General features: G+C 67.6%; 46 protein-coding genes and 1 tRNA gene (1 of these 47 cut by a window edge). 30 read left to right on the top strand and 17 right to left on the bottom strand.

The features are described 5' to 3' along the window. Positions 1 to 460 precede the first annotated feature (460 nt). The 3 genes from ACIP5T_RS18360 to ACIP5T_RS18350 all read right to left on the bottom strand — a co-directional run bounded on the left by ACIP5T_RS18360 (position 461) and on the right by ACIP5T_RS18350 (position 3,193). On the bottom strand, positions 461 to 1,363 hold the full coding sequence (locus ACIP5T_RS18360) for a hypothetical protein (protein ID WP_400866749.1): 903 nt from the start codon (positions 1,361 to 1,363) through the stop codon (positions 461 to 463). A 298-nt stretch (positions 1,364 to 1,661) separates the two neighbouring features. Beyond that, entirely contained in the window at positions 1,662 to 2,702 is a 1,041-nt protein-coding gene (locus ACIP5T_RS18355; RefSeq protein ID WP_400866747.1) for an LLM class flavin-dependent oxidoreductase, read from the bottom strand. A gap of 68 nt (positions 2,703 to 2,770) precedes the next feature. Beyond that, positions 2,771 to 3,193 (bottom strand): Hsp20/alpha crystallin family protein, encoded by a 423-nt coding sequence (locus ACIP5T_RS18350; RefSeq protein WP_400866745.1) that lies wholly within the window; start codon positions 3,191 to 3,193, stop codon positions 2,771 to 2,773. A gap of 123 nt (positions 3,194 to 3,316) precedes the next feature. Between ACIP5T_RS18350 and ACIP5T_RS18345 the strand changes: the two genes are divergently transcribed. Continuing rightward, positions 3,317 to 3,601 carry a MerR family transcriptional regulator gene (locus ACIP5T_RS18345; RefSeq protein WP_400866743.1) on the top strand — a complete coding sequence of 95 codons (285 nt, stop codon included), beginning with the start codon at positions 3,317 to 3,319 and terminating at the stop codon, positions 3,599 to 3,601. A 50-nt stretch (positions 3,602 to 3,651) separates the two neighbouring features. Beyond that, a complete protein-coding gene (locus ACIP5T_RS18340; protein ID WP_400866742.1) occupies positions 3,652 to 5,382 on the top strand; it encodes a cation:proton antiporter in 1,731 nt (576 codons plus the stop codon). Positions 5,383 to 5,445: 63 nt separating this feature from the next. Here ACIP5T_RS18340 and ACIP5T_RS18335 read toward each other — a convergent pair whose 3' ends face one another. Beyond that, positions 5,446 to 6,873 (bottom strand): dicarboxylate/amino acid:cation symporter, encoded by a 1,428-nt coding sequence (locus ACIP5T_RS18335; RefSeq protein WP_400866740.1) that lies wholly within the window; start codon positions 6,871 to 6,873, stop codon positions 5,446 to 5,448. Between the two features lie 145 nt (positions 6,874 to 7,018). Next, a complete protein-coding gene (locus ACIP5T_RS18330; RefSeq protein WP_400866737.1) occupies positions 7,019 to 7,357 on the bottom strand; it encodes a hypothetical protein in 339 nt (112 codons plus the stop codon). A gap of 107 nt (positions 7,358 to 7,464) precedes the next feature. On the opposite strand from ACIP5T_RS18330, the gene ACIP5T_RS18325 reads away from it, so the two are divergent. After that, positions 7,465 to 7,827, top strand: a complete 363-nt coding sequence (locus ACIP5T_RS18325) for a YbjQ family protein (RefSeq protein WP_400866735.1) — start codon at positions 7,465 to 7,467, stop codon at positions 7,825 to 7,827. A gap of 2 nt (positions 7,828 to 7,829) precedes the next feature. Here ACIP5T_RS18325 and ACIP5T_RS18320 read toward each other — a convergent pair whose 3' ends face one another. Genes ACIP5T_RS18320 through ACIP5T_RS18310 form a run of 3 tightly spaced genes read right to left on the bottom strand, consistent with a single transcriptional unit; the run spans position 7,830 to position 9,312 of the window. Beyond that, positions 7,830 to 8,060, bottom strand: coding sequence for a helix-turn-helix transcriptional regulator (locus tag ACIP5T_RS18320; RefSeq protein ID WP_140038115.1), 231 nt, complete (start codon positions 8,058 to 8,060; stop codon positions 7,830 to 7,832). Continuing rightward, a complete protein-coding gene (locus ACIP5T_RS18315) occupies positions 8,057 to 8,692 on the bottom strand; it encodes a hypothetical protein (RefSeq protein ID WP_400866731.1) in 636 nt (211 codons plus the stop codon). Before ACIP5T_RS18315 ends, ACIP5T_RS18320 begins: the two co-directional genes overlap by 4 nt. Beyond that, a complete protein-coding gene (locus ACIP5T_RS18310; RefSeq protein ID WP_400866728.1) occupies positions 8,692 to 9,312 on the bottom strand; it encodes a DUF2975 domain-containing protein in 621 nt (206 codons plus the stop codon). The genes ACIP5T_RS18315 and ACIP5T_RS18310 overlap by 1 nt, the downstream gene beginning before the upstream one ends. Positions 9,313 to 9,539: 227 nt before the next feature. On the opposite strand from ACIP5T_RS18310, the gene ACIP5T_RS18305 reads away from it, so the two are divergent. The 4 genes from ACIP5T_RS18305 (at position 9,540) to ACIP5T_RS18290 (ending at position 14,050) form a co-directional block, all read left to right on the top strand. Continuing rightward, positions 9,540 to 12,065: an ATP-dependent Clp protease ATP-binding subunit gene (locus tag ACIP5T_RS18305; RefSeq protein WP_400866725.1), complete on the top strand. Its 2,526-nt coding sequence runs from the start codon at positions 9,540 to 9,542 to the stop codon at positions 12,063 to 12,065. A gap of 122 nt (positions 12,066 to 12,187) precedes the next feature. Next, positions 12,188 to 12,691, top strand: coding sequence for an amino-acid N-acetyltransferase (locus ACIP5T_RS18300; protein ID WP_400866722.1), 504 nt, complete (start codon positions 12,188 to 12,190; stop codon positions 12,689 to 12,691). Between the two features lie 9 nt (positions 12,692 to 12,700). Continuing rightward, the gene (locus ACIP5T_RS18295; protein ID WP_400866719.1) at positions 12,701 to 13,360 is read left to right on the top strand and encodes a hypothetical protein; all 660 of its coding nucleotides are present in this window, start codon (positions 12,701 to 12,703) and stop codon (positions 13,358 to 13,360) included. Between the two features lie 279 nt (positions 13,361 to 13,639). After that, complete coding sequence (locus tag ACIP5T_RS18290) at positions 13,640 to 14,050, top strand: dehydrogenase (protein ID WP_400866716.1); 411 nt, start codon at positions 13,640 to 13,642, stop codon at positions 14,048 to 14,050. A 654-nt stretch (positions 14,051 to 14,704) separates the two neighbouring features. On the opposite strand, the gene radA is transcribed toward ACIP5T_RS18290, so the two are convergent. Next, on the bottom strand, positions 14,705 to 16,072 hold the full coding sequence (gene radA / locus ACIP5T_RS18285) for a DNA repair protein RadA (protein ID WP_400866713.1): 1,368 nt from the start codon (positions 16,070 to 16,072) through the stop codon (positions 14,705 to 14,707). Between the two features lie 100 nt (positions 16,073 to 16,172). On the opposite strand from radA, the gene ACIP5T_RS18280 reads away from it, so the two are divergent. The 5 genes from ACIP5T_RS18280 to cydC all read left to right on the top strand — a co-directional run bounded on the left by ACIP5T_RS18280 (position 16,173) and on the right by cydC (position 22,844). Continuing rightward, a complete protein-coding gene (locus ACIP5T_RS18280) occupies positions 16,173 to 16,832 on the top strand; it encodes a helix-turn-helix transcriptional regulator (protein WP_400866710.1) in 660 nt (219 codons plus the stop codon). Between the two features lie 109 nt (positions 16,833 to 16,941). Next, positions 16,942 to 18,357: a cytochrome ubiquinol oxidase subunit I gene (locus ACIP5T_RS18275; protein ID WP_400866707.1), complete on the top strand. Its 1,416-nt coding sequence runs from the start codon at positions 16,942 to 16,944 to the stop codon at positions 18,355 to 18,357. A gap of 14 nt (positions 18,358 to 18,371) precedes the next feature. Further along, the gene (gene cydB, locus ACIP5T_RS18270) at positions 18,372 to 19,394 is read left to right on the top strand and encodes a cytochrome d ubiquinol oxidase subunit II (RefSeq protein WP_400866704.1); all 1,023 of its coding nucleotides are present in this window, start codon (positions 18,372 to 18,374) and stop codon (positions 19,392 to 19,394) included. A 103-nt stretch (positions 19,395 to 19,497) separates the two neighbouring features. Then, positions 19,498 to 21,165 carry a thiol reductant ABC exporter subunit CydD gene (gene cydD / locus ACIP5T_RS18265; protein WP_400866701.1) on the top strand — a complete coding sequence of 556 codons (1,668 nt, stop codon included), beginning with the start codon at positions 19,498 to 19,500 and terminating at the stop codon, positions 21,163 to 21,165. Further along, on the top strand, positions 21,162 to 22,844 hold the full coding sequence (gene cydC / locus ACIP5T_RS18260) for a thiol reductant ABC exporter subunit CydC (RefSeq protein WP_400866698.1): 1,683 nt from the start codon (positions 21,162 to 21,164) through the stop codon (positions 22,842 to 22,844). The genes cydD and cydC overlap by 4 nt, the downstream gene beginning before the upstream one ends. A 253-nt stretch (positions 22,845 to 23,097) precedes the next feature. Here cydC and ACIP5T_RS18255 read toward each other — a convergent pair whose 3' ends face one another. Next, complete coding sequence (locus tag ACIP5T_RS18255) at positions 23,098 to 23,874, bottom strand: hypothetical protein (RefSeq protein ID WP_400866695.1); 777 nt, start codon at positions 23,872 to 23,874, stop codon at positions 23,098 to 23,100. Positions 23,875 to 24,047: 173 nt separating this feature from the next. Between ACIP5T_RS18255 and ACIP5T_RS18250 the strand changes: the two genes are divergently transcribed. After that, positions 24,048 to 24,138: transfer RNA gene (locus ACIP5T_RS18250), tRNA-Ser, on the top strand. A gap of 49 nt (positions 24,139 to 24,187) precedes the next feature. Here the strand turns inward: ACIP5T_RS18250 and ACIP5T_RS18245 are convergent. The 3 genes from ACIP5T_RS18245 to ACIP5T_RS18235 all read right to left on the bottom strand — a co-directional run bounded on the left by ACIP5T_RS18245 (position 24,188) and on the right by ACIP5T_RS18235 (position 26,595). Continuing rightward, positions 24,188 to 24,358: a hypothetical protein gene (locus tag ACIP5T_RS18245; RefSeq protein WP_400866692.1), complete on the bottom strand. Its 171-nt coding sequence runs from the start codon at positions 24,356 to 24,358 to the stop codon at positions 24,188 to 24,190. A 95-nt stretch (positions 24,359 to 24,453) separates the two neighbouring features. Next, entirely contained in the window at positions 24,454 to 24,972 is a 519-nt protein-coding gene (locus ACIP5T_RS18240; RefSeq protein WP_400866689.1) for a hypothetical protein, read from the bottom strand. 255 nt (positions 24,973 to 25,227) lie between these two features. Beyond that, on the bottom strand, positions 25,228 to 26,595 hold the full coding sequence (locus ACIP5T_RS18235; protein WP_400866686.1) for a D-alanyl-D-alanine carboxypeptidase family protein: 1,368 nt from the start codon (positions 26,593 to 26,595) through the stop codon (positions 25,228 to 25,230). A 448-nt stretch (positions 26,596 to 27,043) separates the two neighbouring features. On the opposite strand from ACIP5T_RS18235, the gene ACIP5T_RS18230 reads away from it, so the two are divergent. Beyond that, positions 27,044 to 28,039 carry an NADP-dependent oxidoreductase gene (locus ACIP5T_RS18230; protein WP_400866683.1) on the top strand — a complete coding sequence of 332 codons (996 nt, stop codon included), beginning with the start codon at positions 27,044 to 27,046 and terminating at the stop codon, positions 28,037 to 28,039. Positions 28,040 to 28,145: 106 nt separating this feature from the next. On the opposite strand, the gene ACIP5T_RS18225 is transcribed toward ACIP5T_RS18230, so the two are convergent. Next, a complete protein-coding gene (locus ACIP5T_RS18225; protein WP_400866680.1) occupies positions 28,146 to 28,862 on the bottom strand; it encodes an SDR family oxidoreductase in 717 nt (238 codons plus the stop codon). 119 nt (positions 28,863 to 28,981) lie between these two features. On the opposite strand from ACIP5T_RS18225, the gene ACIP5T_RS18220 reads away from it, so the two are divergent. From ACIP5T_RS18220 to ACIP5T_RS18205, 4 genes are all read left to right on the top strand, one after another. Continuing rightward, complete coding sequence (locus ACIP5T_RS18220; protein WP_400866677.1) at positions 28,982 to 29,584, top strand: TetR/AcrR family transcriptional regulator; 603 nt, start codon at positions 28,982 to 28,984, stop codon at positions 29,582 to 29,584. An 89-nt stretch (positions 29,585 to 29,673) separates the two neighbouring features. After that, on the top strand, positions 29,674 to 30,930 hold the full coding sequence (locus ACIP5T_RS18215; protein WP_400866674.1) for a multidrug effflux MFS transporter: 1,257 nt from the start codon (positions 29,674 to 29,676) through the stop codon (positions 30,928 to 30,930). 18 nt (positions 30,931 to 30,948) lie between these two features. Further along, positions 30,949 to 31,494 (top strand): cyclophilin-like fold protein, encoded by a 546-nt coding sequence (locus ACIP5T_RS18210; RefSeq protein WP_400866671.1) that lies wholly within the window; start codon positions 30,949 to 30,951, stop codon positions 31,492 to 31,494. A 70-nt stretch (positions 31,495 to 31,564) separates the two neighbouring features. After that, positions 31,565 to 32,296: an SDR family NAD(P)-dependent oxidoreductase gene (locus tag ACIP5T_RS18205; RefSeq protein WP_400866668.1), complete on the top strand. Its 732-nt coding sequence runs from the start codon at positions 31,565 to 31,567 to the stop codon at positions 32,294 to 32,296. Positions 32,297 to 32,319: 23 nt separating this feature from the next. On the opposite strand, the gene ACIP5T_RS18200 is transcribed toward ACIP5T_RS18205, so the two are convergent. Then, positions 32,320 to 32,637, bottom strand: coding sequence for an NIPSNAP family protein (locus tag ACIP5T_RS18200; RefSeq protein WP_400866665.1), 318 nt, complete (start codon positions 32,635 to 32,637; stop codon positions 32,320 to 32,322). Positions 32,638 to 32,768: 131 nt separating this feature from the next. On the opposite strand from ACIP5T_RS18200, the gene ACIP5T_RS18195 reads away from it, so the two are divergent. The 5 genes from ACIP5T_RS18195 (at position 32,769) to ACIP5T_RS18175 (ending at position 40,018) form a co-directional block, all read left to right on the top strand. Beyond that, positions 32,769 to 35,120, top strand: coding sequence for an arylsulfatase (locus ACIP5T_RS18195; RefSeq protein ID WP_400866662.1), 2,352 nt, complete (start codon positions 32,769 to 32,771; stop codon positions 35,118 to 35,120). Positions 35,121 to 35,191: 71 nt separating this feature from the next. Then, entirely contained in the window at positions 35,192 to 35,449 is a 258-nt protein-coding gene (locus ACIP5T_RS18190; RefSeq protein WP_400866659.1) for a hypothetical protein, read from the top strand. Further along, positions 35,446 to 35,886: a BLUF domain-containing protein gene (locus ACIP5T_RS18185; protein ID WP_400866656.1), complete on the top strand. Its 441-nt coding sequence runs from the start codon at positions 35,446 to 35,448 to the stop codon at positions 35,884 to 35,886. The genes ACIP5T_RS18190 and ACIP5T_RS18185 overlap by 4 nt, the downstream gene beginning before the upstream one ends. A 237-nt stretch (positions 35,887 to 36,123) precedes the next feature. After that, positions 36,124 to 37,527, top strand: a complete 1,404-nt coding sequence (locus ACIP5T_RS18180) for a DUF1254 domain-containing protein (RefSeq protein WP_400866653.1) — start codon at positions 36,124 to 36,126, stop codon at positions 37,525 to 37,527. 127 nt (positions 37,528 to 37,654) lie between these two features. Further along, entirely contained in the window at positions 37,655 to 40,018 is a 2,364-nt protein-coding gene (locus ACIP5T_RS18175) for an arylsulfatase (protein WP_400866650.1), read from the top strand. 60 nt (positions 40,019 to 40,078) lie between these two features. Here ACIP5T_RS18175 and ACIP5T_RS18170 read toward each other — a convergent pair whose 3' ends face one another. Further along, complete coding sequence (locus tag ACIP5T_RS18170; protein WP_400866647.1) at positions 40,079 to 40,444, bottom strand: cupin domain-containing protein; 366 nt, start codon at positions 40,442 to 40,444, stop codon at positions 40,079 to 40,081. Between the two features lie 157 nt (positions 40,445 to 40,601). Here ACIP5T_RS18170 and ACIP5T_RS18165 point away from each other — a divergent pair, with 157 nt between their 5' ends. The 5 genes from ACIP5T_RS18165 (at position 40,602) to ACIP5T_RS18145 (ending at position 54,424) form a co-directional block, all read left to right on the top strand. Beyond that, a complete protein-coding gene (locus ACIP5T_RS18165) occupies positions 40,602 to 49,577 on the top strand; it encodes a DUF5979 domain-containing protein (RefSeq protein WP_400866644.1) in 8,976 nt (2,991 codons plus the stop codon). A 60-nt stretch (positions 49,578 to 49,637) separates the two neighbouring features. After that, positions 49,638 to 50,621 (top strand): DUF389 domain-containing protein, encoded by a 984-nt coding sequence (locus ACIP5T_RS18160; protein WP_400866641.1) that lies wholly within the window; start codon positions 49,638 to 49,640, stop codon positions 50,619 to 50,621. A 282-nt stretch (positions 50,622 to 50,903) separates the two neighbouring features. After that, positions 50,904 to 52,778, top strand: coding sequence for an alkyl/aryl-sulfatase (locus ACIP5T_RS18155; RefSeq protein WP_400866638.1), 1,875 nt, complete (start codon positions 50,904 to 50,906; stop codon positions 52,776 to 52,778). Positions 52,779 to 52,874: 96 nt separating this feature from the next. Further along, entirely contained in the window at positions 52,875 to 53,486 is a 612-nt protein-coding gene (locus ACIP5T_RS18150) for a dihydrofolate reductase family protein (RefSeq protein ID WP_400866635.1), read from the top strand. Next, positions 53,483 to 54,424 carry a GNAT family N-acetyltransferase gene (locus ACIP5T_RS18145; RefSeq protein WP_400866632.1) on the top strand — a complete coding sequence of 314 codons (942 nt, stop codon included), beginning with the start codon at positions 53,483 to 53,485 and terminating at the stop codon, positions 54,422 to 54,424. The genes ACIP5T_RS18150 and ACIP5T_RS18145 overlap by 4 nt, the downstream gene beginning before the upstream one ends. A gap of 94 nt (positions 54,425 to 54,518) precedes the next feature. Here the strand turns inward: ACIP5T_RS18145 and ACIP5T_RS18140 are convergent, their stop codons facing one another. Beyond that, positions 54,519 to 55,010, bottom strand: a complete 492-nt coding sequence (locus tag ACIP5T_RS18140; RefSeq protein ID WP_400866629.1) for a DUF1269 domain-containing protein — start codon at positions 55,008 to 55,010, stop codon at positions 54,519 to 54,521. A 210-nt stretch (positions 55,011 to 55,220) separates the two neighbouring features. Here ACIP5T_RS18140 and ACIP5T_RS18135 point away from each other — a divergent pair, with 210 nt between their 5' ends. After that, entirely contained in the window at positions 55,221 to 56,186 is a 966-nt protein-coding gene (locus tag ACIP5T_RS18135) for a TIGR03885 family FMN-dependent LLM class oxidoreductase (protein WP_400866626.1), read from the top strand. After that, on the top strand, positions 56,183 to 57,481 hold the 5' portion of the coding sequence (locus ACIP5T_RS18130; protein WP_400866623.1) for an alpha-amylase family protein. The gene runs 366 nt beyond the window's last position; 1,299 of the gene's 1,665 nt are visible here — the first part of the coding sequence; its start codon is at positions 56,183 to 56,185; the stop codon falls past the right edge of the window. Before ACIP5T_RS18135 ends, ACIP5T_RS18130 begins: the two co-directional genes overlap by 4 nt.

Raw genomic sequence — 57,481 nt, 5'->3', positions numbered from 1 at the left:
GTGGGGAGCCGGCGGGTTCGCGGCATCCGGGAGTGCGCTTGCCGTGCCCGTGCGGGGCCAGTTTCGCACCGCAACGGGGCGTTTCGGGTGCGGAAGTGGCCCCGCCTGGAGGGTCGGGTGCGGAAGTGGCCCCGCCTGGCGTTTCGGGTGCGGAAGTGGCCTCGCCTGGAGCCGTAGATGCGCCGTGGTGGGTCGGCGGGTTCGCGGCCTCCGGGAGTGCGCTTGCCGTGCCCGTGCGGGGCCAGTTCAGCACGGCAACGGGGCGTTTCGGGTGCGGAAGTGGCCTCGCCTGGAGGGTCGGGTGCGGAAGTGGCCTCGCCTGGAGGGTCGGGTGCGGAAGTGGCCCCGCTTGGGGATTCGGGTGCGGAAGTGGCCCCGGTTGGAGGGTCCGGGTGCAGAAGCGCCACGGCTGGGGGGCAGAGGCGGGGGGAGGAGGAGGAGGGAGAAGGGAAGGCGAGAGTCAGCGGCGGGATGCCATCGCGCGACGGATGCGGTCCATCAGCGGTCGAGTGTCGGCCAGGTCGAGCTGCGTCACACGGATGACGATCCATCCGCGATCTTCGAGCTCGCGCTGCCGCTGGATGTCGCGCCGCCACTGATCGCGGCTCGTGCGGTGTCCGTCGCCCTCGTACTCGATCGCGATCCTGAGCGAGGGATAGGCCATGTCGCTCCGCGCGAGGAGAAGGCCGTTCTCGTGGATCTCGTACTGCACGACCGGCTCGGGAAGACCTGCTGCAACGATGAGCATCCTGGTCTCCGTCTCCTTCGGCGATTCCGCTCCCTCGCGTGCGCGGGTCAGCGCATCACGGATTCGTCGAGATCCGGGGAAGCGGCCCCAGACCTGCAGACGCATCTCTATGTCGGTCACCGTGAGCGACGGTCGCCCCGGACGCAGCCCGGGATAGTTGTCGGCCGTGCTGATCAGCGCGTCGAGGGCGATGACCACCTGATCGACGGTCAGCGTCGCGGCGCACATGAACAGAGCCGCGACCGGATCGATGACCGGAATTCCGCCGATTCGCCATGGATGGGTTCTCCCCTCTGCCAGGCGCCGGCCGGTGACGCCGCGGCGGCGGACGCGCGCCGAACCCGTCGCCACGACCACGACGATCGGCGCCTCGACGCTCCAGCTGCCGGGGTGCGGATACCCCCACACCCGCATGGCCGTCTCCCCGCCGATGAGCTGACCGCGGTGCAGGCGGGGCACGAGGGCGGTGACGCGATCAAGTGGTGTCTCCGCCCTCGCGACCGAACGCACCCCGCGGAAAGGGCGGTCGAGATCGCGGGCACCGGCCCGGCCCCGACCGATACCCACGGCCGCGGCCTGCGTCACGGTGAAATGGCGGCCGAGTTCGTCGGGCAAGAGTATTCGATGGCGCATTCCCTCACGATCGGTGAGTGACCCCTTGCTCGGGCCTTGTGATTGCCGGGATCCCGAGAATTGTGGACAAGTCGCGCCTGTGGACAGCATCCGAGGCGCGTTCCTCCGCCGCAAGCGGGGCCACTTCTGCATCCGCCGCCACGGGCGGGGTCACTTCCGCATCCCAGAATCGCTTTTGGGGTGCGAAAGTGACCCCGCCGCGAGTTCGGGTGCGGAAGTGGCCTCGCCTGGAGGTGGGATGCGGCACTGACCCCTCCGGATCAGCGCCTACGAACGGCGCCTAGAGCGCGGCGGCGATGAGCTCGAGCGTCTGCGCGCGACCGGCGGCTGCGTCGCGCGGCTCGGACTCGTAGGCCCCGGCGACCGGCGACAGCATGACCTCGTCGACGCCGTACTTCGCGGCGAACTCGCGCAGCTCGGCGGCGACCGACTCTCCCGTGCCGACGAACCACCGCGAACGGGCGGCCTCCACGACCTGGTCGGTCGCAGCATCCGACTCTGCCGCGAGCGCCTCTTCGACCGTCTCGAGAGCGATGAGCGGCTTGTTCAGGCGCAGTCGCGACATCATGCGCAGCTGCGGCAGGGCTCGCGCCTCGGCCTCCTCCTGCGTCGGCGCGGCGACGACGTTGACCGTCAGGAATGTCCGCGGCTCGGGGTGCTCCTCGCTCGGCTGGTAGCCCGTGCGATACAGGTCGAGTGCCCGTTCGAGCCCCTGACCCGAGAAGTGGTTCGCGAAGACGTAGGGCAGGCCGTGCGATGCCGCGAGCTGCGCCGAGTAGTCGCTCGATCCGAGCAGCCACACCTCGGGGCTCCCGGTGGCGGAAGGCGTCGCGTGCACTGTGTACTCGCCGCCCGAGGTGAAGCGCACGGTGGCGCCGTCGCCCGAGAGGAGTGCGGCGATGTCCTGCACGTTTCGGGGGAACTGCTCGACGTCGCTCGTCGTGCCCGATCCGCGCAGCAGCTGCGTGATGACCGGGTCGCTGCCGGGTGCGCGGCCGAGGCCGAGGTCGATGCGGCCGGGAGCGATGGCCTCGAGGGCGGCGAACTGCTCGGCGACGATGAGTGGCGCATGGTTCGGCAGCATGACGCCACCGGACCCCAGTCGGATCTTCGTCGTGCGCATCGCGGCGGCTGCGATCAGCACCGGGGGAGTGGTGGATGCGACGGCCGGCATGTTGTGGTGCTCGGCGAACCAGTAGCGGCGGTAGCCGAGGCGGTCGGCGGTCGCGGCGAGGTCGAGGGAGGAGGAGATCGCCTCGGCACTGGTCTGGCCGGTGCGAACCGGGACGAGGTCGAGGACGGAGAGCGCGGTGGAAGTCATCCCCGAATGCAACGGTGGGGGCGGGCGGGGCATTCCCGCCCGCCCCCACAGCGGTCGTGCGTCGGTCGTCAGGCGGCGATCGACTGCCGGTTGTCGCTCGACTCGACCTCGATCTTGCGCGGCTTCGCCTTCTCGCTGACCGGAATGATCACCGACAGCACGCCGCTCTCGTACGAGGCGCTGATCGCGTCGAGGTCGACTCCGTCGCCGAGGGAGAACTGACGGAGGAACGAGCCTGCTCCGCGCTCGCGTGCCAGCCAGCGGACGCCTTCGCGGCTGTCAGCGGTGCGCTGCGCGCGGATGGTGAGCTGGCCGCCGTCGAGATCGACGTCGATGGAGCCCGGATCGATGCCGGGGAGGTCGGCGTGCAGAACGTACCGGTCGCCGTCGCGGAAGAGGTCCACCGGCATGAGACGCGGTGCGCGGACGGAGTCCAGCACGCTCGCAGCGAAGCGGTCGAGCTGACTGAACGGATCGAAGGACATGGCCATGAGTGTCTCCTTTCGTGTGGCCCTGATGGGCTATCTGCGATGCAGATTATCTGCATCTGTTGCTGTAGATTTTTTATAGAACAGATTCAGATTCAATGCAAGTGTCATGAAAGGGGATTCTCGATGAGCGATCGCGACCCGAGCCTGCCGGTCTACGGCATCGCCGTCGCCGCTCAGCTCAGCGGCGTCCCCGAAGCGAGTCTGCGGCTCTTCGAGGCGAAGGGCCTGGTCCGCCCTGCGCGCAGCGACGGCGGCACGCGCCGATACAGCGACGACGATCTCGCACGCATCCGTCGTGTGACGGGGCTGCGTGTCGAGGGGATCAACATCGTCGGCATCCGTCGCGTTCTCGACCTGGAAGACGAGAACGCCGGTCTCCGCGACGAACTGGCCGACGGCCGGGACTGACTCCGCCGGACTCGCCCGGCGGCGACGCGGGAGGGCAGTACTTTAAAGGCATGGATGCCGAGATCTTCTACGTGCTCGTCGGTGCTGTGGTCGTGGCGGCGATCGCCCGATGGCGCGGCTGGCCGGCACCGCTTCTCGTCACGGTCGTCGCGCTCGCGGCATCCTTCCTGCCCTTCGTGCCCGAGGTCGAGATCGACGGGCACCTGCTGCTGAACCTCGTGCTGCCGCCGCTGCTGTATTCGGCGGCGCTCGACGTGTCGTTCGTGGGCTTCAAGCGCAGCCTGCCGCAGATCCGCCGGCTCGGCGTCACCCTCGTGCTGCTCACCGCGGTGGCGGTCGGACTCGTGGCGTGGTGGATCCTGCCCTCGCTGACCCTGCCGGGAGCCCTGCTGCTCGGCGCCATCGTCGCACCGCCCGACGCCGTCTCGGCCGCGGCGATCGGCCGCAAGCTCGGGCTTCCACGCCGCATCATGACAGTGCTCTCGGGTGAGAGTCTCATCAACGACGCGACCTCACTGACCCTCTATCGCGTCTTCGCGGCGATCATCGCGGGGGCCACGCTCACCGTCTGGGACGGCATCGGGCAGTTTCTGCTCGCCGTCGGAGTGGGCGTCGCGGTCGGTCTCGTCTTCGGCATCGTGCTGCACCAGCTGCGCATGCGCATCAGCGACGCGGTCGTGATCGGCACCTTCGGCCTGCTCGCCCCGTTCGGCGCGTACGCGATCGCCGAGCACCTGCTCGGCTCCGGCGTGCTCGCGGTCGTCGCGATGGGCCTGTATGTCGGATACAACTCGCCTCGCACCGACTACACGACGCGTCAGCAGGAGACACCGCTGTGGCTGTCGGCGGACCTGCTGCTCGAGAGCTTCGTGTTCGCGTACATCGGTCTGCAGTTCCCGCGTGTGCTCAGTGACCTCGGCGGCGAAGAGGTCGGTCGCATCCTGATGCTGTCGGGGGTCGTGCTTCTCGTCGTGCTGATCGTGCGTCCGCTCTACGTGTACCCGGCGAACGGGTGGGCGAACTTCCAAGACCGCAAGCGGTTGGAACGCTGGGATCGCACGGTCGAATCCGGAGCCTTCGACGAACGCCGCCGCGACTCGAAACGCTGGAAGCAGTACAGCACCGAGGAGCTGCGGTCAAAGATCGTGCGCGATCGCATGGCGGGCCTGCAGCTGACCTGGAAGGACAACGCCGTCATCTCGTGGGCGGGCATGCGCGGCGTGGTGACGCTGGCGACCGCGCTCGCCGCGGCCGACCTCGCGGCCCTCGACACTGAGCCGTCGCACGCGATCGTGGTCGTCGCCTACGTCGTCACCCTCGGCACACTGCTGCTGCAGGGCCTGACTCTGCCGTTGCTGATCCGCGGTCTCGGCATCGCCAGCGATGTCGACGACGACGAGGACGAGCGCGCGATCGCTGATGTCAAAGCCAAGAGCCGAGAGGCGGGCAAGGCGTTCCTCGCCGAGAAGCGCGTGGAGTGGGTCGACAAGTACGGAAGCGTCGACATCGGCGTCTTCGACGCGTTCACGAAGCGCATGACACGGGTCGAGAAGGCCGCAGACGAGGCGCAGGAGGTCGAGGAGGCGGTGACGCGACCGTCATACGAGGACCTCGCAGCGCTCACCCGCGGATGGTTGCAGGTGCGTCGCGACATCCTGCTCGCAGAACGGGACGCCGGCAACCTCGACGAGGAGGTCATGCGCGAGCTGATGGCCGCGATGGATGCCGAGGAGCTCGCCCTCGACACCCGCGCCGCCACCCGTCTGCAGGGCCGCGCGTAACGGGAGACAGACGAGCGCCCCGCCCCCGGACGGGGCGAGGCGCTCGATCTGCGTGACGAAAAGTCAGCGGGTGCCGACCGGCTCCTTCTCGGATGCTGCGGCATCCGTCTCGGGGGCGTCGTCGTCACCGGAGTCGTCGGCGAACGGCAGACCCTCACGCGGCGCGTTGTAGAGCTCCTCGTCGAGGATGCCCTCGCGCTTGGCGACGATGGTGGGCACGAGCGCCTGGCCCGCGACGTTCACCGCCGTGCGGCCCATGTCGAGGATCGGGTCGATCGCGAGCAGCAGTCCGACGCCTTCGAGCGGCAGGCCCAGGGTCGACAGCGTCAGCGTGAGCATGACGGTCGCCCCGGTGGTGCCGGCCGTGGCCGCCGAGCCGACGACCGAGACGACGACGATCAGCAGGTACTGCACGAGGTTGAGTTCGATGCCGAAGAACTGCGCGACGAAGATCGCGGCGATGGCCGGGTAGATCGCGGCGCAGCCGTCCATCTTCGTGGTCGCACCGAACGGCACGGCGAACGAGGCGTACGAGCGGGGCACACCGAGGTTGCGCTCGGTGACGCGCTCGGTGAGGGGCAGCGTGCCGATCGACGAGCGGCTGACGAAGGCCAGCTGCACGGCCGGCCACACGCCGGAGAAGTACTGCTTGATCGAGAGACCGTGCGTCTTCACCAGCACCGGGTAGACGACGAACAGCACCAGGGCGAGGCCGACGTAGACGGCGATCGCGAACCAGCCGAGCGAGGCGAGCTTCTCCCAGCCGTACTCGACGACTGCGGCACCGATCAGGCCGAAGGTTCCGAGCGGCGCGATGCGGATGATCCACCACAGCACGCGCTGGATGACCTTGAGCAGCGACTCGGTGAAGGCGAGGAAGGGCTCGGCCTTCTTGCCGGCCTTGAGCGCCGCGATGCCGACGGCGACCGCGATCACGATGACCTGCAGGATGTTGAAGTTGACGCTCGAGGTGAACGTGCCGTCGGTGGCACCCGGGTTGGTGCTGACGCTCAGGCCCAGGAAGTTCTGCGGGATCAGACCCAGCAGGAAGTTCCACCACGTCCCGACCGTGTACGGGTCGCTGGGCTCGAGGCCCTCGCCGGCCCGGTTGCCCGGCTGGATGACCAGGCCGAGCGTGATGCCGATGATCACGGCGATGAATGCCGTGATCGCGAACCACAGCAGGGTCTGACCGGCGAGACGCGCGGCATTCTGCACGCGGCGCAGGTTCGAGATGCTGGCGACGATCGCGGTGAAGATCAGCGGCACGACGGCGGCGCGCAGCAGCGTCACGTACGAGCTGCCGATCGTGTCGAGCGTGGCGGAGAGGCCGTTGGGGCTGTCGGCGGTGGCGCCCAGCTGGCGTGCGATCAGGCCCGCGGCGATGCCGAGGACGAGGGCCGCGAGGATCTGGAAGCCGAACGAGGTCAGCAGCTTCCGGACGGGACCGCGGGTGTCTGGCGCCTTCGTGGGGCGGGCGGTGGTGCTCATTGGATCGGGGACTCCAGAATCGGTGCGCGCCGTGTGCGCGCTATCCGTCCACGCTACGAGTCACGCGCGAAGCCCGAGGCCGAGATGACGAAGGATGACGGATGCCGCAGCATCCGTCATCCTTCGATCGTCGGAGTGGCGCAGGTCAGGCCGCGCACTTCTCGAGGTTGTCCGTCAGGATCTGAGTGGTCAGAGCCTTGTCCTCCTCACTGGACTGCTTGTCCTCGCCGTTGGCGATGTAGGTGAGGGTCTCGTTGCTCAGGTCGGAGTCGACGAGAGCCTCGGCGAAGCAGGTCGCGACATCGTCCGTCACGGCATCGCCGAGGCCCTGGTCCTCGTAGACCTTCTGAATGCCGTCTGCGACATCGTCGACCGCCGGACGGGACGTGCCACCGCAGGCGGCGAGTGAGAAGGCCAGTGCGGCGATGGGAAGAGCCATGAGAATGCGAGAGGGTGTGCGCAGGTTCCGGTCGTTGAGCGTCATGCCGTCGACGCTATCGACCCACAGCGAATCCATAGAAGGGGTTGCGCTGGGCATGGTGTTCGTGATGCATCCTGGCCGCGATCACGACGTTCTGCCACGATGGCCTCATGTTCATGGTGACGACGAACGACATCCCCGGCTACCGCATCACGCAGGTGCTGGGCGAGGTCATGGGCCTGACGGTGCGGTCGACCGACTTCGGGCAGGGCTTCGCGGCCGGGTTCCGCTCGCTCGGCGGTGGAGAGATCCCGGAGTACACGCAAGTCATGTACGAAGCGCGGCAGGTCGTGATGGGCCGCATGTGGGCCGAGGCGCAGCAGCGCGGCGGCAATGCGATCGTCGCGATGCGCTTCGACGCAGGGTCGATCCAGAACTTCACCGAGATCTGCGCCTACGGCACCGCCGTGGTCGTCGAGCCCCTCGCACCCGTGGCCCAGCCGCCGCAGCCTCCGCACCCGCCGCAGGCCTGACGCTACGCCAGCACCAGCAGGTCGCCGACCTCGCATCCGAGGGCGTCGCAGATCGCGCGCAGCGTCGAGTACCTGATCGCCCGAGCCCTGTCGTTTTTCAGCACTGACAGGTTCACGATGCTGACGCCGACGCGTGCGCTCAGCTCGGTCAGCGTCATCCCGCGCTCCGCGAGCAGCTCGTCGAGGCGGCAGTGGATGCCGGTGAGCTCGTCGTCGTTCTCGGCCGGGCTCATACGAGACCCCGAGTCTCGTCCTCGAGGGCCGCGTTCGTGCGCTGCAGGCGGATGCCCTGACGGAACGCGGCGGCGATGAGTCCCACCGCGACGCCGGTCGCGAAGATCGGGACGATCGACCAGAACTCGATCGGATGCACCGGCTCGCCGGAGCCGAGGCCCACCGCAGCGGACACCCCGTTGAGTCCCAGCTTCTCGAGCAGCACGATGAACATCGGGGCGAGCACGAGGGTCCAGCCGATCGCGTCGAAGGCCCGCGCGTTGCCCTTCACGAAGAAGCGTCCGCGGAGGAAGTTCCAGGCGACGAGCATCACGGCGACGATGACGATCAGCGGGGCGAGCGCCCAGAGGACGAGAGAGCCGATGATCGCTGCGGTCGAGGCGGCGTCGACTCCGGTGGCGAACACCATCGCCTGTTGAGCGATCCCCTCGACCGACGCGGCTCCTGAGCCGACAGTCGCGTCGATCGGCTGCTCGTCGATGGGGATGGACCACGCGATGCCCTGGTCTCGGAACGTTCCGAGCACGCGGAGGACAGTGCTGATCGCGGTCACCACCAGAGCGGCGGCGCCGAACAGGATCACGGTGATCGCATCGGCGGTCTGCGAACGGGTCGCGGTGGGGGTGCTCATCAGACGAGTCCTTCCGTTTCGCGCTGCAGGCGATCGCCGATGGAGAAGACCGTGCCGATGAGCGCGATGACGAATGCTCCGAGGATGAAGGTGAACGGCTCGACGCTCATCACCGCGTTGTCGACGCCGTTGTCGGCGATCCGTGCCACCGTGGCGTTCGCGAGCATGTTGTCGAAGAAGCGCACAGCGGCGAAGCCGACGAGCCCTGCGATACCGGCTGTCGCGACGAGCGCGGTGTTGCGTCGGCTGAACACCCGGTCGGTCAGCACGCTCCGCGCCAGCAGGATCAGGCATCCGATCACGATGACGATCGTGAGGATCTGCGCCACTTGGCCGATGATGCCCGGCACCGCGGCGATCGCCGGCAGCTGAGGCGCGGTGATCACGGCACTGTCGACGCCGACGGGGATGCTGGTGCCAGTGCTCAGCGGCAGGTCGACAGGCGTCTTCGAGCTGATGAACTCGACCAGCACCGGCACATCGACGCCCCGGGCGAGCTCGATGATCCGCATGACCGAGAACACGGTGATGTAGGCGGCGATCAGAGCGCCCGAGATGCAGAAGCCGACCAGAGCTCCGCGGTCGCCGCGGGAGATCGTGCGGTTCTTCGTCGAGGTCATCATCCACTCCTTATCGAGAGTCGTTATTACCGATAATCGTTAACATAACGACTGTCGATAAGTTGGTCAACCCTCACGGCGCGAGAGCGCCGTCACCGGCGGTCACGGCGCTATGCCGACGGCGAACACGGGCATACAGCATCCGCACGGTGGTTACTCTCGATGTACAGGCGCGGAGACCCGTCGAGGACTCAGCGCTTCGCCCCGTGCGAATAAGGAGTCACAGCATGTTCGAGAGATTCACGGACCGAGCCCGTCGAGTGGTCGTCCTCGCCCAAGAAGAGGCGAAGATGCTCAACCACAACTACATCGGCACTGAGCACATCCTGCTCGGCCTCATCCACGAGGGTGAGGGTGTCGCAGCCAAGGCGCTCGAAAGCCTCGGTATCTCCCTTGACGCCGTCCGCGAGCAGGTGCAGGACATCATCGGTCAGGGCCAGCAGCAGCCCACCGGTCACATCCCGTTCACGCCGCGCGCCAAGAAGGTGCTCGAGCTCAGCCTCCGCGAGGCTCTGCAGCTCGGCCACAACTACATCGGCACCGAGCACATCCTGCTCGGTCTCATCCGCGAGGGCGAGGGTGTCGCAGCCCAGGTCCTCGTGAAGCTCGGCGCTGACCTGAACAAGGTCCGCCAGCAGGTCATCCAGCTCCTGTCCGGTGCACCCGGACGCGAGCCGGCAGCCGTCGGCGCGCAGTCGAACGACACCCCGAGCGCCCAGGGCGGCTCGCAGGTGCTCGACCAGTTCGGCCGCAACCTGACGCAGGCCGCACGCGACAACAAGCTCGACCCGGTCATCGGGCGCGAGAAGGAGATCGAGCGGGTCATGCAGATCCTGTCTCGCCGCTCCAAGAACAACCCCGTTCTGATCGGTGAGCCCGGCGTCGGCAAGACCGCCGTCGTCGAGGGCCTCGCGCAGGCGATCGTCAAGGGCGATGTGCCCGAGACGCTCAAGGACAAGCAGCTCTACTCGCTCGACCTTGGCTCGCTCATCGCCGGTTCCCGCTACCGCGGTGACTTCGAAGAGCGTCTGAAGAAGGTCACGAAGGAGATCCGCACGCGCGGCGACATCATCGTCTTCATCGACGAGATCCACACCCTCGTGGGTGCGGGCGCAGCCGAGGGCGCGATCGACGCGGCCAGCATCCTCAAGCCGCTCCTCGCTCGTGGCGAGCTCCAGACCATCGGCGCCACCACGCTCGACGAGTACCGCAAGCACTTCGAGAAGGATGCCGCTCTCGAGCGCCGCTTCCAGTCGATCCAGGTGAACGAGCCGAGCCTCCCTCACACGATCAACATCCTCAAGGGACTCCGCGACCGGTACGAGGCGCACCACAAGGTGCAGATCACCGACGGCGCGATCGTCGCGGCATCGAACCTCGCCGACCGCTACGTGTCCGACCGGTTCCTGCCCGACAAGGCCATCGACCTGATCGACGAGGCCGGCGCACGCCTGCGCCTCAGCATCCTGTCGAGCCCGCCCGAGCTGCGCGAATTCGACGAGAAGATCGCCAAGGTCCGCGAGCAGAAGGAAGTGGCGTCCGAGGACCAGGACTTCGAGAAGGCCGCATCGCTGCGCGACGAGGAGAAGAGCCTCCTCGCCGAGCGCCTTCGCCTCGAGAAGCAGTGGCGTTCGGGTGACGTCGCGACCGCTGCGGTCGTCGACGAGGGCCTGATCGCCGAGGTGCTCGCACAGGCCACCGGCATCCCGGTCTTCAAGCTGACGGAAGAGGAGTCCTCGCGACTCGTCTTCATGGAGAAGGCACTTCACCAGCGCGTCATCGGTCAGGAAGAGGCCATCGCGGCGCTCTCCAAGACGATCCGTCGTCAGCGTGCCGGTCTCAAGGACCCGAAGCGTCCCTCGGGCTCGTTCATCTTCGCCGGCCCCACCGGTGTCGGAAAGACCGAGCTCGCCAAGGCGCTCGCCGAGTTCCTGTTCGACGACGAAGCTGCTCTCATCTCGCTCGACATGAGCGAGTTCGGTGAGAAGCACACCGTCTCGCGTCTGTTCGGCGCCCCTCCCGGATTCGTCGGATTCGAAGAGGGCGGCCAGCTCACCGAGAAGGTGCGCCGCAAGCCGTTCAGCGTCGTGCTGTTCGACGAGATCGAGAAGGCGCACCCGGACATCTTCAACTCGCTGCTGCAGATCCTCGAAGAGGGTCGACTGACCGATGGTCAGGGCCGCGTGATCGACTTCAAGAACACCGTCATCATCATGACCACCAACCTCGGTGCTCGTGACATCGCCGGTGGTCCTGTCGGATTCCAGATCGAGGGCGTCAACTCGACGAACTACGACCGGATGAAGGGCAAGGTCAACGAGGAGCTGAAGCGCAACTTCAAGCCCGAGTTCCTCAACCGTGTCGACGACATCATCGTGTTCCCGCAGCTGTCGAAGGACGAGCTCGTGCAGATCGTCGATCTGTTCACGAAGCGTCTGGGCGAGCGTCTGCTCGACCGCGACATGACGATCGAGCTCTCGCAGGCCGCCAAGGAGCGTCTCATCGAGATCGGGTTCGACCCGGCACTCGGTGCCCGTCCGCTGCGTCGCGCGATGCAGCACGAGGTCGAGGACCGTCTGTCCGAGAAGATCCTGCACGGCGAGCTCAACCCGGGCGACCACGTGAAGGTCGACTCGAAGGACGGCGAGTTCCTCTTCGAGCACGGTCCCCGCGGCGAGAAGGTCGCGATCGGCGTCAACACCGGCGGAGCGATCTCCGGCACCCCCGACCTGGCGGTCGCCAGCGGGGAGTGACCTGATCACAGAAGGGGCGGATGCTGCGGCATCCGCCCCTTCTGCGTGTCCGGGGACTCCAGCACTCCGGCATTCCGGGCCCGCTCAGGGTCTCAGGAGGTGACGGGTTCTAGGCTTGATGCGTGAGCGAGTACATCGTCCGGCCGGCGCGCAGCGCCGACATCATCGGCATCCGGAATCTTCTGCAGCCGATGGTCGAGCAGCGCATCCTGCTCGGCAAGGATCTCGCGGTGCTCTACGGCGCGGTGCAGGAGTTCGTCGTCGCCGAAGCAGACGGCGAGCTGATCGGATGCGGTGCTCTGCACGTGTTCTGGGAGGACCTCGGCGAGGTGCGCACTCTCATGGTCCGCGCGGACTGGCTGCACCATGGAGTGGGTGGCGCGATCGTGGGTGCGCTCGAGGAGCACGCGCGCGAGCTCGGCCTCAGTCGACTGTTCTGCCTGACCTTCGAGGTCGAGTTCTTCGGCCGGCGCGGGTATTCGATCATCGGCGAACAGGTCGTCGACCCCGATGTGTATTCGCAGCTGCTGCGCAGCGGTGACGCAGGTGTCGAGGAGTTCCTCGATCTCGCCCACGTCAAGCCGAACACGCTCGGCAACACCAGGATGCTGAAGCGCCTCAACTAACCTGAACTAATGCCCCGTCACTCCGCCGCCGTGTATCGTCGCCGGCGCTTGGTGATCCTCGTCGCGGGGATCCTGGTCGCTGCGGTCATCGGAGTCGCGGTCTGGCTGCTCGTGGCGCGCCCGTGGGCGAATGCTGCCGAGGCGACGCCGACACCGAGTGCATCGGCGTCGGAATCATCGTCACCCGACCCCACGGCGCCCGAGTCGCCCGCCGCCGAGTCGCCCTCGCCCGAGGCGTCGGCGGAGGAGAGTCCGGGGATCGTCGCGTGCGAGGCCAAGGACGTCGAGGTGGCGGCCGTGACGGATGCCGATTCGTACGATCCCGGGGTGCTGCCGCAGCTGTCGATCTCGCTGACGAACCGCGGGTCGGCCGACTGCGCGATCGACGTGGGGTCGACGACTCAGCGGATGACGGTGTCGAGCGGCACCGATGTCTGGTGGACGTCGACCGACTGCCAGGAGAACCCGAGCAGCATGGTCGCCACGCTCACCGCCGGCGCGACCGTGACGAGCAAGGTGCCGGTCACGTGGGACCGCACGCGCTCGAGCGTCGAGACCTGCGCAGACGAGAATCGTCCGCGCGCGCCCGGGGGTGGAGCCTCGTACCACGTCGCTGTCGAGATCGGTGGCTTCAAAGGCACGACGACGAAGCAGATCCTCCTGTACTGAGGCAAAAACTAGCCAAAGGTCTCGAATACAGTCCTGCACTCAGTTTCGGGTGACACTGCTCATTCTTTGGGATACCATTGGGGTGACCCTCGCAGAATTGCGGCGCATGCCATCCCCAGTGGCGTCGAACACAGCGTCCCCAGCGCTTCGACATGCCGCCCGAGGGTCCGAGGGCCCTCTCGAGTACCCCAGTCCCCAATGGATGACTCGAGAGGGCCCCTTTCTTCTCCCGGCTCGGTTTCGGACCGCGCTGCGGCATCCGCTGAATATGCTGGATGCATGGCAGCGAAGAAGTCGAAATCCGCGAAGAGCAAGCCCGCACCCGAGGATTTCCGGTCGGATGCCCTCGCCCAGGCGTTGGAGAAGCAGGACATCGCCGCGGTCGCTCTCGCACTGCGCCACGGCACCACGGTCGTGCCGCTCGTGAAGCCCGGCGCCCGCGACAACCCTCTCGACAGCGGCGAGGTCTGGACCTATCGCGACCCGAACTCGGGCGATCTGGCGCTGCTGCTCTTCAGCGATGCCAAGAACAAGCCGGCGAACCTGCCCCCGGGGGTGGGGATCTACACCGCGGACTGGTTGCGCAAGTTTCTCGCCGCACACCCGATCACGACCGTCTTCCTCGACATCGCGGGCCCGCATCCGATGCAGGCCTCGCCGGAGGAACTGCTCAAAGCGCTCGACGCCTGAGTAGCGGCGCGAGCTCGCTTGCTCACGCGACCGGCGCGGGTGCCACGGCCCGTGCGGGGTCACTTTCGCATCCGATGATCTGTGCGGGGTCAGTTTCGCATCCGGATCGCCCGTTTCGGGTGCGGAAGTGGCCCCGCTTGACGGTGCGGTGCGGAAGTGGCCGTGCTTGACGGTGCGGGGTGAGTGCGCGCTCGGTGCGGGGTTGAAAGCGCACCGGACGCGAGTGTTCGGGCGCGTTCTCGACCCCGATCGGGTTGCGGAGACGATGCGGAATCGCTGCGTGGCCGATGCGGGGTCAGTTTCGCATCCGGATCGCCCGTTTCGGGTGCGGAAGTGACCCCGCTTGACGGTGCGGTGCGGAAGTGACCCCGCTTGACGGTGCGGTGCGGAAGTGACCCCGCTTGACGGTGCGGTGCGGAAGTGACCCCGCTTGACGGTGCGGGGTGAGTGCGCGCTCGGTGCGGGGTCAGTTTCGCATCCGGATCGGCCGTTTCGGGTGCGGAAGTGGCCCCGCTTGACGGTGCGGTGCGGTGCGGTGCGGTGCGGTGCGGTGCGGAAGTGGCCCCGCTTGACGGTGCGGTGGGGTGCGGAAGTGGCCCGAGTCGGCTGTGCTCGACCCGGCTGAGCGCGGGACGGGCGCTCATCGCCGCGGGCTCAGAACGGGGGGATATCGGCTTCGCTGCGGCGGGTCGTGTTCCTCGCGCGCACGTCGTTGAGTGCCGCGCGGAGGGTCTTCGAGCGGTCGTCGACCACCTGGTCGTAGCCGAGTCGCGCGGCCTCTGACCGGCGCTGCGCCGACTGCGTGACGGGGCGGATCTCGCCCGCCAGGCTGAGCTCGCCGACGGCGGCGACCGTGCGAGGCACCGAGATCTGCTGGATGGACCCCGCCACGGCGATCGCGATCGCCAGATCCGCAGCCGGTTCGGTGAAGCGCACCCCTCCGACGGTCGACACGTAGACGTCGAGCGTGCTCGTCTTGATGCCGGCTCGTCGCTCGAGGATCGCCAGCACCATCGCCACGCGCGAGGAGTCGAGCCCGTGCACGACACGACGGGGATTCGGCGCCGTCGTGTTGATGGTGAGCGCCTGCACCTCGACGGGGAGAGCGCGGCGGCCTTCGAGTGAGATGGCCACGCAGGTGCCGGGCTCCGTGGCTCCCTGCGAGAGGAACAGGCCAGAGGGGTCGGGAACCTCGGAGATGCCCGCACCCGTCATCTCGAAGCATCCGACCTCGTCAGTGGGTCCGAAGCGGTTCTTCAGCGCACGGATGAAGCGCAGCGAGGTCTGTCGATCGCCCTCGAAGTGGCAGACGACATCGACCAGGTGTTCGAGCACACGGGGGCCGGCGACGGTGCCGTCTTTCGTGACGTGGCCGACGAGGATGATGGGCAGTCCGCGGTCTTTCGCGATGCGGATCAGCGTCGCCGCCACCTCGCGCACCTGGCTCGGCTGACCCGCCGCCCCGTCGATGAGCGACGAGGACACGGTCTGCACCGAGTCGACGATGACGAGCTGCGGGGCCACCTCGTCGATGTGCCCGAGGATCGTCGCGAGATCGGTCTCGCTCGCCAGGTAGAGCTCGTCGTGCAGGGCGCCGGTGCGCTCAGCGCGCAGGCGCACCTGGGCGGGAGACTCCTCGGCGCTCGCGTAGAGCACGCGACGCCCCGAACGAGCCGCCTGGGCTGCGACCTCGAGCAGCAGCGTCGACTTGCCGACGCCCGGTTCGCCGCTGAGCAGGATCGCCGCACCGGGCACGATGCCCCCGCCGAGCACCCGGTCGAACTCGCCGACACCGCTGGTGCGACGGGGAGCGTCTTCGGTGGTGATCTGGGTGATCGGGCGGGCGGCCTTCGCCGCGGTCGGTGCGAGCGGGGTGATGCGGCTCAGGATGCCGGTCTGCGCGCCCTGCTCCTGCACGGTGCCCCACTGCTGGCACTCGGCGCACCGACCCACCCACTTGGCCGTCGTCCACCCGCATTCGGTGCAGACGTACGCGGGAGGGGCGGGTTTTCGGGTGGCCATGCAGCCAGGCTATCGCCGGGATCAGACATCCCTATCGGTTCGGGCATTATTCACGGCCCAACCCCTCGATGTCGCGCAGCGGCCACGGAATACTGGAGTCATGGCCAACGGCGGGCCCGTCTGCGGGCCGATCTCGACCTTCTCGCGAGTGCGGATCCTGCACGCGCTGTTCGAGGGCGGCTCGGCACAGAACGACACCGCCCAGACGCGTGCGGAGCTGACGATCGGTGAGCTGTGCACGGCCACGGGTCTGCATCCCAACACGGTGCGTGAGCACCTGCAGCGGCTGATCGAGGGCGGCTACGTCATCCAGGCCAGCGAGCACCGCACCACCCGCGGCCGTCCGCGCACTCTCTACAGCGCTGCGACCGGTGCGGCGGATGCCTCCAGCCCCATCGCGCGCAACAAGGCGAAGGCGGCCGCCGTCCGCGGCGATCTGCTGCGCCGTGTGCTCCCGGCATCCGCATCCGCTCTGGGTCGTGACGCGATCTACCAGCTGGATGCCCTGATCGAACACTTGGAGGAGAGCGGCTTCGAGCCCGTCGTCGATGACGAGCAGCTCACTGTCGATCTCAGCCCGTGCCCGCATGCCGCGGGTCGCGCCGAAGACCGTCCGATGCTGTGCTCCGTGCACCTCGGCCTCATGCAGGGGGTGCTCACCGAAGCCGGTGGGCCGCTCGCCGCCGAGGCCGTGCGCACCTCCGCCATGCCGGCGGACTGCACCGTGCAGCTGCGCCTGACGGAGATGACCGCCGCCTAGGCGAGCATCTGTCTTATTCACGGTCTGCGGCCCATCGGGGGCGGCAGGTCCGTCGTTAGCGTGGCACCCGGCGCACAGAAGAACAAGGGCATCGAAGAAGGAGTGGCACATGGAATGGCTAGACCCGCTGGTCCTGTCTCGATGGCAGTTCGGTCTGACGACCGTCTACCACTACCTGTTCGTGCCGCTGACGATCGGCATGGCGCTCGTCGCGGCGATCTTCCAGACCGCGTGGGTGCGCACCGGCAAGGTGCAGTACCTGCACCTCACGCGCTTCTTCGGCAAGATCTTCCTGATCAACTTCGCCATGGGCGTCGTCACGGGCATCGTGCAGGAGTTCCAGTTCGGCATGAACTGGTCGGACTACTCGCGCTTCGTCGGTGACGTCTTCGGCGCCCCGCTCGCCTTCGAGGGCCTGCTGGCGTTCTTCTTCGAGGCGACGTTCATCGGCCTATGGATCTTCGGCTGGGACAAGCTGCCGCAGAAGCTGCACCTCGCCACCATCTGGTGCGTCTCGATCGGCAGCATCCTGTCGGCGTACTTCATCATCGCCGCGAACGCCTTCATGCAGAACCCGGTCGGCTACGTCTTCAACCCCGAGACCAACCGCGCCGAGCTCACCGACTTCTGGGCGCTGCTGACCAACCCGGTCGCGCTCGCCGCCTTCCCCCATACGATCTTCGGTGCGCTGATGTTCGCCGCCGGTGTCGTGATCTCGGTCTCGGCCTGGCACCTGGCACGCGGCCAGCACTTCGACACCATGCGCATCTCGCTGAAGTTCGGGCTGTGGGCGATGATCGTCTCGACCGCCGGCGTCGTGCTCACCGGCGATCAGCTGGGCCTCGCGATGTACGCCGCGCAGCCGATGAAGATGGCGGCCGCCGAGGCGACGTTCAATACGGTGTGCGGGCCGGATGCCTCCTTCAGCCTCTTCACGCTGGGCACCCCCGACGGCAGCTCCGAGCTGTTCTCGATCCGCGTGCCGTACCTGCTGTCGCTGCTGTCGACCCACACGTTCGACGCGTGCGTGCACGGCATCAACGACCTCAACGCCGAGTACGCCACGACCTTCGCCGACACCGGTCTCACCGAGTTCGCCCCGATCCTCTGGGTCACGTACTGGGCGTTCCGCTGGATGATCGGCCTCGGCATGGCCGCAGCGCTCGTCGCGGTCGTCGGTCTCTGGGTCACCCGCAAGGGCGCCAAGAACCCGCCCGCACCGTGGATGTGGAAGCTCGCGATCTGGTCGTTCCCGCTCGCGCTCGTCGCCAACATCATGGGCTGGGTCTTCACCGAGATGGGCAGGCAGCCCTGGATCGTCTTCGGACTCATGACCACGCAGGACGGCGTCTCGCCGGGGGTCAGCGGGCTCGAAGTCCTCATCTCGCTGATCGCCTTCACCGCGATCTATGCCGCGCTCGCCGTGGTCGAGATCCGCCTCATCATCCGCGCGGCTCAGAAGGGTCCGGACACCGAAGAGCAGCCCCACGAGGAGACGGCCCAGCTGCCGTCCGTCGTGTACTGAGAAAGGGAACAGTCATGGAATACATGTGGTTCTGGATCGTCGCCTTCCTCTTCGTCGGCTACTTCGTGCTCGACGGGTTCGACTTCGGCGTGGGCATGTCGCTGCCGTTCCTCGGTAAGAACGACGTCTCGCGTCGCCAGGTGATCAACACGATCGGCCCGATCTGGGATCTCAACGAGACCTGGGTCATCGTCGCGGGCGCTTGCCTGTTCGCGTCGTTCCCCGAGTGGTACGCGACGCTGTTCAGCGGGTTCTACCTTCCGCTGCTGCTGATCCTGCTCGCGCTGATCCTGCGAGGGGTGTCGTTCGAGTACCGGCATCAGCGCGAGTCGGCGAAGTGGAAGCGCGGCTTCGACCGGATGATCGTGATCGGCTCGGCCGTGCCGGCGCTGCTCTGGGGCGTCGCCTTCGGCAACATCGTGCAGGGGGTGGCGATCAACGAGAACCACATCTACGTGGGCGGTTTCTTCGCGCTGCTGAACCCGTATGCGCTGCTCGTCGGCGTCACCACGCTGCTGCTGTTCTTCCTGCACGGCGTGCTGTTCGTCTCGCTCAAGACCGATGGACAGGTGCACACTGATGCCCGTCGCCTGGTCAAGCTCGCTGCGGGCCCCACCGTGCTCGCCGCTGCCGGCACCGTGATCTGGACGATCGGCATCGCCTGGGATCGGGAGGCCCCTCTGCTGCTGATGGTCGTCGGATGCGGACTCGTCGCCGCGCTCGCCCTCATCGGCTCGGTCGTCTTCTCGATGCGTGGCCGCGACGGGCGGGCCTTCACGGCGGGCGCTGTGACCGTGGCATCCGCTGTCGTGATGCTGTTCGCGGCGCTGTTCCCCTACGTGATGCCGTCGACGATCGACCCGGCGTTCAGCCTCACGATCGAGAACGCATCGAGCACGCCGTATACGCTGACGATCATGAGTTGGACCGCCCTGATCGCCCTGCCGCTCGTGCTGGCGTACCAGACGTGGACCTACTGGATCTTCCGCAAGCGGGTCACCCGCAGCTCGATCGAGGGGGCTCCGGCGCACGCGTGAGCTCGCCCACATCGCACAACATGCCCCGGATCGCACACGTTCTCACCGATTCGGTGTGCAGACCGGGGCATCGTGTGTGCCCTGACTCGGGCGGAGTCGACGCATGAAGCCGGTCGACATCCGCCTGCTGCGCTACGCGAGCGCGGCCCGCGGATTCCTGCTGCTGTCGGGCGCGATCGGCGTCGTGCAGACCGCGGTGACCATCGCGTTCGCGTGGATGCTGACGGATGCCGTCACCGGCGCGCTCGCCGGGCGCGACGTCACGGCATCCCTGCTGTGGCTGCTCGGGCTCGCGGCGCTGCGTGGGGTGCTGATCGCCGCCTCGGATGCCGCCGGAACCCGTGCGGCAGCCAAGACGGGGATGCAGCTGCGCGCCGCGCTGATCGCCGCGGTCGGCCGCCTCGGACCGGGCTGGCTCGCGCAGCGCAACCAGGCGCAGCTCGCCGTCACTGCGGGCCACGGGCTCGAAGCTCTCGACGCGTACTTCGCCCGGTACATCCCGCAGCTCGTGCTGACGGTCATCGCGACGCCCGTGCTGGTCGCGGTGATGTGGTGGCAGGACTGGCCGAGCGGGCTCACCGCGCTGATCACCCTGCCGCTGATCCCGCTCTTCCTGATCCTGATCGGCATCGCCACCCGCACGGTGCAGCGCTCGCAGTGGCAGACGCTGCAGCGCCTCGCGGCGCGGTTCGCCGACACCGTGCAGGGGCTCTCGACGCTGCGTCTGTTCGGTCGCGAGCGTCGTGCCGCCGCTCAGATCGAGCACACCGCAGACGAGTATCGCCGCGAGACCATGAAGGTGCTGCGGTTCTCCTTCCTCTCCGGGTTCGCGATGGAGCTGCTCGCCTCGCTCGCCGTGGCGCTGATCGCGGTGGCCGTCGGATTCCGGCTGCTGTCCGGCGACCTGTCGCTCGAGGTCGGATTGTTCGTCCTGCTGCTCGCCCCCGAGGCCTTCCTGCCGATCCGCCAGGTGGGCGTGCAGTTCCACGCCGCGTCAGAGGGCGTCGCGGCGACGGAAGACGTGTTCGAGGTGCTGGATTCGGCCGAGGCTCGAGCGGTCTCGCTCCATAACTCCGGAGATCCGGCGACGGTCGGGCTGGATCCTGCTGATCCGGCCGGTTCTCCGGATGGATCTCCGGAGTTGTGGAGCACGAACCCGCGAGACCTGGTCGTCTCCGACCTGCGGGTGCGCGATCTGCCCCCGGTCTCGTTCACCGCGACCCCCGGAACCGTCACCCTGATCGAGGGACCGAGTGGCGCGGGCAAGTCGAGTCTGCTCGCGGCGCTGCGCGGTGCGGTCGAGTTCGAGGGGGCCGCCACTGTCGGCGACGTCGATGTGCGCGAGCTCGCGACGTCGGAGTGGCTGGCCTGGAGCGGACAGCGGCCCCAACTCAGCCGCGGCACGATCGCCGCGAACGTGGCGCTGGGCGATCCTGCCCCGGATGTGGACGGCATCCGCCGAGCGCTCGATGACGCGTGCGCGAACGATCTCGACCCGGAGCTCGAGCTGGGCGTGCAGGGGAGTGGGCTCTCTGGTGGCCAGGCGCAACGGGTCGCGGTCGCCCGAGCGCTTTATCGGCATTCCAGCCGCCGCGACGCCGTGCTGGCGCTCGACGAGCCGTCCAGTGCGCTCGACCCCGACACCGAAGAACGGCTCTGGGCATCGCTGCGCGCCCGGGCGGATGCCGGTGCCACCGTTCTCCTCGTCTCGCACCGCCGCTCGGCCAGGGCTATCGCCGACAGGGTGATCGAGCTGGGGGTGAGGGTATGAGCGCGAATTCCACCGCGGGCACCTCGGCGCGCATCCGCGGCATCCTCCGTCTGGCGCAGCCGCCTGTGCGGCGATTCCTCCCCGGGCTGATCTGGGGCTTCCTCTCGGCGGGGGCTGCGGTGAGCCTGCTCGCCGTGAGCGGCTGGCTGATCGTCAGCGCGTCGATCGTCGACTCGCTCGTGCCGCTGTCGATCGCTGTGGTGGGTGTGCGGTTCTTCGCCGTGTCACGCGCGGTGACGAGATACCTCGAGCGGCTGAGCGGACATGACGCGGCGCTGCGTCAGTTGGCCTCGACGCGTGCCGACATGGTGCGGCGGCTGACCCCGCTGTCGCCCGCCGGTCTCGGACGCACCGACCACGGCCGGGTGCTCTCGGCACTCGTCGACGACGTCGAGAACCTGCAGAACCTGCCGCTGCGCGTCGTGCAACCGCTCGCAGTCTCAGGGCTCGTCGCGCTCGGTGCGGTCGGGTTCCTGCTGTTCGTGTCGGTGCCTGCGGCACTGACCCTCGCGGTGTGCCTGGTGCTCGCCGCGGCCGCGGCCGTCGGCCTGGGGTGGGTGTTCGGCTCGCGTGCCGAGGCCGCCGTGTCACGCCGCCGGGGAGACCTCTCGGCCGCTCTGACCGACTACTTCGGCACGCTCGACGTGCTGCTCGCCTACGGGGCGGAACCACAGGCGCGCGAGCGCGTGCGGCAGGCGGATGCCGAACTGCGCCGCGCCGTGAGCACAGCATCCCTCGCCCAGGCGATCGCGGCAGGAGTCGTGTCGGCTGCGGCCGGTGTCGCTTCGGTGTGGGCGCTCGCTGTCGCGGCCCCGGGGCTGACCACCGGCGTGATCGACGGACCCTGGCTCGCGGTCGCCGTGCTGGTGCCCATGGTCGTGTTCGAGGTCTTCGGCGCAGTGCCGATCGCCGCGGCATCCTGGCGGAGCGTGCGGTCGAGCGCCGAGCGCATCGTCGAGGTGCTGCCCTCGCAGGTGCCGACCGAGCTGCGGTCGGACGAGGGTGATGATGCGGAGATCGTCGGCGTTCCGACTCTGCGGCTCAGGGGTGTGCGCGCATGGTGGCCGGGCGGATCGCCCGCTCTGCGGGGGGTCGACCTCGACCTGCATCCGGGTGAGCGCGTTCTGGTATCGGGTCCGAGCGGTGCGGGCAAGAGCTCGCTGGCCGCGGCGCTCGTCGGATTCCTGCGCGTCGAGGGTGAGTATTCCGTCGGCGGCATGGATGCTGCGGCACTGTCGGGCCCGGCGCTGCGCCGCACGATCGGACTGTGCGAGCAGAGCCCGCAGCTGTTCGACGAGGACATCCGGCAGAACCTGTTGTTCGCGAAGGACGACGCGACAGATGACGAGCTGCTCGCGGTGCTGCACCGCGTCGGGCTCGGAACCTGGGTGCGCGAGCGCGGTGGACTGGACGCGCGGGTCGGCGACCGTGGCGGACTGGTCTCGGGCGGTCAGGCGCAACGCATCGCCCTGGCGCGGGCGCTGCTGCGAGGATTCCCGGTGCTGGTGCTCGACGAGCCCACCGCCGGCGTCGATCCCGACGCCTCCGATGCGCTGCTGCGAGACCTGCTGCAGGCGGCAGGGGATCAGTCGGTGCTGCTGATCTCGCACGTGGCCCCGCCCGCGGGAACCGTCGACCGGGTCGTCCGGTTGGAAGACGGGCGCACGGTTTCGGCGTAGTCGGGCGACTGTACGGGGTCGGGGTGTCTTCGCCGGGCACCGTTTCGGATGCCGTGCCGGCGCTCCGTGGCATCCGTCGTTCCGTCCGGTGCGTCGAGTCTGGGCTCCGAAGCTGTGCCGGCGTCCGGGACGACGGGCCGGTCGCGGTGCCGACGGCCGTGTGCAGGACAGAAGCACGGATGTCGAGGCGGAACCCGGTTCCGGTCCTGCAGACGTGCCCCCGTCCTGCAGGTAGACGCCGGAGCGGCCGAATTCAGACGTTGAGGTCGGCCCGAGGCTCCATCACGATGCCCTGCGCTTCGAAGACGCGGCGGCGCTCTTCGATGCGGCGGTGCAGTTCGACCTGTGCGTCGTCGACGAGCTGGGGGTCGAGGTCGACGGTCGCGGGATGCGGGTCGCCGTGGTTCGCCTCGATGTAGGCGTCGAGCTCGGGGCCAGAGGTCCAGGACGTGATCAGCGCGTATCGCGGGGTGGTGCCGCGGTGCCAGACCGCGTGCCAGAAGCGCTGGGTGTCGACGATGATGCGCGACCCCTCACGCAGCGGCAGGCGGATCTCGGTCGCCGGATCGAAGCGGTCGGAGCGCAGGAGCAGCAGCGAGTCGGTGTCGTCCGAGAGGTTGTAGTAGCCGCGCACGACCCAGCCGGTGCCGTCTTCGTTGAGGCGGTTGTTGTCGTCCTGGTGCAGGTTGTAGACGGCATCCGCGTAGTCGTTGGGCTGCAGCTCGATGACTCGGCAGCGGCCGACTCCAGCGCCCGGCTCGAGCGCACGTCGCTGCAGGATCGGAGCGATCGCCACCTGCGACTCGACCCACACTCCGTCTTTGTCGGTGCGGGGCGGGGTCTGGTTCCAGAAGCCGTTGCACTCGATCTCGCCGGCGTAGCTGGCGAGCGGGGCGAAGCGGGTGACGCCCGACGAGCGCCAGCCGATGTACTCGAGGTCGAGCCACTCGGCGGGGTCGGATGCCTGGTCGTGGTCGTCGAGCACGACATAGCCGGTCTCTGCCAGCGCCTCCGACGTGATGAAGCCCATGTGCGTCCCCTCCGTGCCTCGACTCCGCGGCTCATCCGTGACGGATGCCTTAGGCCATCCTAACCAGCGGGCGCGACGGCCGACGGGGGCACCGCCGGAGAAAAGGGCCCCGCCGAGACTCGTCCGACTCGCTCGATTCGCGCCGTGGCGCGGGTTGTCGTAAGCTAGTCCGCGGTGACGTGTCCGAGCGGCCGAAGGTGCAACTCTCGAAAAGTTGTGTAGGGTAACCCCCTACCGTGGGTTCAAATCCCACCGTCACCGCCATGGAAACCCCCGAGAAATCGGGGGTTTTTCCGTATCCGGGGCGAGGGTGCTACTTCACCTGTCGCCTGGTCATCCACGCGATCGTCGCCATGAGGATGCCGAGGAACAGCCCGCCGCTGATGCCGAAGCCGACCCCGATGGGTGCGACGAACATCGCGACCACCGCCCCGACGAGCATTCCGACCACATCGATCGTCGGTGTAACACGCCATGCCCGCATTCGTCGCCCCTGGCTAGCTCATGCCCCCAAGTGCGCGCGGCCATTCCTCAGCGCACCAGGGTGCGGGAGGGGCCGCGGACGATGAAGTCCCGCGCTCAGCCGCAGGATTCGTACGGCGGTTCGTCGAGGGTCGTCGCCGTCACTGCCCAGATGATGTCGGTTCCGGCCGTGTAGGTCAGGAAGACGGAGCCGGTGCCGGGTTCGGATTCGATCGCGAGATACCGGCGATCGCCGACGCTCTCGATCTCGGCCGCGTCCGGGTATGCGGCCAGCGCCTCGTCCACCCGGGAACCGAGACCGATCCCCTCGGCTGTCACCGGGCCGACAGCCGGCCTGCCTTCGAGGTCGACGGGCGAGGCGGACACCTGCACGAGGTCGACCACCGCGGGGTCCTGCTCCGAGACTTCGGGGCGCTGGACGGTCAGCATGTATCCGTCGGCCTCGGCGGAGGCGAGCCATGGGCAGGCTTCCACCGGAGTCGCACCCGCAGCCGCCACGGCTTCGTCGAAGGGCGCGCCCAGTTCGACGTCTCCGATGCCCGTCGGGCTGGCGTCCGCCGCCGAGGCAGACGCGCTGGGTGACGGGCTCGGCGCGGGATCGGCGGGTGCTGTCACCCGTCTGCGTGACCGTGGGGGTCGGGGAGGCGGGGGCGGCGCACCCGGCCAGCAGCGCGCCTGTGACGGCGATCCCGACCAGGGGAGAGAGGACGCGTGCACGGCGAGCCCGGGGTCGTCTGGTGTCGATATCCATGCTTCGACGCTAACGGCGCGGCCGAGCGGTGCCCGTCGATTCTCACGCGATTCCCAGATGCCCCGGGAGTGCAGCGTGGAGCGACGAGAACTCGCAATCGAGACAGCTCGAGAGCAGCCTCAGCGCCCGGCATCCCATAAGGGGCCGAGCTCGGACGGATGGGTGAGCCGCCACCACTCCGTGGGCTGAGCGATGCTTCCCGAGATCATCACGGGAACGGTGACCGCGTTCGGGCCGGCCGTCCAGGTGACGCTTCCCACGACCGTGCCGTCGCGGTACGTGGGCGGGCTGTCGATGTCCATCGTCTGCTCGATCGGCGTGTCCGACCAGGTGAAGATCGACGCGCTCTCGGCGAGGACCAGCGTGGCGGTGGATCCCCAGGGCGTCGAGATCGATCCGACCTCCTGGCCTTCGGTCGCGACGGGCACCTCGTGGAAACCGGCGCGGATGCTTTCGAGCGCGGCGATCACCGTGGCGTTCACCGCCGCGTGCGAGGATCCCCCGAGGATGACGCCGGTGACCGCGAGCGGATCGGTCGTGCCCACGTCGAGTGTGGCCGTGTACAGCAGATTGTGCGTGCCCTCGCCCAGGTTCCCGGTCTTCAGCCCCGTGATCCCCGCGGTGCCGAGGAGGTCATTCGTGTTGTGGAGCGGGCCGGCGCCGGGGATCGAGATCGACGAGGTCGCGACGATGCGAGCGATCGCCGGGTGCGCGGCGGCGAGCTTGGCGATGGCGAGCAGGTCGGCGGGCGTGCTCGTGTTCCGCGGACTGAGGCCGGTGGGCTCCGCGACCGTCGTTCCGGTGAGCCCGTGGGATGCGAGCCAGTCGCGTGTCGCGTCGAGGAACGCGCTCTGCGATCCGAAGATCCGCGTCGACAGCGCCTCGGCGTAGTTGCTCGCAGAGGGGATGAGCATGACGGCCAGGGCATCGTGCAGTGACATCGAGGTGCCGGTGGGCATCGGAGCGATGGTCGCGCCCTGCACGTAGTACACGTCGTAGAGATCGTGGTCGGCCTTGCCGAACGTGATGGTCGGCCCGGGGTCATCCGCAGACGCTAGCGGCGACGCGTCGAGGATGACGAGAGCGGTGATGAGCTTGGTGATGCTCGCGATCGGGAGCGGTTCGGCCGTCCCTGTCGCCGACCAGGTCCCGCTCGCCGCCTCCCCGAGATAGGCATCGGCGCTGGCGACGCTGATCGCTGATGCCGCAGCCGTCGGGGTGACAGCGGCGAAGACATCGCCGACCGGGACCGGCGGTGTGCGAGTGGTCACCGCGGGCGGATTCACCGGCGCGGTGAGAGCCCACCCGACGTAACCTCCGCTCACGGCCAGCAGCAGGACGATGCAGACGGCCGTGATGAGGAGCCCTCGTCGCCTGCGTCTTCTACGCACCGCGGGATCGATCAGATCACCGCTGAACTCCTGCTCGTGCGCCATGAGCTCCGCGAAATCAGACAGCCCATCCACCGGCTGATTGGGCGCCGTCATCGATAGCCCCTCATCGCGCGCCACCTGTCGTCAGAAATCCTCAGAAAAGGCCATCCTCGCGTATGTCCGCAGCGTTGGGTATCGGCCGTTCGGGGGACAAGCGCGCGGCACGGGGATCGCGAGGCGACCGGGGCGTCGCCGCGCGCTGGCCGCAATGCTGCCGGAATTGGCGATGCCCAGCCGAAGGACGGAAGTCGCAACGCCGGGCATCTGCTCTCAGCTCTTTCACGATCGACGCGCACACCGTTGTGCACGCCGTACTTGAGAGGTGACCCCCACGATACGGCGGGCAGGGCTCCTCGTGAACCGGGGTGACTTTCGTCTCGCAGGCCCGTATGCTCCGCCCGTTGCACGAGAGGCGCGCATCTGCACACTCTTGACAATAAAACTGAGGCCACTCATAATAGAGTGCACTCGTTATGAGTGCGACGACCAAGGAGCAAGATCGATGAGAGCGTTCGTCCTCTCGAAGTACAAGACCGCCGTGCATGAAGCGGAGGTCCCCGAGCCGACCGTGGGAGAGCACGACGTGCTCGTGCGCGTGCAGGCGGCCGGGCTCAACCAGCTCGACGAGAAGATCCGGGCGGGCGAGTTCGCACTCATCCTCCCGTACACGCTGCCGGTCATCCTCGGTCACGACGTCGCGGGTACCGTGATCCGTGTCGGAGCCGGAGTGCGGGACTTCGTGCCTGGCGATGAGGTGTTCGCACGGCCGCGGGATCATCGCATCGGCACGTTCGCCGAGCGGATCGCGATCCACGAGAGCGACGTCGCCCGCAGGCCGTCGTCGATCACGATGGAGGAGGCGGGGGCGCTTCCGCTCGTGGCATTGACGGCGTGGCAGGCGCTGGTCGAGCTCGGAAACGTGGGCCCCGGGCAGAAGGTGCTCATCCACGCAGGTGCGGGCGGTGTCGGTTCGGTCGCCATCCAACTCGCGAAGCATCTCGGCGCCGAGGTCGCGACGACGGCTAGCGCGGGCAACGCCGAGTTCGTGCGGATGCTCGGCGCCGATCATGTCATCGACTACCGGAGTCAGGACTTCGAACAGCTTCTCAGCGGATACGACCTCGTGCTCGACAGCCTCGGCGGCGAGAACCTGGAGAAGTCGTTGCGTGTTCTGCGACCCGGCGGCACCGCGATCGGCATCTCTGGTCCTCCGACTCCCGAGTTCGCCCGCGAAGCGGGCCTCAATCCGATCGTTCGACTGGCCGTCACGGCGTTGAGTCGCAAGATCCGCTCGCAGGCGAAGCGGCTCGGAGTCGACTACCGGTTCCTGTTCATGCGCGCCAGCGGCGAGCAGCTCCGCGAGATCGCACAGCTGGTGGATGCCGGCGCGCTGCGTCCCATCGTCGGTCGGGTCTTCCCGTTCGACGATGCCGCAGCGGGCATCGAGGCGCTCGCGAAGGGCGGCATCCGAGGGAAGTCCGTGGTCAGCAACCCCTGACGCCTGCTCTGCGCGCGGCTGTTCTGCGCGCAGAGCGCGGTGCGTGCAGAGAAAGGCCCCGTCGACCGATCGCAGAGATCGATCCACGGGGCCTTCCTCTGCTCGCTCAGTCCTCGGTGGTGCGAGCGAGCTGAGGGTAGAGCGCCTCGAGGGGTGCACTGAGTGCCGATTTGAGCTGCACCGAGATGTCGTCTGCCAGCACCTCGTACTCGCCGGCCTCGGTCGCATCGAGAGCCTGGGTCACCAGGTCGGCCGGGTCGAGCTTGGGGTCGGTGACGTTCGCTGCCATCGCGGTGTCGACGTAGCCGACGTGCACACCGACGACGTGCACGCCCGCCGGGGCGAGCTCGACTCGCAGCGAGTTCGTCGCCGACCAGAGGGCCGCCTTCGTCGCGCTGTAGATGCCGGCGACGGCGTACCAGCTGAGCGCGGAGTGGATGTCGATGATCGCGGATCCGGGGGTCGCCGAGAGGATCGGAGCGAAGGCTCGCGCGAGGAACAGCGGGCCGAGGAAGTTCGTCTCGACGTTCGCGCGGATCTCGTCATCACTGTGCGAGAGGATGCCCGGCGTCGGCACCGAGGCGCCCGCGTTGTTGATGAGCACCGTCACATCGGGTGCCGCCGCAGCGGCGGCGGCGATCGAGGCGGAATCGGTCACGTCGAGCGCGAGCGGCACGATCCGCTCGTCATCCCACGTGCGGGGAGTGCGCGCGGTCGCATAGACCTTGGCGGCGCCGCGCGCGAGTGCTTCGTGCACGAAATGCGTGCCGATGCCGCCGTTCGCGCCGGTGATGAGGACGACTGCTCCAGTGAGGGAGGGCATATTCGAGGACTTTCTGTTGTGGGAGGGCCACGTGGGAGGATGAGGGCACCTTTCAGAGCCCGCAAATTAGTGACTATGATCACAACTGAGCAGGATCACTATTTGTTCCCGGAGGCACCATGACCGTCGACACCCGGCCCCTCGGTCGTCGCGAACGCAACAAGCTCGACAAGCTCGCGCGCATCACATCCGCCGCCGGTGAGCTCTTCGCCGAGCGGGGAGTCGACGACGTCACCACGCAGGAGATCGCCGATCGCGCCGATATCGGCACGGGCACCCTCTTCCTGTACGCCAAGACGAAGGGCGAGCTGCTTCTGCTCGTGCAGAACTCGATGTACGCGGAGGCGCTCGAGCGCAGCCGTGCGGCCGCCGCCGAGGCCGAAGCGGCGCACGACGGGGTGCTGGCCGTCATCCGGCCCGTCGTGGAGTGCAACCGCAAGCAGATCGACAACGGCCGCACCTATCTGCGAGAGATCGTATTCGGCGACCCTGAGGAGCCGCACCACCGTGAGGCGCTCGGTCTCACCGGACAGACCGAGCAGCTCGTCGTCGAGGTGCTCGCTCGAGTCGAGGGCTTGTCGGCCGATCGTGCGGCGGCGCTCGCTCGAGTCGTCTCGGCGGTGATGTTCCTCACGATGTCCGCCACCGTGAACGCAGAGAAGTCGATCGACGAGATCGTCGACGAGATCGCGGCGCAGCTCCGGGCGATCCTGCCTGCCTGAGCGGGCGCCAGTGTGTCTGACGGGCACCCTGTCAGTACACCCCTCGTCAGGGACTCCCACGTGCACCTGCCGAAGCGCACGATGGAACCATGCCTCCGATCTCGTCGACCTCCCCGAGTATCACCCGCCGGCTGCTGCCGTCAGTGCTCCTGCTGCTGACGGTGTTCGGCCCGATCTCCATGGACCTCTACCTGCCCGCACTGCCTGCGCTGACCGCAGAACTCGGAGCGGTCACCTCGGTCGCGCAGCTGACGGTGACCGCCTGCCTGATCGGACTCGCCGCGGGCCAGCTGATCGCGGGCCCGCTGTCTGACAGGTTCGGGCGCCGGGGAATCCTCCTGATCGGGATCGTGGCGTACATCCTCACCTCGGTGCTGTGCGCGCTCAGCCCGTCGATCGAGCTGCTGATCCTCGCACGCCTCGTGCAGGGCCTCGCCGGCGGCGTCGGGATCGTCATCGCCACCGCGGCCGGCCGTGACGTCTTCGAGGGCAAGGCCCTCATCCGCTTCTACGGGCGCCTCACCGTCGTCGGCGGGTTCGCGGCCATCGTCGGGCCGCTCCTCGGCGGTCTGCTGAACACCGTCACCGACTGGCGCGGTCTCTTCGTCTTCCTCGCCGTCATCGGAGTGGTGATCCTCGTGATCACCCTCCTGGTGTTCGGAGAGACGCTTCCGGACGAGCAGCGAACGCGCGGCGGGTTCGGGGAAACCCTGTACGCCTACCGCACCCTTCTGGGCGACCGGGTGTTCCTCGGCGCGGTGCTGAACCAGGGTTTCCTCTACGCGGCGCTGTTCGCCTACCTCGCGGGCTCGACCTTCGTGCTGCAGGACATCTACGGGCTCACGCCACAGTGGTACGCGGCCGCCTTCGGGCTCAACTCCGCAGGCCACATGGTCTGCGGCTACATCGCCGGGCGCACCGCAGAGCGCTGGAGCATCTCCGGCACGCTCGCGGTCGGCGTCGTCGTCACCGGGCTGGGAGCAATCGGGCTCCTCATCGCCGGGTTGACTCCGCTGCCGCTGTGGATCGTCATCGTCTCGCTGTTCGCGCTGTCGAGCGGTGTCGCGATCACCGCACCACCGGCCACCACCCTCGCTCTCTCCGACTACCCGCAGATGGCCGGAACCGCGTCGTCCCTGCTGGGCATGGTCCGATTCGGCTTCGGTGGGGTCGCGGCCCCGCTCGTCGGGGTCGCCGGTGCGCTCAGCATCCTGCCTCTCGGGATCGTCACCGTCGTGAGTGTGCTGCTCGCCGCGGCCGCCTGCCTCCTCCTGGTGCGCAGGCACCAGACTCCTGCACCAGCGACGCATGCGCATGCGACGCCGGAATCCACCCCCGTCGCCTGAGCGGAACGGAAGAGACTCATGGCATACAGACTCCCTGCGCTCGCCGCAGCCGTGCTGCTGGTATCGATGACCACCGCCTGTGCACCGGCATCAGACGCCTCGCCGGACGGCATACGCGCTTCCGCCGCCGCGAGCCCGACACCGCTCGCCACGACGCCCTCTCCGAGTGAGGCGTCGGAGGATGCCGAGACGGAGCAGATCGTCGGCACGATCGTCCGGTTCACCTCTGACCGCACCGACGTCGACGTCACCATCGGTGAAGACAGCCCGGGGGTGCGCGACTTCCTCTCCCTGCTGCCGATGGAGCTGGTCGTCGAAGAGTTCGCCGGTGCGGAGAAGATCGCCTACCTGCCCCGCGAGCTGAACTACTCGGGCTCGCCGGGCTCGGACCCGGAAGACGGCGACCTCATCTACTTCACGCCGTGGGGCAACCTCGGCTTCTACTACGACGCGACCGGCATCGGCTACTCCGATGCCACCCTGCACATCGGCACCTACACTGCGACCGAAGAGCAGTTGTCTCTTCTCGAAGGCGGCCCGGTGACGATCACGATCGTCAACTGACCCCCCGCGAGGGAGACGATCGCCTCCTTCGCATGCCCCTCACGAACGGAAACCGACAAGGAGAACACGCATGAGCCGCATCCTCATCACCGGATCCGCCGACGGACTCGGACGTCTCACCGCAGAGACTCTGCAGAGCCAAGGGCATGACGTCATCGTCCACGCGCGCAATGCCGAGCGCGCGGCGCACCTGCGGCCGTTGACCGACCACGGCGCGGGGCTGGTCGTCGGAGACTTCGCCGACCGCGACGCCGTGCGACGCATCGCCTCCGAGCTGCTCGAGCAGGCGCCGCTGGATGCCGTCGTGCACAACGCCGGGGTGTGGAGCGGCAAGCACGTCATGCCCGTCAACATCATCGCGCCGTACCTGCTGACAGCACTTCTGCCGCTGCCGTCGCGACTGATCTATCTCAGCAGCGGGTCTCACTTCGGCGGCGAGCCCCGCCTCGACGGCGTCGACTGGCTCGGGCGGAACGCGGGGTCGTACAGCGACAGCAAGCTGTACGTCAGCACCCTCGCCGCGGCGATCGCGCGTCTGCACCCCAGCGTCCTGTCGAACTCCGTCGACCCGGGCTGGGTCCCCACTCGCATGGGCGGTGCCGGAGCCCCCGACAGCCTCGAGCTGGGCCACCGGACGCAGGAGTGGCTCGCGGTCAGCGATGACTCTGAAGCCCGAACCAGCGGGTCGTACTGGCACCACCAGCAGAGACAGGAGCCTCACGCGTCGGTGAACGACACGGCGTTCCAAGATGCGCTTCTGGCTGCGCTCGCCGAGGAGACGGGCGTGCGCATCACCCGATGACCCACTCGTCGTGCGTCGGCGACTCAGTCGGCGTCGGCGGAGAAGACCGGGCTGAGGAAGCGTCGTTCGTAGCGGCGGATGCACTGCGTTCTGCGCGCCAGCTCGAACGCCGCGATGCACTCGGGGTCGGTCCTCGAGGCCGTCCGGTAGATCTCGTACTCAGCCAGGGAGGGGAAGGTGAACAGCGCGAACGCTTCATCGCTGTCGCCCTCGCTCGGCATGAAGTAGCCGTGGTGGGTTCCTCCGTGCTTCGCCACCAGCCGGATCCACGCGCGGCCGTACTCCGTGAAGTCGTCGAGCTTGTCGGGATCGATCTCGTAGCGCAGGTGAACGGTGATCATGTCGTTCATCCTCGCAGAGCCCGGGCGTGGGGTCGCCCGCTGGGGGTGAGCTCCAGGCTCCGCGACATCGGGTCCCACTTACGCTCGACCGCACAGGGCGAGAACGGCTCGCCGTACCGCAGGGAGTGGCGATGTCCGACGTACAGCGTTCTGTTCTTCCGATCCCCGATCTGGCATACACGGGAACGGTCACCTACGACGCGACCGACCCTGACACGTCCTTTCCGCCGATCACCCCGGTACGCCCGCCAGAGGGGGCTCCGAATGTTCTCGTGGTGCTCATCGATGACACCGGGTTCGGTGCATCCAGCGCATTCGGCGGGCCGGTGCAGACGCCGAACTTCGAGCGCGTCGCGGCAGCCGGCTTGAAGTACACCCGGTTTCACACGACGGCGCTGTGCTCGCCGACCAGGGCGGCACTGCTCAGCGGCCGCAACCACCACACGGTCGGCATGGGCGGGATCACCGAGATCGCCACCTCCGCCCCGGGTTACAGTTCGCTGCGGCCCAACAGCTGTGCCCCGTTGGCCGAGACGTTGAAACTCAACGGCTACAACACGTCGCAGTTCGGCAAATGCCACGAGGTGCCGGTGTGGCAGGCGAGCGCGATCGGTCCGTTCAGCGGGTGGCCGACCCCCGGCAACGGCTTCGAGTACTTCTACGGCTTCATCGGCGGTGAGACCAACCAGTGGTACCCGGCCCTCTACGAGAACACCACGCCGGTCGAGCCCTGGGGCACGCCCGAAGACGGCTACCACTTCATGGGCGACATGACCGACAAGGCGATCGCCTGGGTGCGCGAGCAGAAGTCGCTCGTCCCCGATGTGCCGTTCTTCACGTATTTCGCTCCGGGTGCGACGCACGCGCCGCATCACGTCCCTGCCGAATGGGCGGATCGGTACAAGGGGAAGTTCGACCAGGGCTGGGACGAGGTGCGCAAGGAGACCTTCGCGCGTCAGCGCGAGCTGGGCGTCATCCCTGCGGATGCGGTTCTCACCGAGCGAAGCCCCGGGATTCCCGCGTGGGACGAGATGAGCGAACTGATCAAGCCGGCTCTTGCGCGCCAGATGGAGGTGTATGCAGGATTTCTCGCCTATGCCGACCACCACGTCGGCCGTCTGCTCGACGCCTACGAAGAGCTCGGCATCCTCGACGACACCCTCGTCTACGTGATCATCGGCGACAACGGCGCGAGCGCCGAGGGATCGATGCACGGCACCACGAACGAAGGCTTCACGATCAATCACATGAACGAGATCGAGACCGAGCAGTACGTCGCCGATCACATCGATGACATAGGCACCCCGAGCTCGTACAACCACTACGCCGTCGGCTGGGCACATGCGATGGACACCCCGTACCAGTGGACCAAGCAGGTGGCGAGCCACTGGGGCGGCACCCGCAACGGCACGATCGTCAGCTGGCCGAACGGCGGGGTGCAGAAGGGCGGGATCCGCAACCAGTTCAGTCACGTGATCGATGTCGCACCCACCGTGCTCGCCGCCGCCGGCATCCCTGAACCGAGCGTCGTGAACGGGGTGACTCAGCGCCCGTATGAGGGGACAGCCATGAACTACACCTTCACGGATGCCGATGCCCCCGAGCAGCACGAGACGCAGTACTTCGAGATGCTCGGCAACCGCGCGATCTACCACAAGGGATGGACCGCCGTTGCGAAGCATAAGGATCCCTGGGCCGGGTCGTCGCACGGCCTCGACGATGACGTCTGGGAGCTGTACAACGTCGACGAGGATTGGACGCAGTCGAACGACCTCGCGGCAGCCGAGCCCGAACGCCTGGCGCATCTGCAGCGGCTGTTCCTCATCCAGGCCGCGCGGTTCAACGTGCTGCCCCTCGACATCCGCTCCGCCGAGCGGATGAATCCCGACATCGCCGGACGCCCGCAGCTCATCACCAGCGACTCGCAGAAGTTCTATCCCGGCATGAAGCGGCTGAGTGAGAACTCGACGATCAACATCAAGAACAAGTCGTGGACCGTCACCGCTCAGGTCTCGGTGCCGGATGCCGGCGCCGACGGCGTGCTCATCGCGCAGGGCGGTGCGTACGGCGGCTGGTCGTTCTATGCCAAGAGCGGAGTGCTCTCGTTCGCCTACAACCTGCTCGGCATCGACGTCGACATCGTCCGCTCAGACGGGCCCGTCGCGGCCGGTGATCAGGAGTTGCGAGCGCACTTCGCCTACGACGGGGGAGGAGTCGCCAAGGGTGGCACCGTGACCCTCTACGCCGGTGAGGAGAAGGTCGGTGAGGGGCGCGTCGAGAAGACGCTGCCCTTCCAGTTCACCTTCGACGAGACCGTCGACGTGGGCTGCGATCTGGCGTCGCCGGTGTCACACGAGTACGGCTCGGTCGGCAACGCGTTCTCGGGGAGGATCGACTGGGTGCGCATCGACCTCGGAGACGACGACCACTCGCATCTGATCGATGACGAGCACAAGCTCGCCGTCGCCATGCTCAAGCAGTGATCGAGCGGGGACTGCCTTCTCGACGATCACGGTTCCGCGCTCGGCCGTAACCGCGAAGGTACGCTGAGGCCATGGGTGATCAATCGCCGTTTCCCTCCCGCCCGCTCTGGGCGAGCGTGGCCGACGGCTTCTACGTGGGCAGCCGGGACGGCTCCTTCCTCGGCTACGTCGACCGTCAAGCCGACGGCGCCTGGCGCGCATTCGACGCTGCCTCACGCGCCATCGGCGACTTCGCCGACCACCATCGGGCGATGGCGGCTGTCACGACCACGGTGACCGTCGGGGCGCACTCCGACGAGATCGAGAGTCGGGGAGGGGATGCCGGATGACTGCGATCGACCCGCTCGTCTCGCTCGTCTACTGCAGCAGCGCCACGCATCCGTTCAGCGAGCAGGAGCTCGCCGAGCTGCTCGCAGTGAGCCGCGCGCGGAACAGCGCCCACGACATCACCGGCATGCTGCTCTACCGCGGCGGCGAGTTCGTGCAGATCCTGGAGGGCGCCAGGTCCGACGTCGAAGCGCTGATGGAGAAGATCGGCCGAGACCCACGACACAGGGACGTCCGGGTGCTGCTCGAAGAGCCGCTGCATGAGCGGAGGTTCGAGGAGTGGACGATGGGATATCAGTCCCTCGTCGCTGCGGAGCAGGGGATGAAGTCGGGCTATCGCGATTCTTTCGACGACCTCCGTATGGGTGACCACGACATGATCGGACGCGCGATCATGGAGCTCACCCTGTGGTTCCGCGTTCGGGAGTCCGCCGTCTGAGAGCCGGTCGGACAGCGGGAACGCGACAGCGGGTCGAGACCGAGGGAAGTAGCCGATTCCCCCGACACCGGTTCGACCCCCCGACCCCGACTCGCGTTCGACCTCCCCCCGATCGGGTGAGGCGGTCGTTGTCGGGGCGGGTGCACCGTGAGTAGCGTCAGACTGCTCGCGCCCGTGCTGGTGTTCAGAGCGTCCGGGCGGTCCGCTCGGACTTCGGCTGCAGCGGAGGGATGGACCGTGGGGATCGATGTGACGAAGCTGACCGGGCGCCTGGCAGCGGTCGAGATGGACGGGGAGCTGCCGACACGGTCTTCGATTCCGACGATCTTCGACGAGCTCGACTACCAGATGGCATGTCAGGCGTACCTCTGGGCGCTGCCGTTGGTCTCGTTCGCAGAGTGGCAGAGTCAGAGCCGCGAGGTCTTCGGCGCGACGCCCAACGACCTGGTCCGGTACCTCTCATACCGGGACCGGCTGGGCATCATCACGGCCAACGCGACGACCCCGTACATCCTGAGCTTCATCGATCTCAGCGAGACAGGTCCGCTGGTGATCGACTATCCGGCGGGACCCACGGCGGGCGGCATCGGCGACTTCTGGCAGCGCGAGATCGCAGCGTTCGGCGAGATGGGGCCTGACGAAGGAGCCGGTGGTACGTACCTCGTGCTCCCGCCCGGCTCGTCGGTCCCCGAGGACGTGCCGGAGGACTGGCGCACGGTGCAGTCCACCGGAGTCAACATCATGCTGGGCTTCCGCACGCTCGACCCTGACCCCGAGCGCGCCGCAGCGCTGGTGGCGGAAGTGCGGGTGCATCCGTTCAGCGAGCACGCCGCACCCCCGTCGACCCGAGTCATCTCGCCCGGTGGGAAGGCGTGGTCAGGCGATCAGCCTCGGGGCCTCGCGTACTGGAAGCGGCTGCACGCGATCTATCAGTCCGAACTCGTCGAGGAACGGGATCGCTTCTACCTGGCGATGCTGAAGCAGCTCGGCATCGAGAGGGGCAAGCCGTTCGAGCCGGATGCGCGACTGGTCGAGATCCTCGAGCAGGGTGCGGCCGCCGGAGAGTTGATGGCCCAGGCCAACACGTTCGCCAAGCGGTTCGACCAGGCCGGCTACTGGCCGGATCGCAAGTGGGAGATCGCCATCGTCCTGGACAATCCCACGCAGCGCGGCGACGATTACGACGAATTGCTGGAGCGCGCATCCTGGTTCTATGAGGCCGTCACCTTCTCTCTCGCCATGAAGAGCCAGACCCCGGGTGTGGGGCAGGCGTACCTCGGCTCCTACGTCGGCAGCGACGGGCAGTGGCTCGACGGGAGCCGGCACTACACCCTCCACGTTCCCGCTGACGTTCCCGCGAAGCTGTTCTGGTCTGCGACCGTGTACGACGTCGACACGCGCTGCCTGATCGACAACGATCAACAGCGCGGTGACCGCGGGTCTCGCGACTCCGAGCTGAGGGTGAACGACGACGGTTCCGTCGATCTGCATTTCGGGCCGACCGCTCCTGACATGGGCGAATCGAACTGGGTGCAGACCATCCCCGGGCGACACTGGTTCTCGTACTTCCGCTTCTACGGCCCGCTCGAGCGGTACTTCGACCGCAGCTGGAAGCTCGGCGACATCACGCCGGTCGACTGAAGGGGACAGTCCGCGGCGTGCGTTCGAGGGGGGTTCACCCGATCGGGGTGATGGTGCGGTGCGCCTCGTTCGGTGCGCGCTCACACTGACTGGAGATCATCTCCGACCTCAGAGCGCGAAGGGTGACATGAGCACGTCCATCCAGCGGCAGGTGCTGCCGATTCCCCACCGAAGCAGCGACTATCCGGCCACGTACGACGCGAAGGACCCCGACACGGCGTTTCCGCCGATCGAACCGCTGCTCCCTCCCGAGGGCGCGCCGAACGTGCTGATCGTGCTGATCGACGATTGCGGGTTCGGAGCGTCGAGCGCGTTCGGTGGCCCGGCGAACACACCGACGTTCGAGAAGCTCGCGGCACATGGCCTCAGGTACACGCGCTTCCACAACACCTCGTTGTGTTCCCCGTCGCGGGCGGCCCTGCTGTCAGGACGAAATCACCACACGGTCGGCATGGGCGGCATCACAGAGATCGCCACATCCGCGCCGGGATACAGCTCGGTTCGGCCCAACGACTGCGCTCCTCTAGCAGAGACTCTGAAGCTCAACGGGTATTCGACAGCACAGTTCGGCAAGTGCCATGAGGTGCCGGTGTGGCAGACGAGTCCGATGGGCCCCTTCGAAAGTTGGCCGTCGGGTGGCGGCGGGTTCGAGCACTTCTTCGGATTCATCGGCGGGGAGACCAATCAGTACGCGCCGGCGCTCTATCACAACACCACGCCTGTCGAGCCGTGGGGAACACCGGAGCAGGGGTACCACCTCACCGAGGACATCACGGATCGAGCGATCGACTGGGTGCGACAGCAGAAGGCGCTGATGCCCGAGAAGCCCTTCTTCACGTACTTCGCGCCAGGTGCCACTCACGCACCTCACCATGTGCCGACGGAGTGGTCGGACAAGTACAAAGGCGCGTTCGACGACGGATGGGATGTCGTGCGCGAGCAGACGTTCGCGCGGCAGAAGCAGCTCGGCGTGATCCCGGAGTCCGCTGAACTCACCGCCCGACACGAGCAGATCCCGGCGTGGGACGACATGCCTGAGGATCTCAAGCCGGTCCTCCGGCGGCAGATGGAGGTCTACGCCGGATTCCTCGAGCACACCGACCACCATGTCGGCCGTCTCCTCGATGCGCTGGACGATCTCGGGATACTCGACGACACACTCGTGTACGTCATCATCGGCGACAACGGTGCCTCAGCTGAGGGCGACGTGAACGGCTGTTTCAACGAGCTCATCAACCTCAACGGCGCCGGTGCGATGCAGACCCCGGAGTTCATGGCTGAGCGGATCGACGACTTCGGGACTCCGGCGGCATACAACCACTACGCCGTCGGCTGGGCGCACGCGATGAACACCCGGTATCAGTGGACGAAGCAGGTCGCCTCCCACTGGGGCGGCACGCGCACCGGGACGATCGTGCACTGGCCGAGCGGCATCCGCTCTGCGGGTGAGACCCGCGACCAGTTCCACCATGTGATCGACGTCGCCCCGACGGTGCTCGACGTGGCCGGCATCCCCGAACCCACGTTCGTGCACGGCGTGCAGCAGCATCCGTATGAGGGCGTGAGCATGACGTACACGTTCGACGACGAGCAGGCCGCGGACCGACGGCGGACGCAGTACTTCGAGATGTTCGTCAACAGGGGCATCTATCACCAGGGCTGGACGGCGGTCACCAGGCATTCGCTCCCCTGGGATCAGGGGAAGCCGTTGCCGCCGATCGACACGGATGTATGGGAGCTCTATGGTCCCGACGACTGGACGCAGGCCCACGACGTCGCGGCAGAGGACCCCGAGAAGCTGGCTCACCTGCAGCAGAAGTTCCTGCTCGAGGCGTCGAAATACAACGTCTTCCCGCTCGACGACCGGCGCATCGAGCGATTCAACTCCGACCTGGCTGGGCGTCCGACGTTGATTCGCGGCGATCAACAGGTGCTGTTCGGCGGCATGGGTCGGCTCACGGAGAACGTCGTCCTCAACGTCAAGAACAAGTCCCACGCGGTCACCGCCGATCTCACCGTGAGCGGCGAGGCGGCGTCCGGTGTGGTGATCGCCCAGGGCGGCGCTTTCGGAGGGTGGGCGCTGTACCTCCACGAGGGGCGTCCGACATACTGCTACAACCTGTTCGGGATGCGGCGCACCTATGTCCGCGCGGAAGACCCTCTGTCGAGTGGAGATCACCAGGTGCGGCTCGAGTTCGAGTACGACGGCGGCGGCCTGGGCAAGGGAGCCACCGCAGACCTCTATATCGACGGCGAGCAGGTGGCGACCGGACGCATCGACGCGACCGTGCCGCTGGCTTTCTCCGGCGACGAGACCATGGACGTCGGCTCCGACACCGGCACACCCGTCAGTGACGACTACGACACCCGCAGCAGTACCTTCGGCGGCCGGGTGCACCGGGTGCAGATCGACCTCGGCGAGGATGCAGGGGCGCACGACCACCTCATCCGCCCGGAGGACCGCATGCGCATCATCACCACGCGACAGTGAGACGAGGGCTCGCTCACGCCGGCCGGCACGTTGCGGGAGCGCCTCTCACCCGGCATCGCGTCAGTCGAGCTCCTGCAGTTCGGCGGTCATGTCGCCCCCGGTGTCGCCGGTGTTCACGGTGCCTTTCGGCTCGAACAGAATCGCCTGGACCTCGTCCGTCGCCTTCGGGCAGTGCTCGACGCCCCGCGGAACGACGAACACGTCGTTCGGGTTCAGGATGACGTCGCGATCGCGGAGCTGGATCGTCAGCTGACCGCTCACGACCATGAACAGCTCGTCGGTGTCGGGGTGGGTGTGCCACACGAACTCGCCCTGCAGCTTGACCACTTTGACGTCGTAGTCATTGACGCTGGTCAGTCGATGGGGCTGCCAATGCTCGTCGATCGCCGAGAGAGCTTCGAGCACGTTGCGAACGTCGTCTGCCATACGAACGAGGGTAGTGGGGTCGGGCGGAGAAGCGCGCTTGCGGCGGGCCTTCGCGCCACCACCCGGTGTCACCCCGTCAGGGTGAGGGCGTCCTGTCGGTCTCTTCGGGACCTTCCTACGCTGGCCTGATCCACGCAGGCTCAGGGGGGTCATCGACATGGAACGGCGACGACGGTTTCTCGCAGGACTCACCGTGCTCGCGCTCGCCGCGGCATCCTTGGTCTTCGGAGCGGCGCCGGCCTTCGCGGTCGCTGCGTTCTCGATTCAGAAGACCGCGGTCGAGGCGGGCCCGTTCGGGCCCGGCGACACGGTGACCTATCAGATCACCGTCAACTGCTCGTCGGTGAACGACCCCGGCTGCCTCAACACCGTCATCAGCGACGAGCTCCCGGATCCGCTCCTGTTCAACCCGGCGATCGCGAATCCGGTCACGGTGCAGATCAACCCGCCAGCCGGACAGCCGACCGGCGATTACGACCTCGACGTGGACACCGCGGGGAACAGCTTCGCCATCACCCCTGGGCTGGATCTCACCGCAGACCCGGTCATCTGGCCCGCGGGATACAGCATGACCGTGACCGTCAACGCGATCGTGGATCCGGCGACCGACGGCACCTGGGACGGCGCGACCGTGACGAACACGGCCACGGCGGTCGCCGACAACGCTCCTGCCACGCCGGCGACCGCGGACGTCGTGCTCGCCGTGGACACGACGCTCGAGTCGAGCATCGACAAGACGGTCGCGCCGACGAGCACCCTTCCGGCGGTCCCCGGTGAGGTGGTCGACTGGACGGTCACTCCCGGGAACGCCTCGAACCAGAACGTCGACACGATCGTCGTTCAAGACCCGATCGTTCCTCCCGGGGACTTCGGTGGGTACCTCGATGTGACGGGCTACGACGTCACACCGCCGGAGGGAACGGAGTCGACGACGACGGAGTACTTCGTCGGCGGAGCCTGGACGACGACAGCTCCCGACCCCATCAGCGATTCCGCCGGTATCCGGGTGACCTTCACAGGCACGTTCGCGCCGGGGGCGACCGGAGAGGTCGTCGTCCACACGGTCACGAACGATGCCGTCACGGCGATTCCGGATGACACCGACGTGACCGTCTCGAACGACGCGTCGTCGACCGTCGCGCGCGGCGGAGAGACCAGCGACCCCACGACGGACTCTGCAGCCGTCGTGATCGCACAGCGTCTGCCCGATGTGACGATCGAGAAGTCGTTCAGCGACAGCACCCTCGTCAGCGGTCAGAGCGCGACGGCCAGCATCACCGCCACCGTCGGATCGCAGAACGTCCAGACGCTCACCGTCACCGAGCCGACCGAGGGCACCGCGACCTTCTCCGAGCAGGGACTGCAGTTCGACGGTTTCGGCGATGTGGAATGGCCCGTCGCCGCGACCGCTGCCGAGATCACCTATCAGTACAGCGACTGCGCTGCCAGCACGGAGTCGACGACCACGCCCGATACGCTGCCCGAGCCCACCGACGGCTGCACGGTCGAGGGATTCACGATCGTGTACTCGGCCGAGGGCGATGAGATCGTCGCCGGATCGTATGCGGCGATTCCCATCGACATCACGGCGCTGTCGACCGACGAACAGGTCGCGAGCACGAACGCGGTCGACACCGCTGCCGAGAACAGCGCCGGCCAGATCGGCATCGATGACGCGTCGGCCCCGTTCACGATCGACCCTCTCACGCTCGACACCTCCGTGACCAAGTCCATCGCTCCGGACACGATCTGGGGAGTGCCGGGAACCGACGCGGATGTCACTCTGACGGGCAACGTCACACCCGACTCCACGACGGGGTCCGAGCGGCTCGTCATCTCGGACCCGGCGTTGCCGCAGGTCGACACGGCGTTCTGGGATGCCTTCACCGCCACCGAGATCACGAACACCGACATCCCGGCGTGCACGACCCTCACCGTCCGCTACTGGCAGGAACCGGACGGGCCGTGGACCGACTTCCCGGACGCGACGGAGGTGCCGGGGCCGGAGTCGCTGTGGTCGTACGAGATCCCCGCCGAGCTCCAGGACGACATCGGCGGCATCCAGCTCGAGTACCTGCCGATGGACATGGAGGGCTGCCCTGAACTGCTCCCGCCCGGGTTCACGGTGGCCACCCACATCGGTGTCGAGGTGACCGATGCGCAAGACGACGAGGCGACATTCAACAACACCGCGCAGTCGCTCGTCGACAACCCGGATGCCGGTGGAGAGAAGACCGCGGACGCATCCGACCAGGTCGACGTGCTGCCCATCGACGGCGGGGTCGGCCCGGACTTCCTCGACAAGCAGTGGCTGGAGGACGACGTCCCCGCACTGTCGGGCGAACGCCGCACCGCCCGGCTCCTCTGGTCGACCGAGGGGCTGAACGTCAGCAGCATGACCCTCACCGACATCTCCGAGACGGCGGACCCGGCCGCTACGGCGGGATCGGTCTACGACGCGTGGAACCTCGTCGCCATCGATCCGATCACGGCGACGACGGACCCGCTGATCGCGGGCGACGTCATCACCGAGGTCTCCCTGTACCTGGAGGGTGCGGGATGGACCGACATCACGGCGGAGGCATGCGCGGAGGGGTGCGACGGAGAGTTCGGCGGCTACACGCTGAGTGAGACCGAGAGCGCCGCTGCTCTCGCGGTCAGGATCGTGATCTCCGAGGGGAGCGACGGCGAAGGCGTCGGGTCATCGTATGAACGACGTCCCGTGGATCTGCAGTTCCAGGTGCGCGACACCCTGCGCAGCGTCCCCTCTCAATCGGTGCTGGGCAACTTCCACGAGTACACCTACAACACGGACGACGCCGGGCTCGTCGACAACACCGCCAGCGCCCGCGGTGTCAACGAGGCGACCGGGGTCGACAGCGTCGACGAGGCGAACGACACGATCCTGATCGTCGATCAGCCGATCAACGCCACCCTGACCAAGACCTTCGATCAAGACCAGCTGGGCCTCCCCGCCGTGGACCCGCCCGCGGACCCCTCCGACTACCCGCTGATCAGCGCGACGCTCGTGGCGACGAACATCTCTGCTGCTCGCGTGTCCGGCATGGTCATCGACGACCCGACCGCGGGGGATGCGCTGCCTGACACCGCGTTCGACACCCTCGATCTTCACGACATCGATGCGATCGAGGTTCCCGCGGGCATCACCGAAGCCCAGACCACGGTCACTCTCACGCGTGGCGCGATCGCCACGGAGTACTCCTATGCCGACGCCCTCGAGCTCGACGCCACCGACCTCGCCGACGTGACGGGACTGTCCGTCGCGTTCCGCTCGGACGACGGGACCCCGGCGATTCCGACCGGCGCGTCAGGCCGAGTCCTGCTGACCTGGCAGCTGCGCGACGTGCTGAGGTCGAATCCTGCCCAGCAGGTCGCCGTGACCCCGGCCGGCGAATCGATCGTCAACGACGCCCACGTGCAGCTCGAAAGCCCTGTGCTCGACGGCTGCGCCGACAACCAGTGCGGCACGGGCATCGCGGATGCCGCCGACGAGTTCGCGATCGTCGCAGCGAGCTATGCGATCGAGACCACCAAGACGATCAGTCCCGAATCCGTCTATGAAGACGAATCGACCACGTACGTCACCGAGCTCGGCGGACGCCCGAACGGAACCGCACGCACCACCTCGTTCGAGCTGACGGACACCACGCCGACCTTCTGGAACACGATGGACTTCGCGGGTGCGCAGATCGCCGTCCCCGCCCCGGTGAACGAGGTGGCCATGGACGTGCTCGTCGACGACGACGCGGCACGTGACGTCGAGTACGCCGAGGTCGCGGGCACTCTGATCGCGACCTGCAACGGTGCACCGGTGACGGACGCCTCGCCGTGCTGGGTGAGCGGAGACTGGGTCGCATCGCCGACCCCCTCGACGGTTCAGCTCGACCCGCCGACGGGTGTCGACGCGGACACGATCGTGGGCGTGCGCTTCAGCGCCCGTCAGGTCGACGCCGACGGCGACGTCCTGCAGTGGGAGCGTCCCTTCAACCCGCAGCTCACGTTCTCGCTCACCACCGAGCGACGCGAGTTCCTGCGCAGCGATCCCGACGTCTTCGTCTCGACCACGCGACCCGATCTGCAGCCCAACCCGGGCGAGGCCGAGCGGGGCGTCATCAGCGACGATGTGCAGTCGTACAGCACGGCGCAGTTCGGTCCGGATCAGGTCTTCGAGCAGGAGGGAGAGGCATCCGATTCCACCGTGGTGCTGCATCGACCGAACACGGTCGAGGTCACGAAGACCCGCGGCTCGTCTGCACTCGTCAGCGCCTCCGGCACGATTCCCTACGTCATCACCGTCGCCAACACCGGGCAGTGGGACATGACCGGTTTCGAGGTGGTCGATCAGATCGAGACGGATGCCGAGGGCTCACTGCTCGTCGAACCCACCCCGCCGGCGTACACCTTCGCGCTCAGCGGCTCCGGTGCCCCGACCGGGGACCCCGGCTTCAGCGCCGAGCTGGATGAGAGCACCGGTCTGCTCACCATCTCTGCTCCCGACGACTTCGTGTTCGAGGCCGGTTGGACGCTGACGGTGACCGCGCCGTTGCGGTTCCGCGACGACCTCACCCCGGACACGACCGTCGGCAACACGGTCACCGTGACCTCCGACCGCCTCTTCGAGACCTGCCAGGGCACGACGGTGATCGACGGCGCCGATCTCGCGCCGAAGACCCCCGAGTCGGGGGTCGCGACCTGCTCGGCCGACACCGAGGTCACTCCGCTGGCGAGTGCGGCGATCTCGGCGAAGAAGTACGTCAAGGGAACGGCGGCCGGCGACCCGGCCACAGTCGACGACGATCTCGGGGTGCTCAACGTCGAAGGCGACGCAGCGGCATGCGATCCGACGCTGCCTGGCGTAGTGGACGACGGCTATTACTCCTTCCCCTGCGCCCCTGTCACCCGCCCCGGAGGTGAGGAGTCCTGGCGCATCGACTTCACCAACAACGGCAACACCAGTGCGCGGGTGGTGGCGGCGGTCGACACCCTGCCCACCGTCGGCGATCAGGGGGTCATCGTCGCCGCGGATCGAGGATCCCAGTTCCCGGTGACGCTGTCGGGAACTCTCGCCGCCAACTTCGCATCCCTCCAGGACAGCGCGTATGCCACCTACGGCATCTACCTCTCGCCGGCTCAGCTCAGTCAGTCCTGCAACGACAACGCGATCAAGGTGTTCACGGAAGACGCCGCAGCAGACCCCGCCTGCGGCTTCGACTGGACCCTGGCGGATGACACGACACCGGCCGAGACGCTTGCTGCCGCTCGCAGCGTGCTTCTCGTGCTGGAGTACGACAACCCGGACGCCGTCTCGCCGGCTCCCGGCCTTCGTCCGGGAGAGACACTGCGCCTCACCTACGAGACCCAGACGCCCCTCGTGCTGCCCGCAGCGTCGGCCGTGCCCTCGGGTCTTCCCGTCGCCTACAACTCGTTCGCCACCGCGTCCCGCTCGAATGCCACGGTCTCGCAGCCCGAGCGGCCGTCGCTCGTCGTCGAACCGCAGAAGGTGGGCGTCGCCGCGGCCACCGGCCAGCTGCTCCTGGCCAAGGATGTCCAGGCGCCCGAGTTCGCCACCGATATCGACCTGCCCGCGAGCTATCCGCTTCTCGTCACCTGCACCTCGGGTGGCGAGGACGTCACCCTGCTGCGAGCCGACGGCAGCGATGCGAGCCGGCCGTCGGTCGATGCCGACGGCACCGTGCTCCAGTACAACAGCGAGACCGGGCCCGTGAATCTGCCCCTCTTCTCGACCTGCACCGTCGCCGAGGACCCCCTGATCCCGGGTGTGACCGTGACAGTGGATCCGGCAGACGGAGTGACCGCCGATCGCGACTGGAGCGAGGAGCCGTCGATCTGGGATCCCTACAGCGGCGACCCCGAGCAGTCGGCGATCACCGTCGTCAACGAGTACGCGGCCGGAGGTTTCTCGGTCGTGAAGGACGTCGACAACGGCGGCGCGTCCGACGAGAACGGCGATCCCGTCACCTACACGCGCTCGTACTCGTTCGAGGCGAGCTGCATCTACCTCGGGCAGGAGACGATCCCCGAAGCCGATCGCGAGTTCACCCTTCAAGACGGAGACACCCGGACCTTCTCCGATCTCCCCGCAGGGTCCGAATGCTCGGTCTCCGAGACCGACGCGGGTGGTGCGCCGCAGACCACCATCGTCATCACGGAAGACGGTGAAGCGGGCGACGAGGTCGTCGCCGACGAGACGTCGTTCACGGTTCTTCCCTATGACGAAGGGTCTTCAGCGGCGCTGACGGTCATCGCGGTCGAGAACGCGTTCACGACCGGCGCGGTCGAGGTCACGAAATTCATCGCAGGAGCCGGAGGAGACGAGTGGGGCGGCGCGACCTTCACCGTCGAGATGGTGTGCACCCTCGAGGGTGCGAGCCCGGATCCTGTGTACGCGGGTTCTGCGACCCTCAGTCGGGACGACCCCACGTGGCTGGTAGAGGATCTTCCGACCGGGGCCGAGTGCACGGTGACCGAGACCGGCAACGGCGGCGCCAACTCGAACACGGGTCCGGTGGTGGTGGTCGTCGGGGACGACCCGTCGACCCCCGTCGACGCCGACGTCACGAACACGTTCACCGTCGGCGCGCTCGAAGTGCAGAAGGAACTGACCGGGATACCGGCTGCGGAACTGGATCCCGCGACCCAGGACGACTACCAGGTCAGCCTCGCCTGCACGCGCGAGATCAACGGCGTGACGACCGATGTCGAGATCCCCGGCGGGCCGACTCGGACGATCGTCGGTGCCGGAAGCGCCCTCTACCAGGGGCTTCCGACGGGAGCCGCGTGCACGGTCTCGGAGCCAGACGCGGGTCACGCGACAGACACCACGATCAGCCCCGCACAGCCCGTGATCATCGGCGAAGGGATCACGCCCATCGAGGTGTCTGTCACGAACGAGTTCGACAACGGCTCGGTGTCGATCGAGAAGACCGTGGACGCCCCCGACGGGTTCCCTGTGCCGGCCGAGTACACGGCGACGGTGTCGTGCGACTGGTTCGGCGCCGAGGTGCCTCTGGCCGACGACGGGGTCGTCACGCTCGTTCCGGGAGCTGCCCCGGTCGTCATCCCCGACGTCCCGGTCGGCTCGGTGTGCACCGTCGTGGAAGACGACGCGGGCCAGACATCGACTGCGGTGACGCCCGACTCGATCACGGTGTCGCAGGCAGACGAGGTGTTCGCGCTCGCCGTCGAGAACTCGTACGAGTGGGCGGCGCTCGAGGTGGGCAAGATCGTCGAGTCGGACAGCCCGTTCGTGCCCACAGGTTTCGAGTTCGAGGTCGTGTGCACGTTCCGAGGAGAGACCGTCGTGGACGACACGTTCACGCTCGACGCCGGGCAGAGCGAAGTGATCTCGCCCATCCCCGCGCGATCGGAGTGCACGGTCACCGAGACCGACGACAGGGGAGCCGACGACACGATCACCTCGGCCGAGGTCACCGGCGCAGAGGGCGAGCTGGCGCCGCAGATCGATCAGGAGAGCCGGACGGTGGTGATCCCCGAGCTGCAGCCGGGCGCCGACACCACGGTCAACACCGTCACGTACACCAACCTCTACGACGCCACGGCGCTGCTTCTCGTGAAGGAGTTCGAGGGCGGCGGAGCCGAGCAGTTCGGCCTCGATCAGACCTTCGCATTCGACGTCGTCTGTCTGCTCGCCGGCGAGACGGTGCTGTCGACCTCGGTCGAGCTGAATGCGGCGAACGGATGGTCGACGCCGCTCACGGATGTGGTCCCCGGGTCCGAGTGCACCGTCACGGAGGACGATCTCAACGGGGCGGATGCCGTGGTGATCGAGCCCAACGACGGCGCGGACACCTCGGTCGGCATCGGTGTCGTCCCCGTGACCGGCGGCCTCGTCACGGTCACCGCGACGAATTGGTACCTCACCGGTTCGCTCGAGGTCACGAAGACCTTCGCGGGCGACGGGGCGAGCAAGTTCGGCACGGGGGAGTACGAGCTGCGACTCACGTGCGTCCGCGACGGCGAGAGCGTCGACATTCCCGGCGGTGACGTGCGCACGGTCAGCGCCGACTCGCCGACGGCGCTGTGGGAGGCGCTCCCGACCGCATCCGAATGCCGTCTGACCGAGGTCGACGACGGAGGGGCCAGCTCGACGGAGATCCTGAACGACGCAGGAGAAGTGGTCGCAGGCGATGGCGAGAGCTACGTCTTCACCGTGCAGACGGATCCGGCGATCCTGAGCGTCGATGATCAACCGCAACCCGGACTCGATGTGAGGAACACCTTCGACCTCGCGCAGGTCTCGGTCTCGAAGACGGTCGACGACGGCGGCGCGGTCGACGCAGACGGCGAACCGGTCGCCTACGGACCCTTCGAGGTCGCGCTCGAATGCGTGTGGGAGGAGCAGCAGGTGCAGGCACTGGAGCCCATGACCCGGACGATAGCCGACGGCGAGACGCTCATCTGGACCGAGCTCCCGCAGGGCGCCGAGTGCGCGGTCACGGAGACGGAGTCGGCCGACGCCGAGTACACGACCCTCGTCGTCACGGAGGGCGGGCAGGCGGGGGAGCCCACCACGGGCACGACCGCGGAGCTCGGACCGCTCCCGGCCACGGATTCGCCGGACCAGACGTCGGTGGCGATCACCAACGTGTTCACCACCGGGGTTCTCAGCATCGCGAAGATCGTCGACGGGTCGGGCGCAGACGGGGTCTCCCGGCTCTTCCCGGTGCGGGTGACCTGCGTGCTCGTCGACTCCTCGCATCCGGAACCGGGAGTCGTCGTCGTCGATGCGACGTACGAGATCGGCGGACCGAACCGATCGACGGCGCGGATCGAGGGCCTGCCGTCGGGCAGCGAATGCGTGGTCACCGAGACGGACACCGGCGGCGCGACGGCGACCACGGTGACGGTCGACGGCCAGGAGGCGCCCGGAGCCTCCGCCACGGTCGCGATCGCGGATCAGACGACCGGCATCGTCTTCACGAACACGTTCATCGCCCCTCTTCCCTCGACCGGAATCGACGCCCGCGGGGCGTGGCTCGCGGTCGGCGTCGGCATCGTCGTGCTCGGAGGAGGACTTCTGCTGCTCATTTGGGCCAGACGGCGCCGGCGCGGACTCCAGCTGGCCGGGTAGCAGTATCGGGACGCCGTACTCCCTAGTCCTGTCCACTGTCACTGACGATCGGGGCCCCACATGGTGGCTGAACTGCCGTCGACGCGCACTGATGAAGCGGCGATGCGGAACGCTGTGCTCTTCGACGGACCCGATCGAAGGCAGAGACTGAATCGCTTCTGGATTCTGCTCGTGTTGTCGGCACTGATCGCATCAGCAGGCGTGGCCGCAGATTCGACGGCCACGGTGATCGGAGCGATGATCGTCGCCCCGATGATGCTTCCGATCCAGGGCGCCATGCTCTCGACCGTCCTCGGCGATCGCACCAATCTTCTTCGCTCGGTGGCGCTGATCGTGTCGGGCGCCGCGGCCGCGATCGCGATCGGCTTCCTCGTAGGTTTCTGCATCCCGCTCGATGTGGTGGCGGCGAGCAACACGCAGGTGGCAAGCCGTGTGTCCCCGGGACTGCTCGACCTGCTGGCGGCGCTTGCGACAGGGGTGGTCGGGTCGATCGCGCTCGCACGGCGTGATATCTCCGACACTCTCCCCGGGGTCGCGATAGCGATCTCGCTGGTTCCGCCCCTGGCAGTGGCGGGACTCACGCTGGAGGCAGGAGCTTATGGGCAGGCGGTCGGCGCATTGTTGCTGTTCACCACCAATGTCGCTGCGATCTTGGCCACGGGGGTCGTGGTCATGGGCGTCTATCGGGTTACCAAGCCGGCCGTCGGGCCGGATGGGGCACCCGTACGGCGAGGGCGCGCAGTGGTCGTGATCGTTGTGATGCTCGTCATAGTGGGCATACCGCTCACGGCGTCCTCATGGACGTCGACGATGGCGGCAGTCGAAGAGAACACGATCTCGACCGTGGTCACCCAGTGGGCGAACGGACAGGGTTGGGAGTCGCTGGGGGTTACGTCGACGGGAGGCGAGTATGTCATCCGTCTATCGGGGCCCATGCCGGTTCCAGAGACCTCCGAGCTTGAGGCGGAGCTGCGCGCGGCGGGTGTCGATACATCGACGGTGACGGTGGAGTTCGTCCCCTCGTACTCGGTGCAGCTCGACTGAGGAAACCAGGCATGCCAGCCGAGGAGTGACGGGATGCCTCGCCCGAGGTGAATGACGCCGAAGCGAGGCATCCCGGGGGCTCCGGTGCCCGCCGGTGCCTCCGATCGCCAGACGACGCCCCCCGGCGTCGTGTGGCTCACCCAGGATCCACCCGAAGCCCGCACTGCGCCGGAAGAACTCACCTCCGAAGGGTGAGCCGCTGCTTGCCGTCATGACAATCGAGCCTGAGGCTGAGACACACGACCCCGCGCCATGACGCGAATGAGATATCAGGAGGCGACGATGGTGCAGAACGATGCGACGGCGGCGATCACGAAGCAGCAGGAGGCGCTGAAGGCGGCACTGCCGTTCGACGACACCCGTGACTTCGATGCGGCGGACCGCGGCTTCCTGGGCACCATCAGCCCTGCCGTGGTGCACGATGACGAGGGCAACGTGGTGTGGGATGCCGACAGCTACGACTTCATCACCGGCGACGCCCCCGACACCGTCAACCCGAGCCTGTGGCGTCAGTCGCGGCTCGTCTCGAAGCATGGCCTGTTCGAGGTCGTGGAGGGCCTCTATCAGGTGCGGGGGTTCGACCTGTCGAACGTGAGCTTCATCGAATCCGACACCGGGGTGATCGTGGTCGACCCATTGATCTCGAAGGAGACCGCGCAGGCGGCTCTGGCGTTGTACCGCGAGCATCGCGGTGAGCGGCCGGTCGTCGCGGTCATCTTCACGCACAGCCACATCGACCACTTCGGCGGGATCTTCGGCATCGTGTCGAATGACGACGTCGAGTCCGGCCGCGTGCAGATCATCGCGCCCGAGGGCACTGTCGCCGAAGCAGTCGCCGAGAACGTCTACGCGGGCACGGCGATGGGCCGACGGGCCGGGTACATGTACGGCGCTGCGCTCGAACGGAGTGCCAAGGGCGCGCTCGGCGCGGGCCTCGGGCAGACGACCTCCACCGGCCACGCCGGCATCATCCCGCCCACGATCGAGATCTCCCAGACCGGCGAGACGCACACGGTCGACGGCTTGGTCATCGAGTTCCAGATGGCGCCCGGCACCGAAGCTCCCGCGGAGATGCACTTCCTGTTCCCGAAGTACCGGGCGCTGTGCATGGCGGAGAACGCGACGCACACCCTCCACAACCTGCTGACCCTTCGAGGGGCGCTCGTTCGCGATCCTCACGTCTGGTCGCGCTATCTGACCGAGGCGATCGAACGCTACGGAGATCAGGCCGACGTCGTCTTCACCTCGCACCACTGGCCGACCTGGGGCAACGACGAGATCCTGGAGTTCCTCGGTCTGCAGCGCGACCTCTACTCCTACCTGCACGACCAGACCCTGCGCATGACGAATCAGGGCATGACGGGCACCGAGATCGCGGAAGAGATCCAGCTGCCTCCGATCCTGGAGAACTCCTGGCATGCCCGTGGTTACTACGGCAGCGTCAGCCACAACGTGAAGGCGATCTACCAGCGCTACATGGGCTGGTTCGACGGCAATCCCGCGCGCCTCTGGCCGCACCCGCCGAAGGCGCTCGGAGAGCGGTACGTCGCTCTGGCCGGCGGCATCGACCGCATCGTCGATGCGGCGCAGGCAGCGTACGACGAGGGCGATTTCCGGTGGGCGGCTACGCTGCTCGATCACGCGATCTTCACCGAACCGGAGAACCCCTCGGTCAGAGAGCTCTATGCGGCCACCCTCGAGCAGCTCGCCTACGGGGCCGAGAACGGCACCTGGCGGAACTTCTACATGTCGGGGGCGACGGAGCTGCGCACCGGCAACTTCGGCACTCCGACGACCACGAACGCCCCCGAGATCGTCGCCCAGCTCACCGCCGAGCAGCTGTTCGACTCGGTCGCCATCTCGGTCGACGGACCGCGTGCGTGGGACCTCGACGTCGTGCTCGACTTCACCCTCACCGACGAAGGGCGCAACTTCAGAGTCACGCTCCGCAACGGTGTGCTGGTCTACGTCGAGAAGGCCGCAGATGCCGCGACCGCACAGGCGACGCTGGCCCTGACGAAACCGCGGCTGCTGGCGCTCGTGGGTGGAGACACCGAGAACCCCGGCGTGGAGATCACCGGTGATCGCTCGGCTCTCGAGACCCTCACGTCCGTCCTCACCGCGGGCGACCCCTCGTTCAACATCGTCACTCCATGAGTCGAGTCCGCGCTCGCCGCGTCGCAGCGGGTGGGTGATGCCGGCGGGATGAACCACTATGGGTATAGTGGTTTGCACCATCTACCCGAAGGACCCATGCGAAACCTCACGTACTACATCTCGCTCTCGATCGACGGCTTCATCGCCGGCCCCGACGACGAAGTCGACTTCTTTCCCGGCTCTGACGATTACATGGCCTGGATGGTCGGCGACTACGGTGACGCCCTGCCCACTCACGCGCGAGCGCACCTCGGCATCGCGGACGCCCCGCTCACGCGCTTCGACACCATCGTGATGGGGCGCCGCACCTACGAACCGGGGTTGCAGCTCGGCATCCCCTCGCCGTACGCGCACCTGCGCCAGTTCGTGGTCTCGGCGACGCTGGAACAGCTCGACCCCGCCGTCACCATGATCGCCGGAGATCCCGTCGCCGCGGTGCGTGCGCTGAAGCAGGAGGACTCACCGCTCGACATCTACCTCGCCGGCGGCGGCGTCTTGGCGGGTCAGCTGCTCGATGAGATCGACCGGCTCGTCATCAAGCGCTACCCGGTGGTCGCTGGTGCTGGGAGAACCGCCTTCGGTCCCGAGTTCAGCCCGTCGGTGTTCGCGCTCGACGAGGTGCGGTCGTTCGAGGGCGGGAACGTCGTCGAGTGGTACTCCCGAAGCCGGACGGACGCCGCACCGGCTGCGGCAGAGACCGACGCATGAGCATCGCCGTCGAGATCCGCCACCTCGTCGGCCCGCACGAGGTCGAGCTGTTCAACAGCCTCCCGTATGCGCTGAACGACGAGATCGCCGATGATCTCGCCCAGGGGCGCCGACGTGTCGAGTGGACCTGGCTCGCTCTCGACGAGAGGCGGGTGCTCGGTCGACTCGCGCTCTGGAGCCCCGCCGGGGCGACGGATGCCACTCAGCTCGATGTGTTCGACCTCGACGACGCGCTCTCCGACGACGAACAGCAGGCGATCGGAGCGGCTCTCCTCGACGCCGCGCAGCGCCAGGTGATCGCAGATCAGGCGACCCCGCCCGAGTTCGCCCGCTACCTGCCGGCTGACTGGCGCGAGCGGCCGGCCGAGCGTCGCGCGACCGAGACGGTCATGGCGGTGCTCGACGCGTCGGGTGCCCGATTCGTGGTCGAGCGGCTGCGCCTCGAGTGGCAGCCCGAGGCGGGAGTCCCCACGCAGGACCCACGCCTGACCTTCCGCGCCTTCGAGGGCGATGAGGAGGTGCTCGAACTGACGACACGTGCTCTCGGCGGGACGCTCGATGCGCACAGCCGTGGCGAACTCGCGCACGCGTCACCGAGCGAGGTCGCTCGCGCCCAGTTCGCCGAGGAGTTCGCGCAATACACGACGCCGCAGGAGTGGTGGCGGGTGGCCGTCAACGAGGAAGATGAGGCCGTCGGCTTCGTCTTCCCCGCTCGCAACTCGTACCACCACATCGTCGCGTACCTCGGCGTGGTGCCCGAGCATCGAGGGAACGGCTACATCGACGGCATCCTCGCTGAGGGCACACGCGTTCTCGCGGCCGCGGGAGCACCGCGCATCCGTGCCTCGACCGACGTCGGAAACGTCCCCATGGCGAATGCGTTCGAACGTAAGGGATACCGGACGTTCCAGCGGCTCATCAATATGGCCTGGGACTGACCGCGACACCGGATCGCTGAGCGAGCGGGCCCGCCGTCGGCATGCCGACCGGACGGACCCGCTCGCCTCGCGATCCCGGCGGGGGAGCTTCAGATCAGTGCGTGCCCAGGTCGTGGATGAGCTCCTTCTCGTCCTCCTCCGACAGGGACGTCTGGACGACAGTGCCGTTGTACGGTGCGAGTGCTGCGGCGAACTTGTCTTCTGTGAGCTTGGTCGCGTAGATGACGACCGCGGACTTGCCTGCCGTGACGGTGGACTTGACGCGGTCGCGGAACTCGGCATCGAGCCCGGTCTTGTCCAAGCCTGCGAACAGTGCGCCGAACAGCCCGCCGAAGACCAGGCCGGCGAAGGGCACGAAGAAGAGGATCCCGATCAGAGCGCCGAACAGAGCGCCCCCTGCTGCCCCTGCACCGATCTTGCCGGTGGTCCCGGGGTACTCGACCTTGGTCTTGCCGTCTCCGTCGACCTTGACGAGAGCGAGTCCTGAGAGCTCGACGACGAGGTCGCTCTGAAGCTCCTGCACTCGGTTGTAGGCGGCTTCGGCATCCGCTTCGGAGTCGTACGCGATGACGATGAGATCAGCCATGGGAATCCTTCTTTCGGTCAGCCGTCGACGAGGTGCGAACCTCGACGCGGCACGGAAGTGAGTGATTCCAGTGTCATCGGCACGCGAGTCGGGGCCGACGACCTGTCACCCCGAACGGGTGACCCGGTGGCGAGGGTCGCCCATCTTCCCAGACTCGTTCCGGGGTGTCCACCACTGCCGCCGCGCGCTGTTCGTTGCAAGACTCGGCGCATGGTGTTCATCGGTTTTCATGCGTCGCACGAGCAGATCGCACCGAGCGCACTGCTCGACGCGGTGATCGCAGCGGAGCGCGCGGGGTTCGACGGGGCGATGTGCTCCGATCATCTCGCGCCGTGGACCAGGGCCCAGGGCGAGTCGGGTTTCGCGCTGAGCTGGATCGCGGCCGCGCTCGCCCGAACGCGCTTCTCGATCGGCATGGTCAACGCCCCCGGCCAGCGCTATCACCCGGTGATGATCGCCCAGGCTTTCGCGACTCTCGAGGAGATGTTCCCCGGCCGCTTCTGGGCCGCGATGGGCAGCGGCGAAGCGGTCAACGAGCATGTAACGGGCGAAGGATGGCCCGACAAGAGCATCCGCAACGAGCGACTGCGCGAGAGCGTCGACGTGATCCGTCGACTGATCGAGGGCGAAGAGGTCGACCACGATGGCCTGGTGCGCGTCCACCGAGCGCGCGTGTGGAGCAGGCCGGCCGAACCGCCGCCGCTGTTCGCGACCGCGGTGAGCGCCGAGACTGCGGAGTGGGCAGCCTCATGGGCGCAGGGTCTGGCGACGGTAGCCCAGGAGCCGGCCGCGCTGCGGCGGGTCGTCGACGCCTACCGCGGTGCAGGAGGCACGGGCCCCTGCATCCTGCAGGTGCATCTCAGCCTCGCGGAGAGCGACGACGCGGCATTCGCGATCGCCCGCGAGCAGTGGACCAACGGTCTGCTCTCGCCTCCGGTCACGTGGGATCTCGAGCAGCCGGAGGATTTCGAGGCGGCGGTGGCAGAGCTCGACGAGAACGAGCTGCGGAAGGCCGTGCTGGTGGACCACGACGCCACGGCGCTGGCCGGCCGCATCGCCGAACTCGTGGACATCGGATTCGATCGCGTCTACCTGCACCATGTCGGCACCGAGCAATCGCGATACCTCGACGCCGCAGCATCCGAACTGATCCCCGCACTGAAGGAGCGACTGTGAAGATCACCGATACGAGCGACCTGTGGTGGAAGACCGCGGTGATCTACTGCCTCGATGTCGAGACGTTCCTCGACTCGAACGGCGACGGGGTCGGTGACCTGCAGGGTCTCGCCCAGCGGATCGACTACCTGTCGCAGCTCGGGGTCACCTGCCTGTGGCTGATGCCCTTCTATCCCACGCCCGACCGAGACGACGGCTACGACGTCAGCGACTTCTACGGCATCGACTCGAGACTCGGCACTCATGGCGACTTCGTCGAAGTGATCCGCACGGCGCGGGACCGGGGGATGCGGGTGATCGTCGACCTGGTCATCAACCACACGTCCGATCGGCATCCGTGGTTCCTCGCCGCCAAGCGCAGCATCGACTCGCCCTACCGGGACTACTACGTCTGGCGCGACGACGCGCCTCCGAAGGGGCAGAAGAACGCCGTCTTCCCCGGTCAGGCGAACGGCATCTGGGGCAAGGACGAGAAATCGGGGCAGTGGTACCAGCACAGCTTCTACGAGCACCAGCCCGACCTGAACATCGCCAATCCTCGCGTGCGCGACGAGATCGCGAAGGTCATCGGATTCTGGCTGCAGCTCGGCATCTCGGGTTTCCGTGTCGACGCGGTGCCGTTCCTTCTCGAGATCCCCGAGGGCGCCGGCATCCCCGAGCCGCACGATCTGCTGCGCGACATCCGTCGATTCCTGCAACGGCGTTCGAACGAGGCGATCCTGCTCGGCGAGGTCAACCTGCCCTACGAAGAGCAGGTGCAGTATTTCGGGGGCGAGAACGGCGACGAGCTCACGATGCAGTTCGATTTCGTCGGGATGCAGTCGCTCTACCTGTCGTTCGCGCGCAAAGATCCTGCTCCGCTGATCGAGGCGCTGCAGGCGCGCCCGGTGCTGGGCAGCGAGGTGCAGTGGGCGAACTTCCTGCGCAACCACGACGAGCTGACCCTCGACAAGCTCAGCGACAGCGAACGGAACGAGGTGTTCGAGGCGTTCGCCCCCGACGAGCGCCAGCGCGTGTTCGGGCGAGGCATCACCCGTCGCCTCCCGACGATGCTCGAGGGCGACCCGCGCCGCATCCGCATGGCCTACAGCCTGCTCTTCACGCTGCCCGGCACTCCGGTGCTGTTCTACGGCGAGGAGATCGGCATGGGGGAGAATATCGAGATTCCCGGAAGGGAAGCCGTGCGGACGCCGATGCAGTGGTCTGCCGATCGCAACGGAGGATTCTCGGACGCCATGCCCAGCAGGCTCGTCGCTCGTCCGCCGTCCGACGGCTACGCGCCCGACCACGTGAAC

It is taken from the genome of Microbacterium sp. NPDC088619, from assembly GCF_044752825.1.
GTDB lineage: Bacteria > Actinomycetota > Actinomycetes > Actinomycetales > Microbacteriaceae > Microbacterium.
This window is presented reverse-complemented; position numbering and strand designations above follow the sequence as displayed.

Excerpts from the sequence above, each read along its gene's own strand:
- ACIP5T_RS18355 (WP_400866747.1), bottom strand. The coding sequence starts at position 2,702 with ATGACTTCCACCGCGCTCTCCGTCCTCGACCTCGTCCCGGTTCGCACC.
- ACIP5T_RS18350 (WP_400866745.1), bottom strand. The coding sequence starts at position 3,193 with ATGGCCATGTCCTTCGATCCGTTCAGTCAGCTCGACCGCTTCGCTGCG.
- ACIP5T_RS18345 (WP_400866743.1), top strand. The coding sequence starts at position 3,317 with ATGAGCGATCGCGACCCGAGCCTGCCGGTCTACGGCATCGCCGTCGCC.
- ACIP5T_RS18340 (WP_400866742.1), top strand. The coding sequence starts at position 3,652 with ATGGATGCCGAGATCTTCTACGTGCTCGTCGGTGCTGTGGTCGTGGCG.
- ACIP5T_RS18335 (WP_400866740.1), bottom strand. The coding sequence starts at position 6,873 with ATGAGCACCACCGCCCGCCCCACGAAGGCGCCAGACACCCGCGGTCCC.
- ACIP5T_RS18330 (WP_400866737.1), bottom strand. The coding sequence starts at position 7,357 with ATGACGCTCAACGACCGGAACCTGCGCACACCCTCTCGCATTCTCATG.
- ACIP5T_RS18325 (WP_400866735.1), top strand. The coding sequence starts at position 7,465 with ATGTTCATGGTGACGACGAACGACATCCCCGGCTACCGCATCACGCAG.
- ACIP5T_RS18320 (WP_140038115.1), bottom strand. The coding sequence starts at position 8,060 with ATGAGCCCGGCCGAGAACGACGACGAGCTCACCGGCATCCACTGCCGC.
- ACIP5T_RS18315 (WP_400866731.1), bottom strand. The coding sequence starts at position 8,692 with ATGAGCACCCCCACCGCGACCCGTTCGCAGACCGCCGATGCGATCACC.
- ACIP5T_RS18310 (WP_400866728.1), bottom strand. The coding sequence starts at position 9,312 with ATGACCTCGACGAAGAACCGCACGATCTCCCGCGGCGACCGCGGAGCT.
- ACIP5T_RS18305 (WP_400866725.1), top strand. The coding sequence starts at position 9,540 with ATGTTCGAGAGATTCACGGACCGAGCCCGTCGAGTGGTCGTCCTCGCC.
- ACIP5T_RS18295 (WP_400866719.1), top strand. The coding sequence starts at position 12,701 with ATGCCCCGTCACTCCGCCGCCGTGTATCGTCGCCGGCGCTTGGTGATC.
- ACIP5T_RS18290 (WP_400866716.1), top strand. The coding sequence starts at position 13,640 with ATGGCAGCGAAGAAGTCGAAATCCGCGAAGAGCAAGCCCGCACCCGAG.
- radA (WP_400866713.1), bottom strand. The coding sequence starts at position 16,072 with ATGGCCACCCGAAAACCCGCCCCTCCCGCGTACGTCTGCACCGAATGC.
- ACIP5T_RS18280 (WP_400866710.1), top strand. The coding sequence starts at position 16,173 with ATGGCCAACGGCGGGCCCGTCTGCGGGCCGATCTCGACCTTCTCGCGA.
- ACIP5T_RS18275 (WP_400866707.1), top strand. The coding sequence starts at position 16,942 with ATGGAATGGCTAGACCCGCTGGTCCTGTCTCGATGGCAGTTCGGTCTG.
- cydB (WP_400866704.1), top strand. The coding sequence starts at position 18,372 with ATGGAATACATGTGGTTCTGGATCGTCGCCTTCCTCTTCGTCGGCTAC.
- cydD (WP_400866701.1), top strand. The coding sequence starts at position 19,498 with ATGAAGCCGGTCGACATCCGCCTGCTGCGCTACGCGAGCGCGGCCCGC.
- cydC (WP_400866698.1), top strand. The coding sequence starts at position 21,162 with ATGAGCGCGAATTCCACCGCGGGCACCTCGGCGCGCATCCGCGGCATC.
- ACIP5T_RS18255 (WP_400866695.1), bottom strand. The coding sequence starts at position 23,874 with ATGGGCTTCATCACGTCGGAGGCGCTGGCAGAGACCGGCTATGTCGTG.
- ACIP5T_RS18245 (WP_400866692.1), bottom strand. The coding sequence starts at position 24,358 with ATGCGGGCATGGCGTGTTACACCGACGATCGATGTGGTCGGAATGCTC.
- ACIP5T_RS18235 (WP_400866686.1), bottom strand. The coding sequence starts at position 26,595 with ATGACGGCGCCCAATCAGCCGGTGGATGGGCTGTCTGATTTCGCGGAG.
- ACIP5T_RS18230 (WP_400866683.1), top strand. The coding sequence starts at position 27,044 with ATGAGAGCGTTCGTCCTCTCGAAGTACAAGACCGCCGTGCATGAAGCG.
- ACIP5T_RS18225 (WP_400866680.1), bottom strand. The coding sequence starts at position 28,862 with ATGCCCTCCCTCACTGGAGCAGTCGTCCTCATCACCGGCGCGAACGGC.
- ACIP5T_RS18220 (WP_400866677.1), top strand. The coding sequence starts at position 28,982 with ATGACCGTCGACACCCGGCCCCTCGGTCGTCGCGAACGCAACAAGCTC.
- ACIP5T_RS18215 (WP_400866674.1), top strand. The coding sequence starts at position 29,674 with ATGCCTCCGATCTCGTCGACCTCCCCGAGTATCACCCGCCGGCTGCTG.
- ACIP5T_RS18210 (WP_400866671.1), top strand. The coding sequence starts at position 30,949 with ATGGCATACAGACTCCCTGCGCTCGCCGCAGCCGTGCTGCTGGTATCG.
- ACIP5T_RS18205 (WP_400866668.1), top strand. The coding sequence starts at position 31,565 with ATGAGCCGCATCCTCATCACCGGATCCGCCGACGGACTCGGACGTCTC.
- ACIP5T_RS18200 (WP_400866665.1), bottom strand. The coding sequence starts at position 32,637 with ATGATCACCGTTCACCTGCGCTACGAGATCGATCCCGACAAGCTCGAC.
- ACIP5T_RS18195 (WP_400866662.1), top strand. The coding sequence starts at position 32,769 with ATGTCCGACGTACAGCGTTCTGTTCTTCCGATCCCCGATCTGGCATAC.
- ACIP5T_RS18190 (WP_400866659.1), top strand. The coding sequence starts at position 35,192 with ATGGGTGATCAATCGCCGTTTCCCTCCCGCCCGCTCTGGGCGAGCGTG.
- ACIP5T_RS18185 (WP_400866656.1), top strand. The coding sequence starts at position 35,446 with ATGACTGCGATCGACCCGCTCGTCTCGCTCGTCTACTGCAGCAGCGCC.
- ACIP5T_RS18175 (WP_400866650.1), top strand. The coding sequence starts at position 37,655 with ATGAGCACGTCCATCCAGCGGCAGGTGCTGCCGATTCCCCACCGAAGC.
- ACIP5T_RS18170 (WP_400866647.1), bottom strand. The coding sequence starts at position 40,444 with ATGGCAGACGACGTTCGCAACGTGCTCGAAGCTCTCTCGGCGATCGAC.
- ACIP5T_RS18165 (WP_400866644.1), top strand. The coding sequence starts at position 40,602 with ATGGAACGGCGACGACGGTTTCTCGCAGGACTCACCGTGCTCGCGCTC.
- ACIP5T_RS18160 (WP_400866641.1), top strand. The coding sequence starts at position 49,638 with ATGGTGGCTGAACTGCCGTCGACGCGCACTGATGAAGCGGCGATGCGG.
- ACIP5T_RS18155 (WP_400866638.1), top strand. The coding sequence starts at position 50,904 with ATGGTGCAGAACGATGCGACGGCGGCGATCACGAAGCAGCAGGAGGCG.
- ACIP5T_RS18150 (WP_400866635.1), top strand. The coding sequence starts at position 52,875 with ATGCGAAACCTCACGTACTACATCTCGCTCTCGATCGACGGCTTCATC.
- ACIP5T_RS18145 (WP_400866632.1), top strand. The coding sequence starts at position 53,483 with ATGAGCATCGCCGTCGAGATCCGCCACCTCGTCGGCCCGCACGAGGTC.
- ACIP5T_RS18140 (WP_400866629.1), bottom strand. The coding sequence starts at position 55,010 with ATGGCTGATCTCATCGTCATCGCGTACGACTCCGAAGCGGATGCCGAA.
- ACIP5T_RS18135 (WP_400866626.1), top strand. The coding sequence starts at position 55,221 with ATGGTGTTCATCGGTTTTCATGCGTCGCACGAGCAGATCGCACCGAGC.